General features: G+C 38.1%; 62 protein-coding genes and 1 other RNA gene (1 of these 63 running past the window's edge). 51 read left to right on the top strand and 12 right to left on the bottom strand.

Translation table 11 applies throughout. The annotated features are described in order from the left end of the window. From BIV60_RS00985 to BIV60_RS00890, 20 genes are all read left to right on the top strand, one after another. Positions 1 to 506: the 3' portion of a heptaprenyl diphosphate synthase component 1 gene (locus BIV60_RS00985; protein WP_256218261.1), read on the top strand. Its footprint begins 316 nt before the window's first position; 506 of the gene's 822 nt are visible here — the last part of the coding sequence; the start codon falls outside the window, past its left edge; the stop codon is at positions 504 to 506. Between the two features lie 2 nt (positions 507 to 508). Continuing rightward, positions 509 to 1,213 (top strand): demethylmenaquinone methyltransferase, encoded by a 705-nt coding sequence (locus tag BIV60_RS00980; protein WP_071353878.1) that lies wholly within the window; start codon positions 509 to 511, stop codon positions 1,211 to 1,213. 40 nt (positions 1,214 to 1,253) lie between these two features. Beyond that, positions 1,254 to 2,216, top strand: coding sequence for a heptaprenyl diphosphate synthase component II (gene hepT / locus BIV60_RS00975; RefSeq protein WP_071353877.1), 963 nt, complete (start codon positions 1,254 to 1,256; stop codon positions 2,214 to 2,216). A gap of 97 nt (positions 2,217 to 2,313) precedes the next feature. After that, positions 2,314 to 2,760 carry a nucleoside-diphosphate kinase gene (gene ndk, locus BIV60_RS00970; RefSeq protein WP_071353876.1) on the top strand — a complete coding sequence of 149 codons (447 nt, stop codon included), beginning with the start codon at positions 2,314 to 2,316 and terminating at the stop codon, positions 2,758 to 2,760. Between the two features lie 168 nt (positions 2,761 to 2,928). After that, positions 2,929 to 4,101, top strand: coding sequence for a chorismate synthase (gene aroC / locus BIV60_RS00965; RefSeq protein ID WP_071353906.1), 1,173 nt, complete (start codon positions 2,929 to 2,931; stop codon positions 4,099 to 4,101). Then, positions 4,101 to 5,171: a 3-dehydroquinate synthase gene (gene aroB / locus BIV60_RS00960; RefSeq protein ID WP_071353875.1), complete on the top strand. Its 1,071-nt coding sequence runs from the start codon at positions 4,101 to 4,103 to the stop codon at positions 5,169 to 5,171. The genes aroC and aroB overlap by 1 nt, the downstream gene beginning before the upstream one ends. A gap of 17 nt (positions 5,172 to 5,188) precedes the next feature. Continuing rightward, positions 5,189 to 5,563, top strand: coding sequence for a chorismate mutase (gene aroH, locus BIV60_RS00955; RefSeq protein ID WP_071353874.1), 375 nt, complete (start codon positions 5,189 to 5,191; stop codon positions 5,561 to 5,563). A 36-nt stretch (positions 5,564 to 5,599) separates the two neighbouring features. Beyond that, positions 5,600 to 6,712, top strand: a complete 1,113-nt coding sequence (gene hisC, locus BIV60_RS00950) for a histidinol-phosphate transaminase (RefSeq protein ID WP_071353873.1) — start codon at positions 5,600 to 5,602, stop codon at positions 6,710 to 6,712. Between the two features lie 12 nt (positions 6,713 to 6,724). Next, on the top strand, positions 6,725 to 7,828 hold the full coding sequence (locus BIV60_RS00945; RefSeq protein ID WP_071353872.1) for a prephenate dehydrogenase: 1,104 nt from the start codon (positions 6,725 to 6,727) through the stop codon (positions 7,826 to 7,828). Between the two features lie 13 nt (positions 7,829 to 7,841). Beyond that, positions 7,842 to 9,131 carry a 3-phosphoshikimate 1-carboxyvinyltransferase gene (aroA, locus tag BIV60_RS00940; RefSeq protein WP_071353871.1) on the top strand — a complete coding sequence of 430 codons (1,290 nt, stop codon included), beginning with the start codon at positions 7,842 to 7,844 and terminating at the stop codon, positions 9,129 to 9,131. Positions 9,132 to 9,448: 317 nt separating this feature from the next. Further along, the gene (locus BIV60_RS00935) at positions 9,449 to 10,129 is read left to right on the top strand and encodes a hypothetical protein (protein WP_256218260.1); all 681 of its coding nucleotides are present in this window, start codon (positions 9,449 to 9,451) and stop codon (positions 10,127 to 10,129) included. 31 nt (positions 10,130 to 10,160) lie between these two features. Next, a complete protein-coding gene (locus tag BIV60_RS00930; protein ID WP_071353869.1) occupies positions 10,161 to 11,429 on the top strand; it encodes a tetratricopeptide repeat protein in 1,269 nt (422 codons plus the stop codon). A 34-nt stretch (positions 11,430 to 11,463) separates the two neighbouring features. Next, on the top strand, positions 11,464 to 12,030 hold the full coding sequence (locus BIV60_RS00925; RefSeq protein ID WP_071353868.1) for a ReoY family proteolytic degradation factor: 567 nt from the start codon (positions 11,464 to 11,466) through the stop codon (positions 12,028 to 12,030). 98 nt (positions 12,031 to 12,128) lie between these two features. Beyond that, complete coding sequence (locus BIV60_RS00920) at positions 12,129 to 12,593, top strand: YpiF family protein (RefSeq protein WP_071353867.1); 465 nt, start codon at positions 12,129 to 12,131, stop codon at positions 12,591 to 12,593. A 144-nt stretch (positions 12,594 to 12,737) separates the two neighbouring features. Beyond that, a complete protein-coding gene (locus tag BIV60_RS00915) occupies positions 12,738 to 13,244 on the top strand; it encodes a QcrA and Rieske domain-containing protein (RefSeq protein ID WP_071353866.1) in 507 nt (168 codons plus the stop codon). Positions 13,245 to 13,247: 3 nt separating this feature from the next. Beyond that, positions 13,248 to 13,922 carry a menaquinol-cytochrome c reductase cytochrome b subunit gene (gene qcrB, locus BIV60_RS00910; protein WP_026573265.1) on the top strand — a complete coding sequence of 225 codons (675 nt, stop codon included), beginning with the start codon at positions 13,248 to 13,250 and terminating at the stop codon, positions 13,920 to 13,922. Positions 13,923 to 13,988: 66 nt separating this feature from the next. Continuing rightward, positions 13,989 to 14,762, top strand: a complete 774-nt coding sequence (locus BIV60_RS00905; protein WP_071353865.1) for a menaquinol-cytochrome c reductase cytochrome b/c subunit — start codon at positions 13,989 to 13,991, stop codon at positions 14,760 to 14,762. Positions 14,763 to 14,831: 69 nt separating this feature from the next. After that, positions 14,832 to 15,425, top strand: coding sequence for a lipoprotein heptaprenylglyceryl N-acetyltransferase LhaT (gene lhaT / locus BIV60_RS00900; RefSeq protein WP_071353864.1), 594 nt, complete (start codon positions 14,832 to 14,834; stop codon positions 15,423 to 15,425). A gap of 75 nt (positions 15,426 to 15,500) precedes the next feature. Further along, positions 15,501 to 16,295, top strand: coding sequence for a sporulation protein YpjB (ypjB, locus tag BIV60_RS00895; RefSeq protein ID WP_256218259.1), 795 nt, complete (start codon positions 15,501 to 15,503; stop codon positions 16,293 to 16,295). Between the two features lie 59 nt (positions 16,296 to 16,354). Beyond that, positions 16,355 to 17,038 (top strand): zinc metallopeptidase, encoded by a 684-nt coding sequence (locus tag BIV60_RS00890; protein WP_071353863.1) that lies wholly within the window; start codon positions 16,355 to 16,357, stop codon positions 17,036 to 17,038. Positions 17,039 to 17,069: 31 nt separating this feature from the next. On the opposite strand, the gene BIV60_RS00885 is transcribed toward BIV60_RS00890, so the two are convergent. After that, a complete protein-coding gene (locus BIV60_RS00885; protein WP_071353862.1) occupies positions 17,070 to 17,942 on the bottom strand; it encodes a YitT family protein in 873 nt (290 codons plus the stop codon). A gap of 178 nt (positions 17,943 to 18,120) precedes the next feature. Between BIV60_RS00885 and BIV60_RS00880 the strand changes: the two genes are divergently transcribed. From BIV60_RS00880 to BIV60_RS00795, 18 genes are all read left to right on the top strand, one after another. Further along, complete coding sequence (locus tag BIV60_RS00880; protein WP_071353861.1) at positions 18,121 to 18,483, top strand: nucleotide pyrophosphohydrolase; 363 nt, start codon at positions 18,121 to 18,123, stop codon at positions 18,481 to 18,483. After that, a complete protein-coding gene (gene dapB / locus BIV60_RS00875) occupies positions 18,470 to 19,270 on the top strand; it encodes a 4-hydroxy-tetrahydrodipicolinate reductase (RefSeq protein ID WP_071353860.1) in 801 nt (266 codons plus the stop codon). Before BIV60_RS00880 ends, dapB begins: the two co-directional genes overlap by 14 nt. 11 nt (positions 19,271 to 19,281) lie before the next feature. Beyond that, a complete protein-coding gene (gene mgsA, locus BIV60_RS00870) occupies positions 19,282 to 19,698 on the top strand; it encodes a methylglyoxal synthase (protein WP_071353859.1) in 417 nt (138 codons plus the stop codon). Next, complete coding sequence (gene bshB1 / locus BIV60_RS00865) at positions 19,688 to 20,404, top strand: bacillithiol biosynthesis deacetylase BshB1 (protein WP_071353858.1); 717 nt, start codon at positions 19,688 to 19,690, stop codon at positions 20,402 to 20,404. The genes mgsA and bshB1 overlap by 11 nt, the downstream gene beginning before the upstream one ends. Further along, the gene (gene bshA, locus BIV60_RS00860; RefSeq protein ID WP_071353857.1) at positions 20,401 to 21,546 is read left to right on the top strand and encodes an N-acetyl-alpha-D-glucosaminyl L-malate synthase BshA; all 1,146 of its coding nucleotides are present in this window, start codon (positions 20,401 to 20,403) and stop codon (positions 21,544 to 21,546) included. Before bshB1 ends, bshA begins: the two co-directional genes overlap by 4 nt. Then, the gene (locus BIV60_RS00855) at positions 21,539 to 22,738 is read left to right on the top strand and encodes a CCA tRNA nucleotidyltransferase (RefSeq protein WP_071353856.1); all 1,200 of its coding nucleotides are present in this window, start codon (positions 21,539 to 21,541) and stop codon (positions 22,736 to 22,738) included. Before bshA ends, BIV60_RS00855 begins: the two co-directional genes overlap by 8 nt. Continuing rightward, positions 22,723 to 23,700, top strand: a complete 978-nt coding sequence (locus BIV60_RS00850; RefSeq protein ID WP_071353855.1) for a biotin--[acetyl-CoA-carboxylase] ligase — start codon at positions 22,723 to 22,725, stop codon at positions 23,698 to 23,700. The genes BIV60_RS00855 and BIV60_RS00850 overlap by 16 nt, the downstream gene beginning before the upstream one ends. A 399-nt stretch (positions 23,701 to 24,099) precedes the next feature. Beyond that, positions 24,100 to 24,936, top strand: a complete 837-nt coding sequence (gene panB, locus BIV60_RS00845; RefSeq protein ID WP_071353854.1) for a 3-methyl-2-oxobutanoate hydroxymethyltransferase — start codon at positions 24,100 to 24,102, stop codon at positions 24,934 to 24,936. Then, positions 24,933 to 25,781 (top strand): pantoate--beta-alanine ligase, encoded by an 849-nt coding sequence (gene panC / locus BIV60_RS00840; RefSeq protein WP_071353853.1) that lies wholly within the window; start codon positions 24,933 to 24,935, stop codon positions 25,779 to 25,781. The genes panB and panC overlap by 4 nt, the downstream gene beginning before the upstream one ends. A 46-nt stretch (positions 25,782 to 25,827) precedes the next feature. Continuing rightward, positions 25,828 to 26,211, top strand: a complete 384-nt coding sequence (panD, locus tag BIV60_RS00835; RefSeq protein ID WP_071353852.1) for an aspartate 1-decarboxylase — start codon at positions 25,828 to 25,830, stop codon at positions 26,209 to 26,211. Between the two features lie 133 nt (positions 26,212 to 26,344). Then, positions 26,345 to 29,137: an ATP-dependent DNA helicase DinG gene (gene dinG / locus BIV60_RS00830; RefSeq protein ID WP_256218258.1), complete on the top strand. Its 2,793-nt coding sequence runs from the start codon at positions 26,345 to 26,347 to the stop codon at positions 29,135 to 29,137. A gap of 85 nt (positions 29,138 to 29,222) precedes the next feature. Continuing rightward, a complete protein-coding gene (locus tag BIV60_RS00825) occupies positions 29,223 to 30,077 on the top strand; it encodes a ComEC/Rec2 family competence protein (RefSeq protein ID WP_071353851.1) in 855 nt (284 codons plus the stop codon). Between the two features lie 100 nt (positions 30,078 to 30,177). Next, on the top strand, positions 30,178 to 30,348 hold the full coding sequence (locus tag BIV60_RS00820; RefSeq protein ID WP_071353850.1) for a YpmA family protein: 171 nt from the start codon (positions 30,178 to 30,180) through the stop codon (positions 30,346 to 30,348). 12 nt (positions 30,349 to 30,360) lie between these two features. Next, positions 30,361 to 30,834, top strand: coding sequence for a cell wall elongation regulator TseB-like domain-containing protein (locus BIV60_RS00815; protein WP_071353849.1), 474 nt, complete (start codon positions 30,361 to 30,363; stop codon positions 30,832 to 30,834). A gap of 28 nt (positions 30,835 to 30,862) precedes the next feature. Beyond that, complete coding sequence (locus tag BIV60_RS00810; protein WP_256218257.1) at positions 30,863 to 32,053, top strand: pyridoxal phosphate-dependent aminotransferase; 1,191 nt, start codon at positions 30,863 to 30,865, stop codon at positions 32,051 to 32,053. Between the two features lie 569 nt (positions 32,054 to 32,622). After that, the gene (locus BIV60_RS00805; RefSeq protein WP_071353848.1) at positions 32,623 to 33,327 is read left to right on the top strand and encodes a DnaD domain-containing protein; all 705 of its coding nucleotides are present in this window, start codon (positions 32,623 to 32,625) and stop codon (positions 33,325 to 33,327) included. Positions 33,328 to 33,576: 249 nt separating this feature from the next. Continuing rightward, positions 33,577 to 34,245 carry an endonuclease III gene (gene nth, locus BIV60_RS00800; RefSeq protein WP_071353847.1) on the top strand — a complete coding sequence of 223 codons (669 nt, stop codon included), beginning with the start codon at positions 33,577 to 33,579 and terminating at the stop codon, positions 34,243 to 34,245. Continuing rightward, entirely contained in the window at positions 34,223 to 34,618 is a 396-nt protein-coding gene (locus BIV60_RS00795) for a YpoC family protein (protein ID WP_071353846.1), read from the top strand. Before nth ends, BIV60_RS00795 begins: the two co-directional genes overlap by 23 nt. Positions 34,619 to 34,639: 21 nt before the next feature. Here the strand turns inward: BIV60_RS00795 and BIV60_RS00790 are convergent, their stop codons facing one another. Further along, positions 34,640 to 37,318: a PBP1A family penicillin-binding protein gene (locus BIV60_RS00790; RefSeq protein ID WP_071353845.1), complete on the bottom strand. Its 2,679-nt coding sequence runs from the start codon at positions 37,316 to 37,318 to the stop codon at positions 34,640 to 34,642. A 36-nt stretch (positions 37,319 to 37,354) separates the two neighbouring features. Further along, positions 37,355 to 37,969, bottom strand: a complete 615-nt coding sequence (gene recU / locus BIV60_RS00785) for a Holliday junction resolvase RecU (RefSeq protein ID WP_071353844.1) — start codon at positions 37,967 to 37,969, stop codon at positions 37,355 to 37,357. A 120-nt stretch (positions 37,970 to 38,089) separates the two neighbouring features. On the opposite strand from recU, the gene BIV60_RS00780 reads away from it, so the two are divergent. From BIV60_RS00780 to BIV60_RS00770, 3 genes are all read left to right on the top strand, one after another. Continuing rightward, positions 38,090 to 39,052, top strand: coding sequence for a DUF2515 domain-containing protein (locus tag BIV60_RS00780; RefSeq protein WP_071353843.1), 963 nt, complete (start codon positions 38,090 to 38,092; stop codon positions 39,050 to 39,052). A 417-nt stretch (positions 39,053 to 39,469) separates the two neighbouring features. Continuing rightward, entirely contained in the window at positions 39,470 to 39,742 is a 273-nt protein-coding gene (locus BIV60_RS00775; protein WP_071353842.1) for a hypothetical protein, read from the top strand. Positions 39,743 to 39,820: 78 nt separating this feature from the next. Then, a complete protein-coding gene (locus tag BIV60_RS00770) occupies positions 39,821 to 40,177 on the top strand; it encodes a DUF1798 family protein (RefSeq protein ID WP_071353841.1) in 357 nt (118 codons plus the stop codon). 35 nt (positions 40,178 to 40,212) lie between these two features. On the opposite strand, the gene yppF is transcribed toward BIV60_RS00770, so the two are convergent. Next, positions 40,213 to 40,425 carry a YppF family protein gene (gene yppF / locus BIV60_RS00765; RefSeq protein ID WP_071353840.1) on the bottom strand — a complete coding sequence of 71 codons (213 nt, stop codon included), beginning with the start codon at positions 40,423 to 40,425 and terminating at the stop codon, positions 40,213 to 40,215. 187 nt (positions 40,426 to 40,612) lie between these two features. On the opposite strand from yppF, the gene BIV60_RS28035 reads away from it, so the two are divergent. After that, positions 40,613 to 41,155, top strand: coding sequence for a YppG family protein (locus BIV60_RS28035; protein ID WP_256218256.1), 543 nt, complete (start codon positions 40,613 to 40,615; stop codon positions 41,153 to 41,155). Positions 41,156 to 41,204: 49 nt separating this feature from the next. Here the strand turns inward: BIV60_RS28035 and BIV60_RS00750 are convergent, their stop codons facing one another. Next, entirely contained in the window at positions 41,205 to 41,726 is a 522-nt protein-coding gene (locus tag BIV60_RS00750; protein ID WP_256218255.1) for an Hsp20/alpha crystallin family protein, read from the bottom strand. Positions 41,727 to 41,829: 103 nt separating this feature from the next. After that, positions 41,830 to 42,528: a Crp/Fnr family transcriptional regulator gene (locus BIV60_RS00745; protein ID WP_071353838.1), complete on the bottom strand. Its 699-nt coding sequence runs from the start codon at positions 42,526 to 42,528 to the stop codon at positions 41,830 to 41,832. A gap of 220 nt (positions 42,529 to 42,748) precedes the next feature. On the opposite strand from BIV60_RS00745, the gene BIV60_RS00740 reads away from it, so the two are divergent. The 8 genes from BIV60_RS00740 (at position 42,749) to BIV60_RS00705 (ending at position 51,941) form a co-directional block, all read left to right on the top strand. Then, complete coding sequence (locus tag BIV60_RS00740; protein ID WP_071353837.1) at positions 42,749 to 45,028, top strand: DEAD/DEAH box helicase; 2,280 nt, start codon at positions 42,749 to 42,751, stop codon at positions 45,026 to 45,028. 14 nt (positions 45,029 to 45,042) lie between these two features. Next, complete coding sequence (locus tag BIV60_RS00735) at positions 45,043 to 46,344, top strand: ribonuclease H-like domain-containing protein (RefSeq protein WP_071353836.1); 1,302 nt, start codon at positions 45,043 to 45,045, stop codon at positions 46,342 to 46,344. Positions 46,345 to 46,708: 364 nt separating this feature from the next. Continuing rightward, positions 46,709 to 47,113 carry a CotD family spore coat protein gene (locus BIV60_RS00730; RefSeq protein WP_071353835.1) on the top strand — a complete coding sequence of 135 codons (405 nt, stop codon included), beginning with the start codon at positions 46,709 to 46,711 and terminating at the stop codon, positions 47,111 to 47,113. Positions 47,114 to 47,232: 119 nt separating this feature from the next. Beyond that, a complete protein-coding gene (locus tag BIV60_RS00725; protein ID WP_083402042.1) occupies positions 47,233 to 47,793 on the top strand; it encodes an SLOG family protein in 561 nt (186 codons plus the stop codon). Between the two features lie 83 nt (positions 47,794 to 47,876). After that, positions 47,877 to 48,179 (top strand): cell division regulator GpsB, encoded by a 303-nt coding sequence (gpsB, locus tag BIV60_RS00720; RefSeq protein ID WP_071353833.1) that lies wholly within the window; start codon positions 47,877 to 47,879, stop codon positions 48,177 to 48,179. A gap of 81 nt (positions 48,180 to 48,260) precedes the next feature. Continuing rightward, an RNA gene (rnpB, locus tag BIV60_RS00715) (RNase P RNA component class B) lies at positions 48,261 to 48,663 on the top strand. 146 nt (positions 48,664 to 48,809) lie between these two features. Further along, on the top strand, positions 48,810 to 49,952 hold the full coding sequence (locus BIV60_RS00710; protein WP_071353832.1) for a THUMP domain-containing class I SAM-dependent RNA methyltransferase: 1,143 nt from the start codon (positions 48,810 to 48,812) through the stop codon (positions 49,950 to 49,952). Positions 49,953 to 50,015: 63 nt separating this feature from the next. Beyond that, a complete protein-coding gene (locus BIV60_RS00705; RefSeq protein WP_071353831.1) occupies positions 50,016 to 51,941 on the top strand; it encodes an ATP-dependent DNA helicase in 1,926 nt (641 codons plus the stop codon). Positions 51,942 to 51,977: 36 nt separating this feature from the next. On the opposite strand, the gene BIV60_RS00700 is transcribed toward BIV60_RS00705, so the two are convergent. The 5 genes from BIV60_RS00700 to BIV60_RS30795 form a co-directional block, all read right to left on the bottom strand. Beyond that, positions 51,978 to 52,277: a metal-sulfur cluster assembly factor gene (locus BIV60_RS00700; RefSeq protein ID WP_071353830.1), complete on the bottom strand. Its 300-nt coding sequence runs from the start codon at positions 52,275 to 52,277 to the stop codon at positions 51,978 to 51,980. 13 nt (positions 52,278 to 52,290) lie between these two features. Then, on the bottom strand, positions 52,291 to 53,535 hold the full coding sequence (locus tag BIV60_RS00695; protein ID WP_071353829.1) for a hypothetical protein: 1,245 nt from the start codon (positions 53,533 to 53,535) through the stop codon (positions 52,291 to 52,293). A gap of 13 nt (positions 53,536 to 53,548) precedes the next feature. After that, positions 53,549 to 53,755, bottom strand: a complete 207-nt coding sequence (locus tag BIV60_RS00690; protein ID WP_071353828.1) for a DUF2249 domain-containing protein — start codon at positions 53,753 to 53,755, stop codon at positions 53,549 to 53,551. A 208-nt stretch (positions 53,756 to 53,963) separates the two neighbouring features. Continuing rightward, the gene (locus tag BIV60_RS00685) at positions 53,964 to 54,194 is read right to left on the bottom strand and encodes a DUF2249 domain-containing protein (RefSeq protein WP_071353827.1); all 231 of its coding nucleotides are present in this window, start codon (positions 54,192 to 54,194) and stop codon (positions 53,964 to 53,966) included. 65 nt (positions 54,195 to 54,259) lie between these two features. Further along, positions 54,260 to 54,391, bottom strand: coding sequence for a hypothetical protein (locus BIV60_RS30795; RefSeq protein WP_371261497.1), 132 nt, complete (start codon positions 54,389 to 54,391; stop codon positions 54,260 to 54,262). A gap of 482 nt (positions 54,392 to 54,873) precedes the next feature. Here BIV60_RS30795 and BIV60_RS00675 point away from each other — a divergent pair, with 482 nt between their 5' ends. Beyond that, complete coding sequence (locus tag BIV60_RS00675; protein ID WP_071353825.1) at positions 54,874 to 57,231, top strand: nitric-oxide reductase large subunit; 2,358 nt, start codon at positions 54,874 to 54,876, stop codon at positions 57,229 to 57,231. A 22-nt stretch (positions 57,232 to 57,253) separates the two neighbouring features. Here the strand turns inward: BIV60_RS00675 and BIV60_RS29400 are convergent, their stop codons facing one another. After that, positions 57,254 to 57,406 (bottom strand): hypothetical protein, encoded by a 153-nt coding sequence (locus BIV60_RS29400; protein ID WP_177177197.1) that lies wholly within the window; start codon positions 57,404 to 57,406, stop codon positions 57,254 to 57,256. Positions 57,407 to 57,671: the final 265 nt, after the last annotated feature.

The raw sequence follows: 57,671 nt of genomic DNA, 5'->3' as shown, positions 1-57,671 counted from the left end.
TTGCTGAATCAGAAGATATATTGGTTATAAAAGCACTTTCAGAAGGAATAAAGGAAATTAATGAAAATAAAATATCCGTTTATCATAAAGAAGTTGATACAATCGACAAACTAATGATGAGTATAAAACGGATTGAATGCTCTTTACTAATCAAGCTCACTGAATACTTTCAAGGTGGCGCTTGGAATGAGTTTTTTGAAAATCTTTTTTTCATTAAGCGGCTGCTAAAAGAAAAAGATCAATATCTTCAATATGGCAGGTCAATATTATTTGATGGACTGATACAGATTATTTTTCCGTATCATGAACATCCTTCATCAAATTTGCCCAGTGATCAGGAGCAAGACCTGCTGATGGTTTGTGATCGATATATTGAAAAAGCTAAACAATGGATTGAAAAAGGTAAGAACCAGTTTCCTAAATTAAATGAAATGCTTGAACATAGAATTTCCAATATTTTAGCTCAAGCGCAGCCAATTGCAAAAACGTTTGTGGAGGAAGGGTAATCATGCAGCAATCGAAAGAACAGCGGGTTCATAAGGTTTTTGAAAAGATTTCCGATAACTATGATAAGATGAACTCTGTAATTAGTTTTCAACAGCATATCAAGTGGCGAATGGACACAATGAATAGAATGAAGGTAAAACCTGGTTCAAAAGCTCTTGATGTATGCTGTGGAACGGCTGACTGGACGATTGCCATAGCAGACGCAGTAGGTCCTTCCGGTAAAGTAATTGGACTGGATTTTAGCAAAAATATGCTTAAAGTAGGTCAAGAAAAGATCGACCAATTAGGTTTGAACCAAGTAGAATTAATTCATGGTAATGCAATGGAACTTCCATTTCCAGATCAAAGTTTTGATTATGTGACAATCGGTTTTGGCTTAAGAAATGTCCCTAATTACCTGCAAGTATTGAAAGAAATGAATCGTGTTTTAAAACCTGGTGGAGTGGCTGTTTGCCTTGAAACGTCACAGCCTACTTTGATAGGTTACCGACAACTTTTTTATTTTTATTTTCACTATATTATGCCTTTATTTGGAAAGCTGTTTGCAAAAAGCTACAACGAATATGCATGGCTTCATGAATCAGCAAAAGACTTTCCAGGCATGAAGGAACTTGCCCGGATGTTTGAGGCAGCGGGTTTTAAAAATGTTTTTTATAAACCATACAGCGGGGGCGCAGCTGCCGTTCATTTTGGGTATAAGAACTGATTAGCCACATGTAGACAGGATGAAAAGCTGGTGAATACAAATGAAATTAAAAATGATGTATTCATTTTTGAATTCGGATATAAACATAATTGAAAAAAAGCTTGAGGAGGCAATTCAGTCAGGCTCGCCTCTTCTTCAGCAGGCATCAATGCATACATTACAAGCTGGGGGAAAAAGAATTCGTCCTGTTTTTGTTTTGCTTGCAGGAAAATTTGGGAAATATGATATTGATGTTATGAAAGATGTAGCCGTTGCATTAGAGTTAATTCATATGGCTTCGCTTGTTCATGATGATGTGATTGATAATGCGGATCTTCGCAGAGGGGCGCCGACGGTAAAATCAAAATGGGATAATCAAATTGCTATGTATACCGGGGACTTTGTTTTTGCACTTTCACTTGAGTTGATGGCAAATATTAAAAATCCTGCTGCACATAAAATTTTGGCAAATACCATTGTTGAGGTTACAATTGGTGAAATTCAGCAAATAAAGGATAAGTATCGATATAAACAAAATTTTCGTGACTATCTCCGAAGAATTAAGCGAAAGACAGCCTTATTGATTGCAACAAGCTGTCAATTGGGAGCAATCGCCGCGGGTGCACCGGAATCTGTACATAAAAAATTATACCAATTTGGGTATTATGTTGGTATGTCGTTTCAAATCATCGATGATATACTGGATTTCACTTCAACTGAGGAAGAACTGGGTAAGCCGGCAGGAAGTGATTTACTGCAAGGAAATATTACAGCACCTGTGTTGTTTGCGATAGAAAATGATTTGAAACGTAAGGAAATTATAAAGGTAAAGGAAAGTACTAGCCCTGAGCAAATGGCCGAAATCATAACATTGGTTAAACAATCTGGAGCGATCGAAAAATCATTTGCTTTAAGTGATCTTTATCTTGAAAAAGCACTGACAGTGTTAGCTGATCTCCCAGCGAATAAAGTGAAAAAAACGCTTCGTGATATAGCAAAATTTATCGGAAGACGTAAGTTTTAGCAGGACCCCCCTTGCGAAATAGTCAAAACAATGTTACTATTTTCGTTGGTTGCTTATCGTGGCAATTATATATACATATCGATTTAGGAGTGGAATTATGGAAAGAACATATTTAATGGTAAAACCTGATGGGGTACAACGCAGCCTGATCGGTGAAATCGTAGGTCGTTTTGAAAAGAAAGGGTTCCAACTTGTTGGAGCAAAATTAATGAGCATTCCTAGAGAAGTTGCTGAAGAACATTATGGTGAGCACAAAGAGCGTCCTTTCTTTGGAGAATTAGTGGATTTCATTACTTCTGGCCCAGTATTTGCAATGGTTTGGCAAGGTGAAAATGTGATTGCCACTGCTCGTCAAATGATGGGGTCAACAAATCCTAAAGATGCAGCACCTGGAACGATTCGCGGAGACTTTGGTGTTACAGTCGGTAAAAATATCATTCACGGTTCTGATTCACCTGCAAGTGCAGAGCGCGAAATCGGCATTTTCTTTAAAGAAAATGAATTGGTTGAATACTCCAAACCTGTAAATGAATGGATTTATTAAAATAGCTTTATTAAAGGCATCTGTATACATTTTATACAGGTGTCTTTTTGTATGCGATTACAATGTTTTTCCCTATTTTCGGAATAGTTTTACTATGTTTATTGGCCAGGATATGTTATATTGATAGATAATTCTTTAATGAGTTGAAGGGAGAAAGAACAAATGGGAATGAGATATTTAACAGCAGGAGAATCCCATGGACCTCAATTAACTACCATCATCGAAGGTCTTCCTGCGGGGATGCCATTGTTAGCTGATGATATAAACCAGGAGTTAGCCAGAAGGCAAAAAGGGTATGGCCGTGGGAGAAGAATGCAAATCGAAAAAGATACAGTTGAAATAGCATCGGGTATCCGCCATGGGTATACGCTTGGTTCACCGGTTGCTTTAGTGGTAAAAAATAATGACTGGAAACATTGGACAAAAATCATGGGTGCAGAACCGCTTCTTGAAGGGGAAGAGGATGAAATAAAAAGAAAAATTACCCGGCCACGTCCTGGACATGCTGATTTAAACGGGGCGATTAAATATGGTCATCGTGACATGAGAAATGTTCTGGAACGATCGTCAGCACGTGAAACAACCGTAAGAGTGGCAGCCGGTGCTGCGGCAAAGAAACTATTATCATTGTTGGGAATTGAACTTATTTCACATGTCGTTGAAATTGCCGGAATTAAAGCAGAAATTGACCCTTCATTATCGTATGAGTCCCTTAAGGAATTGACTGAACAATCCCCTGTTCGATGTGCAGACCCTGATGCAGCACAGAAAATGATGGCTGCGATTGACGATGCTAAGAAAAATGGTGATTCCATCGGTGGAGTTGTAGAGGTTATTGCGACAGGTATGCCGGCAGGTGTTGGAAGCTATGTGCATTATGATCGGAAATTAGACTCAAAATTAGCAGCGGCTATTGTCGGTATTAATGCCTTTAAAGGGGTAGAAATCGGGATAGGTTTTGAAGCAGCAAGGAAGCCTGGAAGTGAAGTTCATGATGAGATTGCCTGGGATAAAGAAAACGGCTATTACAGAAAAACCAATCGTCTTGGTGGCTTTGAGGGTGGTATGACGACAGGAATGCCAATCGTAGTCCGCGGGGTTATGAAACCAATCCCAACACTTTATAAGCCGTTAATGAGTGTTGACATTGATTCAAAGGAGCCGTTTTCTGCAAGTGTTGAACGATCCGATAGCTGCGCTGTACCCGCTGCGGCAGTGGTAGCAGAAAATGCAGTCGCATGGGAACTTGCGGCTGCACTTGTTGACCAATTCTATAGCGACCGCTTCGATACGTTTGCTGAGGAAATTAGAAGACAGCGGGAATATGCGAGGGAATTCTAATGCAAATCATTCCGATACAGACTGCGTCAAAAAACTATGAAGTATTTGTAGGGGAAGGGATTCGCAAGGAAATTCGCTCTTTTTTAGACAAGCATTTTAACAATCTTACAAAGATTTTAATTATTACTGATGAGACAGTTGGTAATCTTCATCTTGAAAAATTACTGGACTGCCTTAAGCCTTTGGAACCTGTTATCTTTACCGCCCCAAGTGGCGAGAAGGCTAAAACATTTGAAGTTTTTTATTCGGCATTAGGGACAGCATTGGAAAATCGAATAGATCGAAAATCGGTAGTCCTCGCACTTGGCGGCGGGGCGGTAGGAGATTTATCCGGATTTGTTGCCGCTTCTTTTATGAGGGGGATCCCTTTTATTCAAATTCCGACTACCATTTTAGCTCATGATAGTGCGGTAGGCGGAAAGGTAGCGATTAACCATCCATTGGGAAAAAATATGATTGGTGCTTTTCATCAGCCTGAAGCGGTTTTTTATGATCTTGAATTACTCTCTACATTATCCGGCCAGGAAATTCGCTCCGGATTTGCAGAGGTGATAAAACACGCCCTAATTCACGATTTTGATTTCTATGGTTGGCTGAGAACCAATATAAATAATCTTGCGACTTTAACAACGGAACAATTGACCTATTCATTAACAAAAGGAATAGCCATAAAAAACGAATTTGTTTCAAGAGATGAGAAAGAAACGGGAGTACGTGCGTATTTGAATTTCGGTCACACTCTTGGACATGCAATTGAATCAGAAATGGGCTATGGTAATTTTACTCATGGTGAAGCTGTTATGATTGGGATGGTTTTTGCTCTTGAATTAGGTATGAAACTAAAAGGACTTTCATTTAATTTGAATGAATTTATTGAATGGGTGCAAAGACTCGGCTATGCCACTAAAATCCCGGATGGATTAGTAAATGAACAACTAATTCAAAAAATGAAACAAGATAAAAAAACGATTGGTGAAACAATTCGATTTGTATTACTTGAACAAATTGGCAAACCATGTCTAGAGGAAATTCCTGAAGATTTATTATTAAAAGAACTTAATAATTTTTAAACAAGGGGGAACTTTTCATGATTAGAGGGGTGAGGGGAGCGATTACAGTTAGCGGAAATACAGAAGATGAGATAATTTCTGCGACTGAAGAGCTCATAAAGGAAATCATCGATAGCAATCAGATTCACCCAACTTCTGTTGCATCTGTTTTTATTTCTACTACGGAGGATTTGGATGCGACATTTCCGGCCAAGGCACTACGGAAGTTTGCCAGTTGGACTTATGTACCCGTTATGTGTATGCGGGAAGTTCCTGTCCAAAATTCATTAAAAAATTGTGTTAGAATTATGATGCATGTGAATACGGAAAAATTGCAGGAAGAAATCAATCATATCTATTTAAGAGATGCAAAAGTTTTACGGCCAGATTTAGGTAATATTAAAGAGCTTTAATGAGTTATCAATTTTCTTACGATGGGGTGGAGAAAAATGAGATGGAAAGAACAATTATTACGCTTAACTCCGTACCAACCGGGGAAATCAATTGAATCCGTAAAAAGACAATATAATCTTGCGCAAATTGTTAAGCTGGCATCAAATGAGAACCCATTTGGATGTTCAAAAAAGGTGCTTTCAACACTGCAATCAAATGATATTGGTCTGGCCGTTTATCCCGATGGTTATGCAACCAATCTAAGGGAAAACTTGGCTTCATTTTTACAGGTTGAACAAGATGAAATAATCTTTGGAAATGGGTCTGATAACCTTATTCAAATGATTTCAAGGGCGTTGCTTCATCCTGATGCCAGCACAGTAATGGCAACACATACGTTTTCACAGTATAAACACAATGCAGAAATAGAAGGGGCAATCATAAAGGAAGTTCCTTTAATCAATGGTGAGCATGACTTAGATGGAATGCTTGCGGCGATTGATGAAAAAACAAACGTTGTTTGGGTATGCAGTCCAAACAACCCGACAGGTACATATATTCCTGAAAATAAATTAGTTTCCTTCCTGGAAAAAGTACCTCCTGAGGTTTTGGTTGTCCTTGATGAGGCTTATTTTGAATATGTTGTGGCTGATGATTATTATGATTCCATTGCGTTAACCAGAAAATATCTAAATTTAATTGTCTTAAGAACATTTTCGAAAATTTATGGCCTTGCATCGTTAAGAATTGGTTATGGAGTCGCCACCCCTAAAATTATTACTGCTCTTGAACCAGCCAGAGAGCCATTTAATGTTAATTCATTCGGTCAGTTGGCAGCCTCTGCAGCACTCGCGGATTCTGAGTTTATTCAGGAATGTCAACGAGTAAATAGGCAGGGTCTTGAACAGTATTATCAATTTTGTGAGCAAAATCAACTTACCTATTATCCATCCCAAACAAACTTTATTTTGATTGATTTTAATGAGGATGGAGACAAAATCTTTCAATTTTTGTTAGAACGCGGGTATATTGTTCGTTCAGGAAAGGCACTTGGATTCCCAACTTCTGTTAGAATTACGGTAGGTTCATTTGAACAAAATGAAGGCTTGCTAAAAGTGCTTAGTGAGTTCCTTAGCGAAAGCCGTGTGGAACAGCATCAGGTAAAGTAGGAGGTATATCTTTTGAAAGGCCGTGTTTTTGTCATTGGGTTAGGGTTAATTGGTGGTTCCCTGGCATTGTGTATAAGAAAAGAACATAAAGATGCCACAATTATCGGATTTGATATCAATATTGAACAAGTGCGTCTGGCAAAAATGCTGGGAGTAATTGATACTGCGGCCGAAAGTATCCAAGAGGGTGCTCTTTCGGCTGATTTAATTATTATTTCTGCACCTGTTAACGAAACGAAGGCAATAATTGAACTTTTGTCTGAGTTGCCATTAATTCCGGAAGTAATTGTGACAGATACAGGAAGTACAAAAAGAAAAATTGTTGAGAGTGCCTGCAAATTAAAAGAAAAAGGATTTACTTTTATTGGCGGCCATCCGATGGCCGGTTCCCATAAAAGCGGTGTTACTGCAGCAAAAGAAATTTTATTTGAAAATGCATTTTATTTATTTACCCCCGAAGGGCATTTTGAAAATGCGAGGTTGGAAGAACTAAAATTTTGGCTTAAAGGAACAAAGGCCAAATTTTTAACGATTTCTGCTGAAAATCATGATTTTCTTACTGGAGTCGTTAGTCATTTTCCACATATTATTGCTGCTTCGCTTGTTCGCCAAACGGAAAAGTTGACGACAGAAGAGAAATTGATACCCCGTCTTGCTGCCGGCGGATTTCGAGATACGACAAGGATTGCTTCAAGCAGTCCGGAAATGTGGAAAGATATTTTATTGAATAATCGAGAGATTTTAATTGGTCTGCTTGATCAATGGCAAGAGGAAATGAATGGGGTTAAAGTATTACTGGAAGAAGAAAATAGTCATGCCATCTTTCAATACTTTCAACAAGCGAAACAATTCCGCGACCGCCTGCCTGTCAGAGAAAAGGGAGCAATTCCGGCATTTTATGATTTATATGTGGACGTTCCTGACTATCCTGGGGTTATATCAGAGGTTACAGGCTATCTTGCCAAGGAAAATATCAGTATTACCAATATTCGAATTATTGAAACTAGAGAAGAAATATACGGGATTCTTGTTATTAGCTTTCAAACAGAAGAAGATCGAGAAAGAGCAGAGCAATGTATTGCTAATTATTCTAGTTATGAAACATCAATAGGGTAAAAAGGTGATTTAAATGAAAGATTTACAACTAAAAACGAACGTTAGGGACTTAACCGGACAACTTGATATACCGGGGGATAAATCCATCTCTCACCGATCCGTTATGTTTGGGTCAATCGCCTATGGAGAAACAAGGGTAAGCAATTTTTTACTTGGCGAAGACTGTTTAAGTACAATTTCCTGCTTTAGAAAGCTTGGCGTAAATATTACTGTAGAAGGTAATCAACTTCAGATTATTGGAAAAGGCTTTGAAGGTTTAACCGAGCCCAATGAAGTACTGGATGTCGGAAATTCTGGAACGACAATTCGCTTATTAATGGGGATTCTTGCCGGCAGATCTTTTTTTAATACGCTAATTGGTGATACATCAATTGGCAAAAGACCGATGACAAGAGTAACGAATCCTTTGAAACAAATGAGAGCACAAATAGACGGACGCGAGAACGGTGCATACACGCCATTATCTATTCGCGGCGGCAAACTTACTTCTTTTACCTATGAACTGCCTGTTGCAAGCGCACAAGTAAAATCAGCGCTTATTTTAGCAGGACTACAGGCTGAAGGAGAAACAACCCTCATTGAACCAGCAGAAACAAGGGATCATACCGAAAGAATGATCCGTAAATTTGGCGGTGAAATCGAGAAAGACAATCTGACTATTAAAGTAAAAGGTGGTCAACAGCTAAAAGGCGCAACCATTCATGTACCGGGTGATATATCATCTGCAGCCTTCTTCCTTGTCGCAAGCGCCATTGTCGAAGGAAGTGAAATCACCTTGAAAAATGTTGGTTTAAACCCTACCAGAACGGGAATTATTGAGGTTATGCAGGCAATGGGTGCCGATATACAAATTCAAGATCAGGATGAAAACTCTTTTGAACCAGTTGGGGATATCGTCATTAAAACCTCTAAATTGAAGGGTACCGTTGTACAAGGAGAGATTATTCCAAGATTAATTGATGAAATCCCTATTATCGCCCTATTGGCTACCCAGGCGGAAGGTACCACAATCATTAGGGATGCGGAAGAACTAAAAGTAAAGGAAACAAACCGAATTGACACCGTCGTAAATGAATTAACCAAATTAGGCGCAAACATTAAAGCCACTGATGATGGAATGATTATTCAAGGTAAATCAGACCTAATTGGGGGAACGGTGTCCAGTCATGGTGACCATCGAATTGGAATGATGCTCGCGATTGCTTCACTGCTATGTAAAAAAGAAGTGATTCTTGAAAATCCTGAATGCATCTCTGTATCATATCCTAACTTTTTTGACCATCTACATTCATTGATTAAGTAAAAGCTGCATTTACGCAGCTTTTTTTTCTGAAAATCAGGAAGGAATATTTTGCAAATTCCATCATAGCTTGTTTTATAGACAAGTTAAGGGGGGATTTTGTGGCCTATATAATCGAAAATGCCAATATTCTTAAAGATAATCAATTACTAAGACGTTCACTGCTAATTAAGGAAAATAGGATTGCCTCAATACAAACAGAGGTTAAGCAATACAAGTGGATGAAAATGAATGCAGAATCCTACATTATGACCCCTGCTTTTGTTCTTCTAAACAACAAAATCCCTTATAAGGGAACATTTCAAGAAATAAAAAAATATATGACTGAACAATTTTTATTAAAAGGGTGTACGGCCATCCTAACTTTCGTAAATGTTTCCTACGAAAAAGACATACTTGATAAAATGCGGGAGATGAAGACTTCCCTTATGGGTAGTCCCGTTGATTTTATCATAGGTGTCAAAATACCTCTAAAATTGGTGACACAATCATTCATTCGAATTTGCAAAAGAGAAAGGATACCGGCTATTTTTGTAGAAATAAATAAAGCAGATGATTTGGAGAAAGTTCCCTGGGGATGGATTAGAGATGCTATATTTCCTTTTAATAACCCTCTAATCCCAATCATATCTTCAATAGACAAAAAAGAATCCAAAGATATCTTGAGCAAATGGAAAATCATCATGGTAAAAGAAAAAATCCCATGTCTTTTAGAGGAATTGCCTGAAAATGAACCACTTTCGGCATGTGTCTTAAATAAAATAGGTCTTTATCCGCAAAAAGCCAGTTTAATGCATGGGGCTGAGGTAAGCTATAATCTTTATTTAAAGGATAGAGAAATCAAGAATGTTGATGAAGTGAATTTATTTCATTATCATGGTAATAGACTTGTTGTTACAATTCATAAAGGAAAGGTTGTTCGCTCCGGAGGGGATGTTTTTTATAGACCGGGGAATGGCGAATATGTTAAAGTAAAAACTCCATCCTATTTTACAATTTAACCGGAAACCTTTTGGACGAGAGGATAAAACAATGGACCGTATAAATAAAATTATTCAAATGTTGGAAAAAGGTCAACATAAAGAAGCATTAAATGAATATAATGTTGTATTAAACAGCGGCATGTCTGACGAAAAATTCCTTTTAGCAGAGGAATTGTACCAGTTTGGATTTTTAGAAGAAGCAAAAGCTCTAGTTGAAAATCTTTTAGAAATTTATCCTGAGGAGGGTGAACTTCTTGTCCTTCTTGGTGAGATCCAGGTTGAAGCAGGTGAAGAGGAGAGCGCGATACTTGTTCTTGAAAGAATTTCCGAACAAGATCCAAATTATGGACAATCGTTATTATTGCTTGCTGACTTATACCAAGTTCAAGGACTTTACGAAGTTTGTGAAAGAAAGCTACTAAAAGCTAAGGAAATCTTACCTGAAGAGGTAATCATTGATTTTGCTCTTGGAGAGCTTTATAGCGAACAAGGTGAAATCATCAAGGCGATTGCCGCATATGAAATCGTATTAAAGGAGCACAGTATTATTGCCGGCGTCAATATTTATCAACGGATGGCCGAATTGTTAAGCTCCTCTGGTGCATTTGAAGAAGCCCTAACCTATTTTGATAAAGCACTAGATGAAAAGCTGGAAATTAACACACTTTTTGGTTATGCATTCACAGCCCTTCAAGCAGATTATAACCGGATTGCCATTGAAAAATTTGAGGAATTAAAAGTGCTCGACCCCGAGTACCACTCTTTATATTTACCACTTGCTCAAGCATATGAACGTGAAGAAGAACTGGAAAATAGCTCAATCACGATTCAAGAGGGAATAAAACAAGATGAATTCAACAAGGAACTCTATTTTTATGGCGGAAAAGTAGCGATTAAACTGGGGAAATCGGACGAGGCTGAACAGCTATTTCGGGAAGCGCTCGCATTAGACCCTGGATATATAGAAGCTGCTCTTACGTTAAATAAACTGTTTATTCAACAAGATCGATACCATGAGGTTATTGATTTAATTTCCCAGCTGGATTATGAGGAAGACGAAGAACCCCAATTTTTATGGGATGCCGCTATTAGTTATAATAGGTTAGAGGAATTTTCATATGCATTAGACAAATATGAGGCAGCATATACTTTTTATAAAAACAATTCAGACTTCTTGCGTGATTACGGATATTTTTTAATTGAAGAAGGAAAAACGGTCCTCGCCGCCGAAATTTTTAAACAGCTGCAAAAAAATGATCCAACAAATGAAGAGTATATTGATTTACTTGAACGTCTCATAGGTACAGAAGATTACTAAATAAAGCTGAGAAGCGCAGAGGAGGGAAACTTATATGGCAACCCCTGTTTCTGTCAACGAGAAAAAGGACTTTATTCGCTGGTTTTTGAACCATTATCAACTGAAAAGAAGAGAATGTGTATGGATTCTCAACTATTTAATGAGCCACGATCAATTAATGGAAAAGGTTCATTTCGTCGAGCAAGCACAGTATTGCCCGAGAGGACTGATTATGTCTACCCATTGTGTTGATAAAGTACCATTTCGTTTTTATAAAGAAAATGTGATGACTACAGATGCAGAAAAGTCTTTTCACGATATCCGTTTAAATCGTGATGAAGAAATATTTATTCAATTGAACTTTCATGCATCGAATCAGGCACATCAATATGCAGCTGTTCTTGAAGAAAATCCTTTTGTACCGAAACACCTTCAGGTAAATGAAAAAGACGAGATGATTGCAGAACAATTTCTGCAAAAGAGTATTGAACGCTTCCAAAGGGAGAAACTGCTCCAATTAATTGATGAAGCGTTAGATAATCAGGATCAAGCAGCCTTTCTAGAATTAACCGAAAAATTAAATAAGCTGATTAAAAATGAGCAAAAGCGAGGCTTGCAATAGCAAGCCTTCTTTTTTTGTATAATAATGGATGATTCTAGTTGATGTTAATGTAGAAAATGATATGATAGTAATAGTGAAACTAAAGGCTGGTGTATTAAATGAAATGGATTCCGAAAGACATTGAAACCTTTTTAGGAGCTAAAGAATATATCGACACGGCAATTATTCCAATTTACTCTGTCTCCTTTGGAGATGAAATGAAAGACTCTGCAGCAATGGCAGAATTCATTACATTGCTTACAGGTTATTTGGAAAGACAATTTACTGGAAGAATTTTATTATTTCCCCCATATACATACTTAAAAAATGAAAGAATTGAAGATACTATGAATAAATTAAAAAAATGGGAGGAAAATATCAAAAAAAGCGAGTTAAAACATATTTTCTTCATTACTTCTGAAATCGATTGGAAATCAAAAGAAGAAAAATTTGACGGGTCGTTAATTTGGCTGCCATCGATTCCACTCGAAAATATGGACGAGCTTCAGAAGGTATCAATCATCGATTCACAGGTTAAACAGCTCATAAATCTATTTACACATAAATGGCATCAAAACGAGTAATTCTTTCCAGCAATAATATGTTTTTAAAATAGTATGATATTGACCTTGCTTAAAGATTGATATATCATGATTATGTCCTAGTTTTATATGTGTTTAATAAATGTCCGTGTGGACTAAAATTTTAGAAATAGAGGGGGGATATGAATGAGTAAGAATCGCGTTACAAGACGCCAGTTTTTAAGCTACACATTAACCGGTGTAGGTGGCTTCATGGCAGCGGGGATGCTAATGCCAATGGTCCGTTTTGCCGTGGATCCTGTATTAAAAGCAGATGCGGGCGGTAACTTCATACCAACGAAGCAAAAGGCGGCTGATTTAACAAGCGAGCCTGTTCGTGTAGACTTTACCTTCAAGGAAAAGGATGCATGGTATGAGTCCGAGGTTACCAATACTGCCTGGATTTATAAGGACGATAATGGGAAAATTGTTGCTCTTTCACCAATTTGTAAACATTTAGGCTGTACGGTTAACTGGAATACGGATAAGGCACATCCAAACCAATTCTTTTGTCCTTGCCATTTCGGCCGCTATGAAAAGAATGGTAAAAACATTCCTGGAACACCGCCGCCACAACCGCTTGATCTTTATCCTGTAAAGGAAAAAGACGGTTATATTCTCTTAGGTAAAGCTCAACCACGGACGGGGGTGTAATAATTGTTAAACAAAATTTACGATTGGGTAGATGAACGTTTAGATATTGCGCCTTTGTGGCGGGATATTGCAGACCACGAAGTACCCGAGCATGTTAACCCGGCGCATCATTTTTCTGCGTTTGTATACTGCTTTGGCGGTCTAACGTTTTTTGTTACCGTAATTCAAATTCTTTCTGGTATGTTTTTAACGATGTATTACGTACCGGATATTAAAAATGCTTGGGAATCCGTTTACTACCTTCAAAATGAAGTTGCATTCGGGCAAATCGTACGCGGAATGCATCACTGGGGAGCTAGTTTAGTCCTTGTAATGATGTTCTTACATACGTTACGTGTCTTTTTCCAAGGTGCTTATAAGAAACCTCGTGAACTTAACTGGATTGTCGGAGTACTTATTTTCTTCGTCATGCTTGGTTTAGGTTTTACAGGATACTTGTTACCATGGGATATGAAAGCGCTATTCGCTACCAAAGTTGGTCTTCAAATTGCCGAGGCCACACCGTTTATCGGCTCCTATATCAAAGTATTGCTTGCGGGGCATGAACACATTGTAGGTGCACAAACCTTAACCCGTTTCTTTGCGATTCACGTGTTCTTCCTACCTGGAGTATTATTTGGATTAATGGCAGCCCATTTTGTTATGATTCGTAGACAAGGGATTTCAGGCCCGCTTTAATACTCTATTTAATGGAGAACTAGTAACTATTTTTTCACTTTTGCGAAAAAAGGAGGGGATCGCTCGATGCATAAAGGTAAAGGTATGAAATTCGTAGGTGACTCACGTGTGGTAGCACCGGAGGCACGTAAAAAAATGCTGCCAAAGGATTACTCTGAATATCCTGGTAAAACAGAAGCATTCTGGCCTAACTTTCTATTAAAAGAATGGATGGTTGGTGCAGTATTCCTTGTCGGCTTTTTAAGTTTAACTATCGCACATCCGGCTCCGCTTGAAAGAATTGCGGATCCGACGGATACAGGCTATATTCCATTACCGGACTGGTACTTCCTTTTCTTATATCAATTACTGAAATACTCCTATGCTTCAGGCCCATATACAGTGATTGGGGCCCTGGTTATTCCAGGACTTGCTTTCGGAGGATTACTATTAGCACCATTCTTGGATAATGGTCCGGAGCGTCGTCCATTTAGACGTCCGTTTGCAACAGGTTTTATGTTGCTTGCATTAGCTGCAACAGTATTTTTAACATGGCAATCGGTTGCAACTCATGACTGGGCTGCAGCGGAACGTCAGGGTAAAATCGTGGCTAAAGCGGAAATTGATAAATCAAATCCGGGATATGAAGTATTTAAAAGCCAAGGTTGTATTAACTGCCACGGTGAAAACCTTCAAGGTGGTGCGGGTGCACCAGCGCTTACGGCCACTGGATTAAAACCTGATGAAATTGCGAAAATCGCAAAAAATGGTAAAGGCGCTATGCCAAAAGGTATCTTCAAAGGTAATGATAAACAGCTTAAACAGCTTACTGAATTTATTGCCGGTTTAGGTGCAAAATAATAGAAAAAAGAAAAAGCTGGCGGTTTCGTCAGCTTTTTTCATTCATCTTATGACAAAGGGGGAAATTAGGTGGGATGGGTTTATCCTCTGCTGGGAAATCGCTCGATTCTTAAACTGTTGCTGATTGTTAATATCGTTGGAACTATTTATGGTTATTATTGGTATGGATGGCAATTGAAAGAAACACCGACAATATTCTTAATTTTTGTTCCTGATAGTCCAACTGCAAGTTTATTTTTTGTTATTGTCTTAATCGCTTTTTTAATGAGAAAAAATTGGCCATTGATTGAAGCCTTGGCAATTGTAACCCTCTTTAAATACGGAATTTGGGCAGTAGTTATGAATATACTCGTATATTTTGTTGAAGGAGAATTAGGTTGGGCGGGTTATATGCTCATTTTCTCGCATTTTGCCATGGCTGTTCAAGGACTTTTATATGCTCCGTTTTATCGGATAAAATGGTGGCATTTGATTGTTGCGGCCATTTGGACGTTACATAATGATGTCATTGACTATGTCTTTTTCATGCTACCGCGATACGAAATGTTAGATCGTTACATACCTGAAATTGGATACTTTACATTTTGGCTTTCCATGTTGTCAATTGGGATCGCATATTATTTATGTATCCGCCCCAACCACTATAAACTTGAAATAAAATAAGCAACATTAAAAATTTGTTCTATCCCTGTCCACCCATTCATACATTTTATTAGTAATGAAAGGGAGGGACAAGGGTTGAAATTTAAATGGATTATATTATTTGCAATGGTTTTGCTGCTCGCTCCCATAAATGTATATGCTGAGCAAACATCGCCAATGGAAAAGCTTGATGATATCTCTGATGAAGCACTTCAAATGGTGAAATTTCATAGATATGATGATGCAAAACAACTACTTAATTATTTCTCTGATCAATTTTCAAGCCTTTCGGGTAGTCAGCAGCCATTAACGGTGGACAAGCTCAGAATTATTAATGCTTCCCATGATGAAGCGCTGGAAGCTGCGGCCAGCCCTGATATGAAATATGAGGAACGAATTAATAAATTGATGAAATTTCGTTTAGTCATTGATGCAATTGCTACAGGTCATAGACCACTTTGGACAGAAATGGAAGATCAAATTATGACTGTCTTCCACCAAGCCAAACAAGCAGCCTATAATGGTGATTCCGCTAATTTTTATTCCAATTTTAATCATTTTCTTTCCCTCTACAATATCATCTATCCTAGTATGAAAGTGGATGTAACTGCAGAGAATATTCAAAAGATTGATGCTCGTATTCATTTTATTGATGATTATCGTTCCCAGATTATAAGTGATTCAAAAAGCCAAAAAGAATTGGATGGATTGGATTCGGATTTAAAAAATCTTTTTGAAAATATGGATGATGATGAAGCAGATCCATCTTTGTGGTGGGTAATCATCTCAACAGGAAGCATCATCATTGCAACATTATCGTATGTTGGGTGGAGAAAATATAAAGGTGATAAGGAAATGAAAAAAGGACGCTCCAGGGATCAAAAAAATTGACGAATTGATTCGGCAACAGTAAACTGATAGTCAACAAGAGTAAAAATTGGAGGTTCACTATGTTTTACCTAGTATATTTTGCAATTATTGTCTTGATTCCTTTATGGGCTCAGCTAAGGGTTAAAAGTACTTTTGCAAGATATTCACAAGTATCATCCGCTTCCTATCGGCCTGGTGCGGAGGTTGCCAGGGAAATTTTAAACGCCAATGGTTTATATAATGTAGGAATTGAACAAGGTCAGGGTTTTTTAAGTGATCATTATGATCCAAGGACAAAAACGGTCCGGTTATCACCGGAAAACTATCATGGCAATTCACTAGCTGCAGCAGCTATAGCCGCTCATGAGTGTGGGCATGCCATTCAAGATTCAGAAGGATATGCTTTTCTAAGATTTCGCCATGCCCTCGTACCTGTGGCTAATATTGGTTCGAATTTTTCATGGATCCTGATCATGATTGGGATGTTGGCTAATTTGAGCGGGATGCTGCTATTAGGAATTATTTTTATGGCGGCAGCTGTTTTGTTTCAATTGATCACCTTGCCGGTCGAATTCGACGCCTCGAGCAGGGCTATGAAACAAGTCGTTTCCATAGGCTTAATTCGCAATGATGAAGCTAAGGAAACACGTAAAGTTCTCAATGCAGCAGCGCTAACCTATGTTGCCGCAGCAGCCGTAGCTGTTTTAGAATTACTAAGACTCGTGCTGATATATACAGGAATGACTCGGAATAATGATGATTGAAAAAACAATGTCCATATTGGACATTGTTTTTTTAATCAACTATTGGCATTTTGTTCTCATCTAATGTAAATCCTTCCCCATGAACATCATGAACAATAGAGACCGAAATGAAGGCATGCGGGTCGATGGCCGTTATTAAATTTTTTAATCGGACAATTTCATTTTTGGCAACAACACAATATAGAACTTCCCGGTCGTTTTTCGTATAGGAGCCATAACCTCTTAAAGCAGTTACTCCTCTTTCCATTTCCTCCATAATTTTCTTGGAAATTTCTTCGTTTTTTTCTGAAATAATCATCGCACCTCTGGCAGCATAAGCACCTTCCAGGATAAAATCAATGACTTTTGCAGCAACAAAAACGGCTACCAATGTATACATAGCTTGTTTATAATTTAGGTATGTAAGCAGTGATAAAATAATCACACAAGTATCAAACATAAACATCGTTTTGCCCATTTCCCAGCCAATATACTTTTGGACAAGTCTGGCAATGATATCAACTCCACCTGTTGTTCCACCTGACCGAAAAATAATACCCAGCCCAATACCTGCAAAAACACCTGCAAATAAGGCTGCCAATGTGAGGTCGTGCTCAAGAGGCATTTTAATCGGAAATCTCTGGAAAATCCATAAAAAAATCGACACGCCCACTGTTCCAATAATAGAATAGATAAATGCATTTCTCCCTAGTATTTTCCATCCAATTAGAAATAAGGGAATATTTAAAATAAGGTTTGTATAGGATGGGTCCCATTTAAATAAGAAGTATAATAGAAGTGTAATTCCGGTAAAGCCACCTTCGGCCAATTTATTTTGCATATTAAAATTGACAAGGCCAAAAGATAAAATGGCGGTTCCGACCAATATAAAAAGGATATTTTTGATTTTAAGGCCAAAAATCATTAAAACTCCCCCATTTCTACCAATATTTTTCTTTATTTCAATGTTTTTTATTATATCTGATTACTTTTGGAAGAGCAATCCTATTTGAAAGTTCCCAACTTCAGCAAAAATATTTGTAAAATAGCGTTATTTTAGCTACTATGAATAGCAGTAAGACACTTTATTAGAGGTGAAAAAGATGTCGAACGGGAAGTCGATGAAGGACCTGCAAATCGAGGTCGATCAATACATAAGCCAATTTAAAGAAGGCTATTTCAGTCCATTAGCAATGCTGGCAAGGATGACAGAAGAATTAGGTGAACTTGCCAGGGAAATCAATCATTTTTATGGTGAGAAGCCAAAAAAGGACAGTGAAACGGAAAAAGCGATTGAAGAGGAGCTAGGCGACTTATTATTTGTGTTGATTTGTTTCGCTAACTCTTTAAATATTGAACTAGAAGATGCTCATGATTATGTTATGAAAAAATTTAATACAAGAGATAAAAATCGCTGGACAAGAATTGATTCTGGAAATGGGGATGAAGGAAATGAAAACAATTAAAGTGATTATTGCCGGACCACGCGGAAGAATGGGGAGCGAAGCTGTCATACTGGCAACAAATACAGAGCATTTTGAGCTGGCAGGTGTTGTTGATTATAAATTTGATGGGAAACAGTTAAATGATATAGGATTTCATGTTCCGAACCAGGTTCCTGTCTTTGGAAGTCTTGAAACCTGCTTGCAAACCATTGAAGCAGACGTGTTAATTGACCTTACCACACCGGAAGTCGGTATGCGCCATACAAAAACAGCACTTCAATATAACGTTCGTCCAGTTGTTGGAACAACGGGATTTACTAAAAGTGATTTAGAAGAACTAGAGAAACTATCTAATGAAAAAGAACTAGGATGCATCATTGCCCCTAATTTTGCAATTGGTGCTGTTCTCATGATGAAGTTCTCGCAAATGGCGGCAAAATATTTTCCAGATATTGAAATTATTGAACTTCATCACGATCAAAAACTTGATGCGCCATCCGGTACAGCTGTCAAAACAGCAGAAATGATCTCCGAAGTAAGAGCAGCAAAAACACAAGGTCACCAAAATGAGAAGGAAACAATTACAGGGGCAAGAGGTGCTGATTTTGATGGAATGCATATTCATTCTGTTCGATTGCCAGGTCTAGTTGCTCACCAGCAGGTTTTATTTGGCTCTGATGGACAAACTTTGACAATAAGACATGATTCATACAATCGCGCTTCTTTTATGTCCGGGGTGAAAGTGGCAGTTGAAACAGTGATGAACCTAAAAACGTTTGTGTACGGTCTGGAAAATATTTTAGAATAGGAGTCCTGGATATGAATATCGCTTTAATTGCCCATGATAAAAAAAAGAATGAATTGGTTCAATTTGTTACGGCCTACCAAACCATTTTTTCCAAGCATACCTTATTTGCAACGGGAACTACCGGTTTAAGAATTAGCGAAGCAACGGGATTGGAATTGACTCGATTTAAATCCGGACCACTTGGGGGCGATCAGGAAATTGGTGCGATGATTGCAAAAAATCAAATGGATGCTGTATTCTTTTTTCGCGATCCATTGACCGCACAGCCACATGAGCCTGATGTAACGGCACTTGTCCGGCTTTGCGATGTCTATTCGATTCCGCTTGCGACTAATATGGGCTCTGCAGAATTATTAATCCGCGGATTGGACCAGGGACTGCTTGAATGGAGAAATGTGATGAAAAATGGTGAGACTGATGGAAAATAAGCCATTACATATTCTCGCTTTTGGTGCTCATGCCGATGATGTAGAGATTGGCATGGGCGGAGCGATTGCTAAATTTTCAGAGGAAGGAAAACGGATCGGGATTTGCGATTTAACCGATGCTGGACTTTCCTCAAACGGAACGGTGGAGCTACGGAAAAAAGAAGCGGCACTTGCAGCTGAAATCCTTGGTGTGACCTATCGAACGTCACTATCCATGCCTGATAGAGGGTTGTATTTAACCGATGAATACATAAGAATGATTGCCGGTGTCATTCGTCTATTGAAACCTAAAATTGTATTTGCTCCCTATTTTGAAGATCGGCACCCGGATCATGGGAATTGTGCACGCCTTGTTGAGGAGGCTGTTTTTTCTGCAGGAATCCGCAAATTTAAAACAAATCAACACGAAGCACCGCATCGGGTTGAAAGGACGTATTTCTATATGATTAATGGTTTCCACAAGCCGGATTTTACGATTGATATATCGGAACATATCGATAAAAAATTTGAAGCTCTAAGGGCTTATAAAAGTCAATTCGAACGAACGGAAGAGACTGTTGATACGCCGCTTACAAACGGATACATTGAAACAGTCCAGGCAAGGGAAAAAATGTTTGGAAAACTTGTAGGGGTTCCATTTGCAGAGGGATACAAGACAAAAATCCCTCTTCTCGTAGATTATGATTTATTGGGAGAAACACAATGAGAAAACTAAAAATTGGTATTACCTGCTATCCAACAGTTGGTGGGTCGGGTGTTGTTGCAACGGAGCTTGGGAAAATGCTCGCAGAGAAAGGGCATGAAATTCATTTTATTTCTTCAAGCGTGCCCTTTCGATTAAATCGGATGTACCATAATATTTATTACCACCAGGTTGAGGTAAATCAATATTCTGTGTTTCAATATCCACCCTATGATATTGCATTAGCAAGTAAAATAGCCGAAGTGGCTAATCGCGAAAAACTGGATATCTTGCATGTTCATTATGCAATTCCACACGCGGTTTGTGCAATCTTGGCGAAACAAATGAGCCATCAGGAATTTAAGATTGTTACGACATTACATGGAACAGATATTACTGTTCTAGGATATGATCCATCTCTGACTGAAGCGATAAAATTTGGCATTGAAAAATCGGACATTGTCACTGCTGTTTCAAATGCTTTAATTAGTCAAACTTATGAACTGATTAATCCGGATAAACAAATCGAAACGGTTTATAACTTTATCGATGAGCGTGTCTATCAAAAAAGTGATGCATTTCATTTAAAAACCGAATTTCAAATAAAAGAACCAGAAAAAGTTATTATTCATGTTTCAAATTTTCGTGCCGTTAAACGGGTGCCGGATGTCGTAAAAACATTCGCAAAAATTTCGAGTACTTTGCCAGCAAAATTATTATTGGTCGGAGATGGGCCAGAAATGACGAATGTTTGCAAGCTTGTGCGAAAATTAGGGTTGGAGGACCGGGTACTTTTCCTAGGTAAACAAGAAAGCCTTGAAGAATTATATTCCATTAGCGACTTAATGCTATTATTATCTGAAAAGGAAAGTTTCGGCCTTGTCGCACTCGAAGCAATGGCTTGTGGTGTTCCCTGTATCGGCACAAATGTTGGCGGTATTCCCGAAGTTATTGAACATGATAAAACAGGATTCATCTGCGAATTAGGGGATATTGAAGATATTTCCAATAAAGCGATAAAAATTTTAAAAGATAAACATCTTCATGAAAAGTTTTCCTTAAGGGCAGTGGAAACTGTTGAAAGTCGATTTAATGCCAATAAAGTGGTTAAACAATATGAGCAATTGTATTTTAAGCTTTTGAATAAAGGTGAACTGTATGATTGAACCTTTTTTGTCTGCATTGCCTGTCCTTAAAAAATTAGAAGATTCCGGTTACGAAGCTTATTTTGTCGGGGGATCAGTCCGCGATTTTCTTTTACAGAAGCCAATTAGTGATGTGGATATTGCCACCTCTGCAACTCCGGAGGAAGTGAAACAGGTTTTTTCGAAAACAGTTGATGTTGGAATCGAACATGGAACCATTCTTGTTTTATTTCGGAATAACTCCTATGAAATTACAACATTTAGGACAGAATCGGAATATGAGGATTATCGAAGGCCAAAAGACGTTTCGTTTATTCGGAATCTTATAGATGATTTAAAGCGCAGGGATTTTACGATGAATGCGATCGCAATGGATCGAAGCGGAAATTTAATTGACCCATTTGACGGCCAAAAATCAATTCAGGAAAAAATTATTAAAACGGTAGGAATAGCAGAGGAACGATTCCAAGAGGATGCACTACGTATGATGCGGGCAGTCCGCTTCATGAGCCAGCTATCCTTTTCAATTGAATTGCAAACTATGGCAGTATTGAATAAACTTGCTCCCTTGCTTGGTAAAATTGCTGTAGAAAGGAAACGGACAGAGTTTGAAAAACTTCTAATTGGCCCAAATTGCAAGGAAGCAATCGAGCTAATGGTTGAGACTGGTCTATACCTTTACCTGCCAGGCTTAACAAACGGGAGAGAGCCTCTGAATAACCTTCTTCATTTTAATTGGCACAATCTTTCTAAATTTGAAATGTGGGCGATACTGCTTTATTGCTTGAATATCGAAGGTAAAGAGATTGAACAATTTTTAAGAAATTGGCGAATGGCCATTAAAGATATCAGGGGAATCCAACAAATCATCATTTTTCTTAAGTTACGGCTCAACAAAGACTGGGAGCCTTATGAATTATATTTAGCAAAACGGGAAACCATTGTTTCAGTTGAAAAACTTTATCAGGTGTTAAACGGAATAAATGAGGTTCATATAATCAACCAGTTACTGAAACTTTACGACAATCTCCCTATAAAGGATAAGGGAGACTTGGTGGTCACGGGGAATGATTTGCTAGGATGGTACAACCAAAAAGCCGGACCATGGTTAAAAGATTCGCTTTTAGCCATCGAACGTGCGGTTGTAGAAGGAAAAATTTTGAATGAAAAAAACAAAATCAAGGAGTGGCTAATGGAGTGCAATCAGAAATAAGAAAAGAATTGCTGGATGCCTTCACAAATGCTGGCGAATCCTATTTATCAGGACAACAATTGGCAGTATTAATCGGGTGTTCCAGAACAGCTGTTTGGAAACATGTGGAAGAATTGCGTAAGGAAGGCTTTGAATTAGAGGCGGTTCGACGAAAAGGGTATCGAATTTTGAAAACACCTGAGAAGATAACTCCAGATGAAATCAGGCTTGGGTTAAAAACAGAGTACATCGGTAAAAATATACATTATGAGGAAAGTGTGGAGTCCACTCAAAAAATTGCCCATCGGCTTGCACACGAAGATGTTCTTGAGGGAACAGCGGTCATAACAGAGGAACAGCGATCCGGAAGGGGAAGAATGGATCGAAAATGGCATTCTCCGAAATTTACAGGAATTTGGATGAGCCTAATTCTCAGGCCGAATATCCCTTTAATAAAGGCCCCGCAGTTGACACTATTAACGGCAGTTGCGGTTGTACAGGCTATAGAAGAGGTTACCGGATTAAATCCGGAAATAAAATGGCCAAATGATATTTTATTGAATGGAAAAAAAGTGACCGGCATTTTAACGGAGCTTCAAGCAGAAGCAGACCGGATAAACTCTGTAATAATCGGTATTGGCATCAATGTGAATCAAAAAAAGGATGATTTCCCGCCAGAACTTCAGGAGACAGCAAGTTCTCTTTTGATTGAAAAAGGAGAACCCATATTACGTGCTGAATTAATAAGAAGTATTTTTATGTACATGGAAAAATGGTATGACCTTTATTTAGAAAAAGGATTTTCACCGATAAAACTATTATGGGAAAGCTATGCTATAAGTATAGGCAAAAATTTAAAAGCCAGGACTTTAACAGATGTAATCGAAGGAAAAGCTCTTGGAATAACCGATGACGGTGTATTACTTTTAGAGGATGAAAAAGGAGTCACACGGCATATTTATTCTGCTGATATTGAGCTTTAATAATCTTTAGTTGCATATTTCGGATATTTTGTTATAATTCGATTGGGCGGTATCTACTTGAACTGCACCAACATTAGAAAAAACACATAAAAATGGATTCTGCCTAGATCCGATGTATCGGACCGGGACAGAGGGATGAACAAGAAAAGAGTAACATGATCCTCTCTGCCTTCAGAAGGATCTTTTTATTTTAGGAGAAAGTAAAAAATTCTCGACTTTGAGAATTGTCCAGCTTCAGCGCCTAGCCCCTCGAGGTCATAAGCCAATCCGTCAAGAAGGTTAAAGAACGACCTTCTCGCCTGCTTGTCTTATGCTATGCCTGAGGCTGACCAAGGCGCTTACGCTTTTCTTCTTACTCTTACGTTTAATCACCTCTTCCTAATAAAAGGAGGTATGATGATGAAGCAAACCACTGATTTTCTGAAAATGAAACAAAATCAAGAAAAAATTGTCATGTTAACAGCCTATGATTACCCTTCCGCAAAACATGCAGAACAGGGGGGGGTAGATATCATTTTGGTAGGTGACTCATTAGGAATGGTTGTTCTTGGTTATGACTCTACTATTCCTGTGACACTTAACGACATGATTCATCACACAAAAGCAGTTAAACGTGGAGCAAAAGATACATTTATCGTCGTTGATATGCCATTTTTAACGTATCATTTGTCGGTAAATGAGACATTAAAAAATGCTGGCAGATTGATTCAAGAAACTGGTGCACATGCAGTTAAGCTTGAAGGGGCAGATGATGTGGTTGGAAAAATAGCAGTCCTAACCAAAGCAGGAATTCCTGTTTGTGCCCATTTAGGGTTAACACCACAATCAGTTGGTGTTTTGGGCGGCTATAAGGTGCAAGGAAAAGATTCCAATACTGCCATTAAGCTGCTGGAAGATGCAAAAGAATGTGAACGTGCAGGAGCATTTGCTGTTGTATTAGAATGTGTTCCTAAGCAGCTTGCACAGGAAATTGCAAAAGAATTGAATATTCCCGTTATTGGTATTGGTGCAGGGGCTGAAGTAGATGGACAAGTTCTTGTTTACCATGACATTTTGGGCTATGGTGTTGACAGGGTGCCTAAGTTTGTTAAAAAATATTCAAATTTAGATCCATTTATTACCGAATCAATCGAAGCCTATTCCTATGAGGTTAAGTCAAGCAAATTTCCTGAAGAGCAGCACTCTTTTACGATGAAAGAAGAAGAACTGCAAGGTCTTTATGGAGGAAAACAATGAAGGTCATTACAACTGTAATAGAAATGCAATCAGAGATTTTAAAACAAAAGGGACAAGGAAAATCAATCGGCTATGTCCCGACCATGGGTTTTTTGCATGAGGGTCATCTTAGTCTTATTAAAGAAGCAAGAAAAGAAAATGATCTGGTAGTGTTGAGCATATTCGTAAATCCACTACAGTTTGGTCCAAATGAAGACTTTGCGACCTATCCCCGTGATTTTGAACGGGACCGGGCATTAGCTGAATGTGAAGGTGTTGATTTTCTTTTTCATCCGTCTGTTGAGGAAATGTATCCGCATTCCACATCCGTAACCTTAGTAGTTCAAGAGCGTACGGATGTTTTATGCGGCAAATCCCGTCCCGGTCATTTTGACGGTGTGGCAACAGTGCTGTCTAAGCTTTTTAATATCGTGCAGCCGACAAGGGCCTATTTCGGGAAAAAGGATGCCCAGCAAGTTGCAGTTGTAGAAGGATTGATTTCAGACCTAAATTTTCCAACAGATTTAGTCCCGGTTGACATTGTACGTGAAACAGACGGACTCGCGAAAAGCTCAAGAAACGTAAACCTTCTTCCTGAAGATAGACAACAGGCAATTGTTCTTTATAAAAGTTTGCAAGAGGCGAAAAAGGCGATAGATGAGGGAGAAAGAAACCCTGAGTCGCTAATCAGCTTAATTAAGGAAATGATTACTTCTGAAAGCAATGGACGCATTGATTATGTAGAAATCCTGTCTTATCCAGAGTTACATCCTTTAGAAAGATTAGAGGGGAAATTCATCATCGCGTTGGCTGTATATTTTACAAATGTTCGTTTGATTGATAATTTCATCTTGGAAGTTAAATAATCTGTAGTATTAGAAAATCACCAAGATAACCAGGAGGAGAACAATCATGTTTCGTACAATGATGAATGGAAAAATCCATCGTGCAACCGTTACAGAAGCGAATTTAAACTATGTAGGCAGCATTACTATTGATGAAGATGTTCTGGATGCAGTTGGGATGATTGCAAATGAAAAAGTGCAAATTGTTAACAATAATAATGGTGCACGTCTGGAAACCTACATTATTCCCGGTGAGCGTGGCAGTGGTGTAATTTGTTTAAATGGTGCGGCGGCACGTCTTGTCCAAAAAGGAGATATTGTCATTATAATTTCCTATGCAATCGTTTCAGAGGAGAAATTGTCTGAACATAGACCAAAGGTTGCCATCATGGATGAAAAAAACAAAATAATAGAATTAATACATGCCGAACCTGCGTTAACAGTGATGTAAATCCCCATCTCCGGGGATTTTTCTTTTTTTATCTGTTTTTATATAATAGTTTTAAATCACGGGAAATGAATTCTTTTTCTTTTATCCTTTTTGTGATACCGTTTTTAATGAGGAAAAGTTTGAGGTGTGAATAATGTTGGAAAATAAATATGTTGTAATAGATTTGGAAACCACTGGGAATCTCCCAAAAAAAGGAGACCGGATTATTCAATTTGCTGCGGTGGTCATTGAAAACGGTATAATCACGGAAAAGTTTTCATCAATGGTTAATCCTAAAAAGCCCATACCGGTTTTTATTGAAGAATTAACTGGTATTAATGATGAGATGGTAAAGGATGCCCCAGAATTTTCGGAGATCGCCCCGATGATTTCCCAGATTCTTGAGGAGGCTTACTTTGTTGCCCATAATGTATTATTTGATTTGTCATTTCTTCAGGAAGAATTACAGGTCGCCGGATTTGAGGGATTTTACGGGTCTGTATTAGATACGGTAGAGATGGCAAGAATCTTATATCCAACTGCGGACGGCTATAAGTTGTCAGATTTGGCCGAAAAAGAAAATTTACAACATGACCGGCCACACCAAGCTGATAGTGACGCAGAGGTAACGGCGGAACTTTTTCTTATTTTGCTTGAAAAATTGGCATCTATGCCTATTTCAACTTTAAGACAGCTTTCACAGCTATCTGGCGGCCTTAAAAGTGATTTGCAGCAATTGTTGGACGAATTATTTGTTGAAAAAGATATCACTTTAGATGTTTTACCCGCAGGGCTAGAAATGTTTAACGGACTTGCATTAAAAAAAATGCAGCCGATACGATCCATAGAGACTGAAGCGGAATATCTCCAATATCCCGAACATGAAGCTAAAAAAATCGAAATGGTTAAACATGGTTTTGAAAACTTTGAAAATCGGACAGGCCAATTTGCAATGATGGATGGTATTTATCATGCATTTCAAAAACAAGAGCATTTGTTGATTGAGGCAGGCACAGGGGTAGGTAAATCACTCGGTTATTTGCTGCCAAGTATATTTTTTTCAAAGCAAATCGGGCAGCCCGTCGTGGTGAGTACCCACACCATTCAGCTCCAAGAGCAGATTATTAAAAAAGAAATTCCCTTGCTTGAGAAGATGCTTCCGTTTACATTCAATTCAGTACTTTTAAAAGGAAGACACCACTACATAAGCCTGGAGAAATTCAATGACACCTTATTGGATGAAAACGATAATTACGATACAACCTTAACGAAAATGCAAATTCTTGTCTGGCTAATGGAAACAGACACAGGGGATAAAGATGAACTAAATCTCGCCAGTGGTGGATCATTTTATTGGAATCGAATAAAAAACGAACACAGTGCTTATTCACCATCTAATGAATGGCTCGAAAAGGATTACTATCAGCGGGCACAAAAGGCCGCGAAATATGCAAATTTAATTATTACCAATCATTCCTTATTATTAAGTGATCTTTCCACAAACGGTATTATCCTGCCTGATTTTGGTTACTGTATCATTGATGAAGGACATCATTTTGAGAAAGTGGCCAGTCAGTATTTTGGCTTTACCCTGGATTATTTGGCCACAAGGATGCTGTTAAGCCAATTTGGCCATTATGATCAAAAGCAGCTTTTTTATCATTTTGAGGAGCTGCTGCAGGAATCACATAAGGGAAACTTGATGCAAACTTTTGAATTAAATCAGCTCGTAACGGATTTATTTTACGAAATGGATGAATTTTTTCAACTGATTGCCCTATATGCCAAGAAGTTGGGCGGTAATAAAAAGGGATTCTCCCGGACAAAGGTGCGTTTTTCTGACGATATTCAAGGAAAAGAGAAGTCAGCACTTGTTCATAGTGCAGAAAGGTTTGCATTCTTACTTAAGGATTTGCATTCAGCTTTGTCAGACAGATTAGCAAGGGTTATTAAAAAGAAAGAAAAACTAACACATGAGCAAATAAGTCTAATCGAAGATATGATCCGGTTCCTTCATGAATTGGAGGAATTAAAAAATACTGTTCAAGCTTGTTTTATTCTAAAGTCAGAGTTTGTAAAATGGATGGAAGTAGATTACAGGTCTCCACAGAATGTGACATCCTTTATAGCCAAACCAGCGTCTGTTGCAGTTTCACTCAAGGAAAAATTTTTTAACAAGAAGAAAAGTGTTATTGTGACTTCGGCAACATTAACGGTCAATCATTCATTTGATTATATAAAAAAAGAAATTGGCCTTCAATCTGCCTCAACGATGATCATTCCTTCTCCATTTGAATACGGAAATCATGTCCAGTTATTGATTCCTGAGGATTTACCTGAAATCAATTCGGTATCGCTGGATGATTATGTTGTAGCGATTACGGAGCATATTATTTCATTGTCAGAGGCAACCAAGGGAAGAATGCTAATTCTATTTACAGCCTATGACATGTTGAAGAAGACATATGAATTGATTAAAGAAAGTGGTTTTTTAAGCGATTATGCGATTTTTGCACAAGGTATTACAAGCGGAAGCAGAACAAGGCTAACGCGAAATTTTCAGCGCTATGATAAAGCGATTTTATTAGGTACGAGCAGTTTTTGGGAGGGTGTAGATATTCCCGGAGAGGATTTATCCTGCTTAATTATTGTTAGGCTCCCATTTAGTCCGCCGGATGAACCCTTTACGGAGGCGAAGTGCCAATATATTACCCAGCGGGGGGGAAATGCCTTTTCGGAATATTCTCTGCCTGAGGCAATACTTCGTTTCAAACAAGGATTTGGCCGCTTGATCCGTACTGCTTCAGACAGGGGAATCGTCATCGTTTTTGATAAAAGGATTCTTACCACGAAGTATGGAAATGCCTTTCTAAAATCTATTCCTGCTGTTCCGATCAAAAAAGGAAATATTGATGAGCTTATTGAGGCCATTAATAATTGGTTATAAAATATGAAACCTGACAAATTGGTTATGCGGGATAAATATTGGTAAAATTACACATCCTATAAATGATTTAGGGGAGGGAATGTGTTTGCGAGTTTTACTAATCCTGCTAACTCTATTTATACAAAACACGACATTGGGGTTTGCCTACCAGCTAATTCCGGATGATTTCGAAAGTATTGATTTAAAATTAAAAGAACACGAAATGGCCGTGTCTTTTTTAGGGTTAACAAACGGGGAGGCAACCCTTATCCATGGTCCCAATGATGAAAATATATTAGTGAATACAGGTGGGGAGGGCACGGAAGCTGAACTTGATGAATGGCTTCGGTTCTTTGGAGTTAAAGAAATAACCACTTTAATGTTAACGAATAAACAAAGTTTAAATGATTCTCAAATTAATCATGTAATTTCAAAATACTTTATCAAAGAAATTGTGACAACGCGTGAAATTGCAAATCAATTATCTGCCCATTTCCAGGGAACCACTTTAATTCCCATTAAAGTTTGGGGTATAGGGACATCGAAGCAGATTTTGCCGGATGTAATGGCCAACGTTCAATTTGCAGGAGCAGAAAAGGATGAGGGCTTAGATTTTACACTAAGATTTCATAAGTACCGCCTCTTTTTTATGACATCATATAGTCAAAAGGCACAGCAAACATTAATGGGAAAAAGTCTTGGTGAAATCAATATCTTTAAGGTTCCAACGATGGAAGAAGACAATTCTTTATCTGAAAAATTAATTCATGCTGTTAATCCGCAAATTTCAATTCTTTTTTCAACAGAAAAAAAATCACCGGATATAAATATTATAAAGGATCTGCAGGATTCTTGGTCCGAAGTATACTTTACGAAGAAACAAGGAACTATGACCATTAAATTTACAGAGTCCAACTATGAGGTTTTTAACATCCCGGTTGAAGGGGATGAAAAAAAATAATCTAATACTGGCTAAATTAAGGCATGAATACGTGCTTACCTGTTATAATAGGTGAAGAGTTCTGAAGGGTTCTCTGATTTGGCAATGAGGGAGGCAGGATATGGAGAGCAAAATTGAAGTCTTATCAACGGTTAAAATCCAGCATGGTCCGGATTTATATAAAATAGTCGATGCCCTTAATCGAACATTAAAGGAAAAAGATCTCATGTTTGGACTAGCCCTTGATCAAGAAGATAAAAATAAAGCGATTTTTACCATTTATCGTACATAGCGAAGTGATAAAGTGAAAAAATGGATTTTAAGCATTGTAGTCGTTGTTTTACTTTTTACAGGGTTATTGATTAAAGTTTATGTAAAAGCGCAAGAACCGATCAATTCTGCGGAAAAAAAAGCCCTTACACTTGCAAAGAAAACGGTTGCCATTAAAGAAGTAGACGATTTTCATGTCTATCATGGAAATGATACAGTTAGTGTTATAGAGGGAAAAGCAAAAAACGGTCAAAAAATCATCGTATGGGTTCCCGAAAAATCGAAGCAAGTAATTGTTAGAAAAGCAAATGCAGGTTTAACAAAGGATCAGGCAATTAAAAAGCTTTTACAAGAAAAAAGCCCTGAAAAAATTATTTCCGTCCGCTTAGGTATGGAAAAGAATATCCCTTTATGGGAAATCTATTATCGTTCAAAAAATAATTTAATAAATTATTACTACGTTCACTTTGATACAGGTGAATGGCTAAAAAAAATTGAAAACTTTTAGTATAGTTTTGAGAATGGAGGAAAAGAAGTTGGTAAAACTTGCGAATAGGGTGTTGGCTCTTACGCCTTCATCAACATTAGCGATAACAGCAAAAGCAAAAGAATTAAAAGAACAAGGTGAAGATGTTATTGGATTAGGTGCTGGTGAACCTGATTTTAATACACCGCAGCACATTTTAGACGCGGCCACGGAGTCCATGCAGGCCGGCCATACAAAATATACTCCATCAGCAGGCTTACCTGCACTTAAGAAAGCGATTATTGAAAAATTTGAGAAAGACCAAGGGATTTCTTATAAAGCTAATGAAATTATTGTTGGAAATGGGGCTAAACATGTTTTATACACCCTTTTCCAAGTACTATTAAATGATGGTGACGAGGTAATTATTCCAACTCCCTACTGGGTTAGCTATCCTGAACAGGTTAAGCTTGCAGGGGGGGTACCGGTATATATTGATGGTAAAGAAGAAAATCAATTTAAAATTACTCCTGACCAGTTAGCCGGTGCCATAACAGATCGTACAAAAGCTGTTATCATTAATTCACCAAGTAATCCGACCGGTGTTCTTTATACTGCTGAAGAACTTCAGGAATTAGGGAAAGTTTGCTTGGAAAAAAATATCTTGATTGTTTCGGATGAAATTTACGAAAAGCTTGTCTATGGAAACAATAAACATATTTCAATTGCCCAGTTATCGCCTGAACTAAAGGAACAAACCATTATTATTAATGGTGTGTCAAAATCGCACTCCATGACTGGTTGGAGAATTGGTTATGCCGCGGGTAACAGTCAGATCATCCAAGCGATGACAAACCTAGCAAGTCATAGTACATCTAATCCAACAACAACAGCGCAATATGCGGCTATTGCTGCCTATAACGGTACTCAGGCACCAGTGGAAGAGATGCGTCAAGCCTTTGAACAAAGACTGGAAATTATTTATGATCAGTTAGTTTCCATTCCAGGTTTCTCCTGTGTAAAACCACAAGGGGCATTTTACCTATATCCGAATGTGAAGGAGGCAGCTGAGATTACAGGATTTAATAATGTGGATGACTTTGCTGCTGCATTGCTTGAAGAGGCAAAAGTTGCCGTAATTCCGGGCTCAGGATTCGGAACTCCTGATAATATTCGTCTATCCTACGCAACATCATTGGATTTATTAGAAAAAGCAGTTGCGAGAATGCGCCAATTTGTTGAATCAAAGCGTGATCGATAGTCTTAATGATGAAAAAAGTCTGCAAATGCAGACTTTTTTTATGAGATGGCTGTGTTATTATTCATTGTTGATTTTCGTATAGGTATGAGAATTCATAGGCGGAGAATTTCCTGCTATGTATATAGAGGAAGCTTAAGAAGCTGATAATAAGCGGAGATATTCCGATTAACTGCTCTAAATAAGTCAAAATCCAAAGATTTGGATAATATAAACGGAAAAACTTCCTTTATTTTTAAGGAAATATGGGTATTTCCCAATTTAAACGGAATTTTACCGTTTATTTTTCAAACACAGTGAAATCAACATTCAGTTATAACAGAGCCTATGAGATAAGAAAGTATAAAATTCGGCTTCGAGAATTGTCCAGCGCAAGCGCCCTGCCCCTCGAGGTCACAAGCCGGCCAAAAGGTTAAATAACAACCTTTTGGCCGGCTTGTCTTGCGCTATGCCTGAGGCTGATCACGGCGCTTGCGCTTTTCTAACTTCTAGTTTTCTTTACCAATGTTGGTTTTCTAATACTCTTACTCACTTGGCCTGTTCATGGTATACTTAGTCTTGAGGTGTCTAATATGAAATCAACGATTATTTCTTGGCTTCAGGAAGGTACGATTACTGTCCCGGCCATTTTATTTTCAGAGTATCGAAATTTAAACTTAAACGAATACGAATTGGTTCTGTTATTAAATATTATGACTTTTATTGAAAAAGGAAATCAATTTCCAACCCCTGATGAACTCTCCTCCCGTATGACTGTTTCCATAGCAGAGTGCAATGAATTGCTTCGCAGACTAATCCAAAGAGGATTTATTGAAATTATGGACGAATATTCACATGACGGGATTCGATTTGAAAAATATTCAGTAACACCGCTGCTTGAGAAATTGGTTGAGCAATTTTTAATAAAAAGTAAACATGTGGATGAAGAAAGTAAAAAAACTGAAGAAACAGACCTTTATACATGTTTTGAAAAGGAATTTGGCCGTCCGCTATCGCCATTCGAATGTGAATCATTGGCAATGTGGATGGATGATGACCATCATGACCCGATAATCATTAAAGCTGCTTTACGGGAAGCAGTTATGTCAGGCAAATTGAATTTTCGTTATATTGATCGGATATTATTTGAATGGAAGAAGAATGGAATTAAAACAATTGATCAGGCAAAAAATCATGGTCGAAAATTTCGCAATAAACAACTGCAAAATAAAAAAGATAGTCATGATGATTCTGAACAGCCTCCAACAGTTCCATTTTACAATTGGCTCGAGAATTAAATCACATTGGCGAGAGAAATTTCTCTCGTTTGTTTTTATAAGAAAGAAAGTATAAAATTTTCTTCCTTGAGAATTGTCCAGCTCCAGCGCCTAGCCCCTCGAGGGAAAAAATGAACTGCTTTTTTCCTAGGTTGCTTCGGTCCTGGCGATGAAGTCAAAGAACGACTTCACCGCCAGGCCCTTCAGCACTTGTCGGGGCTGATCAAGGCGCTTGCGCTTTTCTTATTTATGTTTAAGTAGGTGAATGTTTTGCTGAATAATACACAAATACGCTACTGTCTTGACAAAATGGGCGAGATGTTTCCTGACGCACATTGTGAATTAAACCATTCAAATCCATTTGAATTAATCATTGCTGTATCATTATCTGCCCAGTGTACAGATGCGCTTGTCAATAAAGTAACAAGAAACCTTTTTCAAAAGTACAAGACCCCCAAAGACTATTTAAGTGTTCCACTGGAGGAACTGCAAAATGATATCCGTTCGATTGGCCTTTATCGCAACAAAGCGAAAAATATTCAAAGTCTGTGCCGCATGATTTTAGAAGAATATAATGGGGAAATTCCGATGGACCGGGATGAGCTGACAAAACTCTCCGGGGTTGGAAGAAAAACCGCAAATGTGGTTGTTTCTGTTGCTTATAAAATACCAGCAATTGCTGTTGATACACATGTGGAAAGAGTTAGCAAGCGGCTTGGTATTTGCCGCTGGAAAGATTCTGTCCTTGAGGTGGAAAAAACACTTATGAGGAAAATACCGCCAGAGGAATGGTCTGTTACCCATCATCGTCTGATTTTTTTTGGCAGATACCATTGTAAAGCACAAAACCCGCAATGTCCGGAATGTCCTTTATTAGAGTTATGCAGGGAAGGAAAAAAGAGGAGGAAGGCAAAAGATGTTTCCAATGGAAAATCGTAATGATTTTGAAAATCCCGGGGAGTATCCAAGCCAAGAACTTACAAGCCTTATTTTGGAATGGGGAAAGGTAAAAGCAGACCTTGAGAAATTTTATCGTGTGCGTGATAAGCAAAATATTAATGTAAGAATGAAAAAGGGAATCGACCTATTCCTTCAGTATTTATTTTGTTCGAATGAAATGGCGGTTGTTCGTAAAGGACCTTTCCCGCTTGATTCTTTACGATATAAGCCCGTTAATGTTAGTGAGAGGCTTGGTTTTATCCTCAAAAGACCCAGCCTTTATCATTCCTATCGGCAGCTTTCCGAACTATTCCTTGAACAAGAAAAGCTATTTGCCAAAAAACTAATAATGAAAAAAGCGTCTAAGCCATGAGGCAAGACGCTTTTTTCGTATTTATGTTCCAGACTGATCAGTGGTATGATCAGAAGTTCCGCTGTCAGTTGTACCGGTATTATGATCAGTGGAACCTGGATTTACCTGACCGTTCCCCTGACTCTGTCCAGTACCCTGACCCTGTCCAGTACCCTGACCCTGTCCAGTACCCTGACCAGTACCCTGACCCTGCCCAGTACCCTGACCCTGCCCAGTACCCTGACCCTGCCCAGTACCCTGACCTTGTCCGGTGCCATCACCTTGTCCTTGACCGTTCCCCTGACCTGGATTGGTATCAGACGGTGTGCCTGTGCCGTTATCATTTCCAGGAGTGGTTTCTCCAGGTGCTTTTGGTACGGTAAAGCTTGCAACAGCGGCATTACTCGTTCGACTTCCGTCGTTAGCAACAACGGTAAATTTATAGGTTACCCCCGGTGTGACATTCGGAATCGTAATCGATTTTTGGTCAGTTGTTATGCTTGATTGTTTGGAACCATCATCGACGGTAACTGCAAACTGTATTTTAGATGAAGATTTATCATTATAGCTCCACTTAAGAACTAATTGTTTATTCGTTTCATCATATTTTACTGAGGCATTGCTAGGTGAATCCAATTTATCATAACGAGACGAAACTATGCTTGGTGCATACCCTTTAACAGCATATTCCGTGATCGCCATATTTGACGGTGTATATTGGCTTGCCAATACAGGAGGCATTGAGCCTTTTTCAATTCTTACCTGCTGAACACTATTTGGAACGGGAAAATCTGATGTTTGTTCCCCTTCAGAGACATAGGAAATTAAATTCCTGAACATATCCTGAGCAATTTTTTGTCCTTCTCCTGGTGCAATCGGTGTGGAACGATCCTTATAACCGGTCCAAATCGATGCTGTGTAATTTGGCGTATAGCCAGAGAACCAAGCGTCAGGAATATAAGAACTGCTGGGGATATTCCATTGTCTTCTTTCTTCATCCGTATAATTCGTTGTTCCGGTCTTCCCAGCGATATGAAGACCAGGGACGTTTGCTCTCGTACCTGTACCTGGATATTGAAGGACACTTTTTAGCATATCCGTAATCATGAAGGCTGTATAATCCTTCATCACCACTTTTGTTTCAGGAGTGGTATTGATGACAGTACCATCGCGAAGCTTTATTTTATTGACTGCGTATGGTTTAGTATAAAAACCATTATTACCAAAAGCACTATAAGCACCGGCCATTTGTAGAGGTGATACACCATCTTTTAATCCGCCAATTGCATAGGATTCATAAATTTCTTTTAAGGGAATCCCTAAATTATTCGCAAATTTTTTAGCCCGATCTAATCCAACATCCTGTAAGGTTTGAACAGCAGGAGTATTTCTAGATAATTGTAATGCAGTGCGAATGGTCATTCTGCCCATATAGCGGTCATCCCAGTTTCCAAAGGTTTGACCTGTTGAATATTTTACCGGTTTATCATCAATCGTTTGATACGTTCCCCATTTTAAATATTCAATGGCCGGACCGTAATCGAGTATTGGTTTGATTGTAGAGCCAGGCTGGCGTCTCGTATCAATGGCATAGTTGAAACCACGTTTTACTTGTTGGTTTCGGCCGCCGCCAATTGCCCGAATGGCTCCCGTTTTTGTATCTAGTAAGGAAATCCCAGCTTGAAATTTGTCATCCGGATAATTAATAACATCATTGCTGTTCAGCATATTGTAAACATATTTTTGTGCCTTTGGGTCTACTGTTGTATATATAGTTAACCCATCGGAAAAGATATCAAAATCTCCTTGTTGTTTCACCTCATCAATTACTGCATCAACAAAGGAATCGTAAGGTTTTTCGTCAATTTTGCGTTTTTCTTCTTTTACCAGGCCTTTTGTTATCGGAACCTTCATGGCTGCTTCCATTTTTTGTTTTGTAATAAAACCGTGCTGATGCATTAAGGATAATACGATATTACGTCTTTTTTCTGCTAAGTCAGGATGTGTAAACGGATTGTAATTATTGGGACTTTGCGGCATTCCTGCGAGCAATGCAACTTCCGGTAAGCTCAAATCCTTTAATTTTTTCCCGAAATAGGTTTCTGCAGCTGTTGCCATCCCATAGCTGCCCTCCGACATATTTACCTTATTGACATACATCTCAAAAATTTGATGTTTTGTATATTTTTGTTCAAGCTGATAGGAAAGCCAAACTTCTTCCACTTTTCTTTTTAATGTTTTTTCGGGTGTTAAAAATGAGTTTTTTATCACCTGCTGGGTAATGGTACTACCACCTTCGGCACCAAAGCCATGCTGAATATTCGCCAGCACAGCGCCGCCAAGACGGATTGGATCGATTCCATGGTGTTTATAAAAGCGATAGTCTTCTGTAGCCAGGACGGCATTCTCCAGAAGCTTTGGTATATCATCATAATTGACATATTCCCTATTAACGGCGCCTATCTCAGTAAGCAGGTGGCCATTCATATCTAAAATCTTCGATGATATAGGATCTTTTAAAACCTTTGGATCAAGTTTGGGAGCGTCTTTCACTAAATAAGCAAAAGTTCCAACCCCGGCCAAAATCATTACAATTCCAAGGGCAATTAATGTTAAAAATATTTTTTTAAAAATCCCTTTCGGTTTTTTCTTTGTTTTTTGTATGCCCTGTGTTTGCTTTTGTTTTCGGCGCTCCTCTCTGGATTGATATTGGTCAGCCATTTTTAAGTCCTTCCTTTCCAACTTAACTGGGTCTTTTTAAGACAATTGATAAAGCGTATTTAATACTTTAATATAGTCAATTCTTGCTTGGAATCCAAGCGGAATATAGCACCCATGTTGCTCAATTTCAGCTTTGGTAATTGATTTCCTTCCTCCTGTTTTCATTCTTTCCCAAAAACGCAATAAGTTTTTCGCTTCTAGGAAATAAACCTGTTCCTGTTTAGAAAATCTTAAAATTACGAAACAGATACCTCCCTGGTGCAGTACCTCTTCCATATGACGGATTTGGTGCTCGTGGAAATTCTTTAAGGGAAAAGAACTTGAATTCTGTGTTTCTTTTGCTTCAAAATCAATATATTTACCTTTATATACTCCGTTATAATCTGTCGTGGATGCCTGTTTGAAATAAGCTTCCTTTATGACAGCCGCACTGCGCATCGGGTAATCCACTTGAACAATTTGAACAGGCGTAGGTTTCTTATGAACAACGGCAATTTTTTTCTCTCTGTAATATTCATTTGTAATATTCAAGTCTTCTTCAAGGGTCATTCCCCGGTTACTGTAAGATTCATTTTTGCTTCTATTTGTGGTTTTGGTAATTGCTGCATCTGTTGGAATATACCGTTTTCCATTTGGATAATTCACATTCATCTCTTGCACCTCTCAAACTATTACCTATCATAACAAAACAGAGAGAAATTGGGTGCATAAAAATTTACAAGTTCCATATTCTAATCATTACTATTTGTATTCTTACAAGGGAAGAGCCGTATGAATCATTTTACAATACAGGAAGATGAGATTATCCGTCAAATAAAAACTAAAACGGAAAAGAAAAATATCGATAACATTTCCAGAACCAATGCCTATTTCCGTTATTTTAAAAAAAATCCTGATATTATTTGGTCATTTCTTGCCCATATGGTGTCTCGAAATGGGGGATGGAATATGTGTGACCTGGAAGGTTCCGTTTTCCCGCAACTTCTGGAACCCAAAATTAGAAAACAGCTTTTTCTAACGTACGAGCGGGCGAATTGGTTAATATTCCATGATGTTTTCCCTCAATTACTGATCTATCAATATTCGACGAAATTAGACCGTCCCATGTTTCATTTACTTCCCTTTTTCAACGTATCTTCCTTTATTCAAAAAGAATGGTTTCATTATTGGAATGAAAGAGATAAGTTCCGTATGACAAAGGCTTTAATTATAAATGAACAAAATGTCATTCAAGCTCCAATTATTGAGCACCCGGTATATAAAAAGAAAGTGTTCCGTTCGATGATTTTTACATTTCAAGATTGGCTTCATTTTAGCTGTGTTTTGTTTCCAACCTGCGGGGGAGAGGTATATGGGTCCTGCGTGACCGGCTTTAGGTCTGTTTCAAAAAGGATTCAATTAGGGAAACGGCTGGCAGACATACTTTTTCACCCGCGTTTATTTCCTTATTTTTTTGAATTTGCGAATCGCACTCCTCATACAGGTTCGAGGTATGATTATGAACAATATTTCAAAACAAAATTTGAACCAAAAACACCAATTTTAAGGGCTGCTTTTCCTGTGATTGAACATCATCAGCATATGCATGAGGATTGGAGTAGACTGAAGCATGTATCACCAACATGGCTGCACGCACCTGTCATCCATCAACATTCGATTCACTTGACAGATTGGTATTTCAAAAAAATGAGTCAACTTGAACTAATACTTGCTCTAAAAAAATCACTGGATTAAGAAAAGCGCAGGCGCCTTGAACAGCCCCGAAGCTGGACCATTCTCAAAGCAATTTATAAATTCTTATACTATTAAAAAAAGCAAGGGTTAATCCCTTGCTTTTGATTCGCTCTTTTATTCCGCTGGACGATTGGGACCACCAAGTTTTTTATCACCGTAGCCAACTTTTTTATCGGCCTCTGATTGTCTCGGATATTTGTTTTGTTGCTTCTTATTTGTCATTAATAAAACACCTCCATTCCTAGCTTGTACGTTTTTATCTATTTCATTCCATTTAAGTTTTGTCGAAAAGACAAGTTGGTAATGCCAAATTTACACTTTGTTTGACGAATAACTTCTAGTTTTGTCAGGGGAGAAGGAAGCAGGAAAAAAAGGGAGAATTATACCCAATAGAAAAACGTAAGGAGGCTGTTAATAATGAATAAGCCAATGTCTGAAAAAGAAAAGTTGCTTACGATGCTGACGGATATTTACGATCAATTGGAAGAATTAGAATCGGTTCTTGAGGCATCATTCTCAGACCTTCGAATTAGTTTGGAAGAAGAAGAACATAATAAAATGACAGTGCCAAAACAAAGATTATCAGCCATTGAGGAAGAGATGGGACATCTCATCCCTGATATCTGCAATAATACAGAATTGAAGCAAAATCATGGTTCGGGAAGGCTAAAACTTGAACTTGGCTTTTAATAAACATAAAATGAAAATATCCTTTAAGGTAGCTTTACATTAGGCTACTTTTTATTTTTTCCAGAAAGAAGGGAGTAAGTGAAGGAACAACTTTCGAAATTAACCCTAAAGCTGTTGCACTATAATCAAATATGTTTAAACCATTATCAAAACGTGCGTGAAACGGGGATAAAACAGGATTTTTATCAGGTGATTAAACCTTTTGCGGACGAGGTTAAAGCAGCCTCGGGTGAGTGGAAGAAATTAACGAAAAATTGGCTGAGAGAAAACGAACGTAAACATATTCATGAAAAACAAATTGATTTAACAGCTGAACATCTTTCTGACCTATCCATTCAAGCATTTTTCCCGGAAACAAGTCGTACGAGGTTAACGAATACAAATCGAACAGTTGAATATTTTTTGACAGCAATTGTAAAGGAATTGGGAAAATAGAAAGAGATGCCAAATGGGGCATCTCTTAAATTTGATTAATTAGAATTTTCGATGAGGGAGTTTTCCTTTTCAATTTCAGGAATAACCGCACCATGGGATTCAAGCTCCCGAACTAGAAGGCGATATTCCTTAATGTTAATTTCATTGTGAATATAGGCTTTCTTGGCAAAATCCATAAGTGCATTAACATCGTCAGTGCTATAATCTCGACTTCGAATAAATTTGCTTTTTAATTCATGAATGTCCATAGATTTCTCCTCCTTCACCTTTTTATTATCGTATCACGAAAAAAAAGGATTTTTTGTTTTTGAAATATTTAAACTTTAGACAAATTTCGCTCCTTTTTGACAAATTGCTGTTATTTCAAAAATAATCACCTTTCTTGGGATTTTATCATAAAGTGAAGTAATGAAAGTGCGGAGGAGATGTTTGCCCATGTATGGTAACTATAGGCCAAATCCCTACTTCAATTATGGATTACCGGGGCAAAGGAAGCCTGGGTGGTCAGTTGATTTTGGAAGAAATAATCAAGTAATGTCATTCAATCAGCCATTTCCATATCCGCCCCCAATTCAAAATTATGACTGGAATCAGTATCAGCAGCAAAATCCATACCTGCCAAAAATGGTAGCGCAAAACTATAATCAAGGAATGTTTCAACAGCAAATGCCCATATCGAATCAGCAGTTTTCACAGAAAGATTCGCAATTTCTTTTCCAAAACCCGCTTCAGCCTCAGGAGAAAAAGGTTCCAAACCAGTATATGCCAATGAATGGGTATCCGATGATGAATCCTTATCCAAAACAAAATATGCTCCCAAAACAACCTGGGGGAATGAAATCGATTATGAATTCGTTTAAGTCTCAAGACGGGACGGTTGATCTTAACAAAATGATGAATACCGCTGGTCAAATGGTTAATGCTGTGAATCAAGTGTCAACACTTGTAAAGGGGCTTGGCGGAATGTTTAAACCCTAATAGAAAGACGGCTTTTTATAAGCCGCCTTTTCTTTTTACACTATTATCTTTATTCATCGATTCTGATTACTTTACCTTTTTCTTGAGGAATACGTATTTGTAATAAGCCATCCCGATAGGAGGCTTTTACTTTTTTCTCGTTGACGGGGTATGGTAGTGAAATCGTTCTGGAAGAGTGTTGGCGTAACTGTCTTTTAGAGTAAAGCTGATTTTTCTCATCTTCCTTCGTGATCATTTCATTATTTTCGATTGAAATCGTTACGTAGTGTCCGGAAATATTTAACTGAATCTGTTCTTTTTTGACTCCTGGAAGTTCTGCGGTAATAATATATTCACCGTTCGTCTCAACCGTTTCAACAGGAAAGGCTGAACTATAAGGGAAGGGGGTTTTAAACAATTCATCAATTGATTGTAAAAAGCCTCTTATTGGCTGTTCATGAAACAAATCATTCACGGATTTAAATAAATCACTGAAAGGCTCAGTCTTTGATTTTTTTTTGTTATTTGAATCGCTCGGCAGCATGGATGACATGGCAATTCCCTCACTTTCAAGAATTTCACACAACATCATATGCTGATATTCCTAGGTATGTGCCTGAATAACCGGCAAGCTTGGAAGTGAATAAAAATGACCAAATAAAAAACCGCTGCCAATTGAGGGAGCGGTGCTTCCATTATAGTAAATGAATTTCTTCCATAAGAATATCGATATCCAGCATCATATTTCCTTCATCGTCAACTTCGATTAATTCCTCTTTTTTCATTTTTGTCAATGTCCGGCTAATGGTTTCACGGGTTGTTCCAATCATATTGGCAAGATCCTTATTGGTGAACTCCGCTTTTAATAGGATGGTGCCATCTTCACGTTTATTGCCATACTTTTGAGCAAGTCGTATGAGCAATTTTACAATTTGTTCATAGGTATTATTAAGAATTTGTTCTTCCAACCGGTTTTGCAAATCAACAATTTTTTCTCCGAGAACGCGAAATACCTTTATACATAACTCAGGGTTCTCGATTAACACTGTTTCAAATTTTTGAATCGGGATGGCTATTAAGGTTGATGGCTCAAGGATTTCAGCATATGCTGGATAATCTCCTTTTCGAAAAAAGCCAACATGCGGAAACATTTCACCTTTTTTCATAATATTAACTAGTTGTTCTTTCCCGCTAATATCACTTTTATAGATTTTTACTTTCCCATTTTTAATAAAGTAGACATTTTCAAGCGGGTCTCCCTGTAAAAAAACATGGCTATGCTTTTTCCATTCTCTCACAATCGCAATATCGGTTATTTTGGTTAATTCATAGTTATTTAAGTCCCTAAAAAGAGTGAATTCTGAAAGAACTTTTTTAATTTCTTCTATTTTCATGCTTTCACCACATTAAATTAGTTTTAGTCTATTGTATCAAATATATTACCAATAATTTAACTTATACCCCAGGCAATTTTAAAAAAGGGCTTTAAATGTTACAAAATTGTGGCAAAGAATAGATGGGATAATCCTCCAGCCAATTAATGAGGAAAAATCTCCGTTAACTCTTTAACCGCGAACGTTCATTCGCTAAAATAGTAGTAATGAGGTGAGGTTTATGAAGTTGAAAAAAAAACTGCAGGAAATTATATCTGAATTAAAGACAAATGAGCGATTTAAAGAAAATATTGTAACATGGCGGACGATTGAAGAAAAACCGGCACAAACGGCTGCATTGCCGGATACATTACATCCTGTTTTAAGACAGGCTTTGAAGAGTAAGGGAATTCAAGAACTATATACACATCAAAGTACGGCATATGAAACGATTATGGATGGAAGAAGCATTGTTGCAGTGACTCCAACTGCCTCGGGTAAGACCCTTTGTTATAACTTGCCTGTTCTCGAAACTATTCTTCAAAACCCAAACTCACGTGCATTGTACATGTTCCCAACAAAAGCACTTGCACAGGATCAGAAAAGTGAAATAAATGAAATTATTCAGGCTGCAGGCGTAGATATAAATAGTTATACCTATGACGGAGATACTCCCGCAACGATTCGGCAAAGGGTCAGAAAAGCGGGACATGTTGTAATTACGAATCCGGACATGCTTCATTCTGCGATTCTCCCACATCATACAAAATGGGTATCACTATTTGAGAATCTTAAATTTGTTGTAATCGATGAACTGCATACGTATCGAGGGGTGTTTGGCAGCCATGTTGCCAACGTGATACGCAGGTTAAAACGGATGTGCCGATATTACGGCAGTAATCCCGTTTTTATTTGTACATCAGCAACAATTGCAAATCCCTTGGAGCTTGCAGAAGCGTTAACAGAAGAAAAAATGGAGTTAATCGATAATAACGGCGCACCGAGCGGCAGGAAACATTTTCTTTTTTATAATCCTCCTATTGTAAACAAGCCACTGAATATCCGGCGGAGTGCAACCCTTGAAGTTAGGAAAATTGCCGGAGAATTATTAAAAAATAAAATTCAAACGATTGTTTTTGCCAGAAGCAGGGTAAGGGTTGAGATTATTTTAACTTACCTTCAAGAGCTGGTGAAAAACCAATTAGGCTCAAAATCAATTATGGGTTATCGAGGCGGGTACCTGCCGACAGAAAGAAGGAAAATTGAAAAAGGCCTGCGTTCAGGCGAGATTTATGGGGTTGTCAGCACAAACGCCCTGGAGCTCGGAGTAGACATTGGACAGCTCCAAGTTTGTATTATGACTGGGTATCCCGGGACAATTTCGAGCGCATGGCAGCAGGCGGGCAGGGCCGGAAGACGACATGGGGAAGCCCTTGTCATCATGGTAGCCAGTTCAAGTCCACTCGACCAATACATTATTCAGAATCCGGAATACTTTTTTAATAAAAGTCCGGAAACAGCAAGGATCAATCCCGATAATCTCATTATTTTAATTGACCACATGAAATGTGCGGCATATGAGCTCCCGTTTAAACAAGGAGAAAAATTTGGGGCTTTGGACACTGAGGAATTGTTAGAATATTTAACAGAGGAGCGCATTCTTTATCGAAATGGTGATAAATGGTATTGGATGAATGATTCCTTTCCGGCCCATAATATCAGCCTCAGGTCTGCGTCTCAGGAAAATATTGTAATTGTTGATCAGTCTGATGTGGCGAATGTACGGGTAATTGGTGAAATAAACCGTTTTTCCGCTATGACATTGCTTCATGAAGAAGCCATTTATTTGCATCAAGGCAGGCAATTTCAAGTTGAAAAGCTTGATTGGGAAGAAAAAAAGGCATTTGTTAGAGAAGTGGACGTCGACTATTATACCGATGCAAATTTAGCGGTCCAACTAAAAGTGCTTGAGGTCGATCGACTTTCCTCTCAAAAATATGCTGAAATCGGTTATGGTGATGTAAGTGTTCGCGCAATGGCAACCATCTTTAAGAAAATCAAATTTGAAACCCATGAAAATATCGGTTCGGGGCCTATCCATCTGCCTGAAGAGGAGCTTCATACAAGTGCAGCTTGGATATCATTGGATCAATCATTTACTGAAATGGGTCAGGAAAGATTAGAACAGGGATTGATTGGAGCGGCTCATGCCTTAAATCATATTGCCCCATTATTTGTGATGGCGGATCCTCAGGATATTCATGTAATCCCGCAGGTGAAAGCAGACCATAACGAAAAACCAACGGTATTCTTTTATGACCGCTATCCTGGTGGAATTGGTTTAAGTGAAAAAATTTATCAGGGTATGCAAGCAGTATTTGAAGAAACTAGAAAAATGCTTGAGGTTTGTCAATGTGAATCAGGATGTCCTTCATGCATTGGCGCTGATACAATAAGCGAACTTGCCAAAAAAGATGCAATCAATATTATAAATGCTTTTGTACAGCCTTCCCGGCTATAAAGGAAGTGTAAACAATGTCATTGAAAAATAAACTAAATCGGTTAAAACCACATATTTCAACGGGGGTACAAACTGAAAAAAATAAGGATGTCCAAGGAAATTCATTTTTGGAGATTCCATTTCGGGAGCAATGGGAAAAAGAAAAAGTCTTTCCATATGTACTGGATCAAAACTATTGTCTGATTCGTGAGGTAAAATATCCATTATCACAGCAGCATGGACATTATCGTTTTCACGATTTTCTAACAGCTATTGAAATATGGAACAAGCAATCGATAAATCATCCATTATCTGCAGCAGGCCATCGTGCGGAAGAATTGTTCTTTTTTGACACAGAAACAACCGGACTTGGCGGAGGAGTTGGCAATACTATTTTTTTACTTGGTTATGCCAGTTTTACAGGAAAGGAAATCATATTGCGACAGCATATTTTGCCTAATCCGGGTGCAGAGGTCCCTTTATATCATAGTTTTTTGGAAAAAGTAAACTATAAAACCCTCGTTACCTATAATGGAAAATCATTTGACTGGCCGCAAGTAAAGACAAGGCATACCCTCGTCAGGGAGCATGTACCGAAACTTCCTCCGTTTGGGCATTTTGATTTATTTCATTCCGCAAGGAGGCTTTGGAAACATAAGCTAGACAGGTTAAAATTAGCTGTTGTCGAAAAAGAGATATTAGGGGTTGAAAGGATTGATGATATTCCGGGATTTTTGGCGCCAATGATTTATTTTGATTTTATAGAAAGTAAGCAGCCCGACGGAATGATTGGCATCTTAAAGCACAATGAAATGGATATTCTCTCTCTTATCACTTTATATACTCATTTAACCTTCCAAATTTGTGGTGTCGATCCGAATCGGACAAGAATGGAAACATTTGAGGTTGGAAGGTGGTTTGCTGCATTAGGCGAAAAAAACGAAGCAAAAAAGGAGTTAACGAAACTTTTAGGCGGTACCGACCTTCCGTCTGAAAAGGCCAAATTGGCTCTTGCCCTACAATTGAAGAAGGAACAGGAATGGAAAAGGGGTGTGGAACTTTTAATTGAAACAGCAAAATCAGAAGATGTCGGGATAGCTTTGCAATCGTATCTTGAATTGGCAAAAATATATGAACATAGAATAAAAGATATGGAGATTGCGAGAATATACTGTATAAAAGCAATTGACACAGTTAGTCAACTTCAAAATCACAAAAAGGATACCCATCCGCTTTCATATTATCAACTCGAGTTAAGATTAAAACGATTGGAGAAAAAACTCGGCAAATTTCCTGGGGAACCGCAAAATTCCCATAAAACTTCTTTTCAAGAATAATATTCTTTAAGTTTCGATTTATCGTAACAAAAATTTCATAATTTATTTGCAAAAAACCGGCATTTCCATATTGTTTATCGTCATTAAACAGGGTAAAATGTAAAACTGTGTGAGTAAAAACGACAAAAAAATAATGATGGAGATGGTAATATGTATAAAGCAATCTTGTTTTTATTTTTTGCTGTCGTTTGTTTGACTGCTGTCCTTTTTACAAGCTTAAAAGATAGCTTTTATTCGCTCTTTTAGGTTTCTTAAAAATAAAAGATGTTCGGCTAAAAATTAGGTATTTTCCTTAGTACAAGAATCCTCTTTTCTTCATAGCGTATTAGTGTAAATAGATTATGATTTGAAAGGAGAGCTTGATATGTTTTTAGGTACGAATGTTACGCCGCCAGTCATTCATCCGACAACAAACCTTGTGAACCATACCTTCTCATCAACGGTGGTGCCTCATATCCATCCTGTCCACACTACAACAGTGAACCATCATATGTTTCAACACAAACACTTCTGTCCACAATCAGCTTCATGCTGTGAAGATGTTTGTAATCAACACATTAACTGTTGTTCACCTTGTGCTGCCCCTATGGGTCCAGGGTTTGGACCTGTTGGCCCAGGGTTTGGACCAGTAGGCCCAGGATTCGGAGCACCTGGTCCAGGGTTTGGAGCACCTGGTCCAGGATTCGGAGCACCTGGTCCAGGGTTTGGAGCACCTGGTCCAGGGTTTGGAATGCCTGGTCCAACACCGTTCATGGGTCCAAGACCTTAAAATGATTTAATTCTTTGCAAGGGCTTTTTAGCCCTTGTTTTCTTTTTGTTTACTTTATTGTATGTTATTAATGGAAAAGTGTTTGTCCCATTTAAAAAAATTTTATGGAGGGAGTTCACTTGCCAAAAGTGCTCACAATTTCCGGCTATAAGCCTTATGAATTAGGAATCTTTCAAAATGACCATCCATCTGTATTTTTTATAAAGGCTGCCATCAAAAAAGAATTGCTTCGAATGCTCGATGAAGGGCTGGAATGGGTACTCATCAGCGGGCAATTGGGAGTTGAATTGTGGGCAGGAGAAGTTTTATTCGAACTACAGGAAGATTTCCCGAATTTAAAGCTTGCTGTTATTACACCATTTTTGGAACAAGAAGCAAATTGGAGTGAAAAAAATAAGGAATGGTACGAATCTGTTTTGATGCAGGCAGATTTTGTTGACTCCGTAACAAAAAAAGGCTACGAAAAGCCATGGCAGTTTCGTTTGAAAAACCAATTTTTCCTTGAAAAAAGCGATGCACTCCTGCTCCTATATGATCAGGAAAAAGAGGGAAGTCCCAAATACTTATACGAAATGGCTCTCCAATATCAATGCCGGAAACCTTATCCTATCCAATTAATCACTTTTTATGATTTGCAGCTAATTGTTGAGGAAGAACAATTAAAGCAGTCTGATTTTTAATCATTTAGGAAAGATAAATTGACAAAAGTGCATATTTTTGAAAAAATAATAGGTAATGATTGGCGAATTTTGAGGTGATTTGAATGGTGTCTGATAAAATGAAATTAACAGCTAAGGATATATTGGAAAAAGAGTTTAAAACAGCTGTTAGAGGGTATAAACAAGAAGACGTTGATAAATTTTTGGATTTGATTATTAAGGATTATGAAATCTTCCACCAAGAAATTGATGATATGCAACAGGAAAATCTCCGCTTACGCAAACAGCTTGAAGAAACTTCAAGAAGGCAGCCGATTTCTCAGCCTGCCGGAACAACAAATTTTGATATTTTAAAGAGATTATCCAACCTTGAAAAACATGTTTTTGGCAATAAATTATATGATTAGAAGAAAGTTCCCGATTTTCCTAATAAAAACCATTGAATTATGTACGTGAAATACATATAATAAAAAATGTCTTCATTAAATACGTTCGGGTAATCGCTGCAAGGAGCCTCTTGGCGAATTGTAGAGGAAAGTCCATGCTCGCACGGGCTGCGATGCTCGTAGTGTTCGTGCCTAGTGAATTCATAAGCTAGGGCAGTTGGGGCAAGAACCCAGCTGACGGCCGGGAAAGTACCTAAGTCCTTTGGATATGGTATGAATACCTATAAAAGTGCCACAGTGACGGAGCCTTTCCAGAAATGGAAAGGGTGGAACGCGGTAAACCCCACGAGCGAGAAACCCAAATTATGGTAGGGGCACTTTCTCTGAGGAATTGAACAAGGAGAAGGACAGTTTCATTCATGAATCTGTAGATAGATGATTACCACCGAAGTACGAGACTGAATAGTCGTTTGTAGTACTATGGTACAGAACATGGCTTACAGAACGTTTTAATGGGAAAGTATAATGGATAATGAATAGCTCTCCTGCACTGGGGAGCTTTTTATTGTTTATTACACTTGTCTGCATTCACATAAATTTTTTCGTCAATAATGGATTTATACATAAAGCTTATAGATTAAGGGTGAAGAAATGGGAAATTATCAAATTATCGCAACCTCCGCAATGGGTCTTGAAGCCTTAGTGGCTAAAGAAGTCCGGGACCTTGGATACGAATGTGAAGTTGAGAATGGCAAGATTACTTTTTCTGGTGATGAATCAGCCATTGCAAGAAGCAACTTATGGCTTCGAACAGCGGACCGCATTAAAATAAAGGTTGGCGAGTTTAAAGCTTATACCTTTGATGAATTATTTGAAAAGACAAAGGCATTACCTTGGGAAAAATATTTACCAGAGAACGCTGAATTTCCTGTTATCGGGAAATCGGTGAAATCAAAGTTATTTAGTGTTTCAGATTGTCAGGCAATTGTAAAAAAAGCCGTAGTAGAAAGAATGAAAATTCATTATAAAAGAAACTCTTGGTTTGAAGAAAATGGTGCATTTTTCCGAATTGAAGTGGCTTTATTAAAGGATGTTGCAACAATTACGATTGATACTAGCGGTCAAGGGCTTCATAAACGCGGATATAGGGCCGAGCAAGGGGAGGCACCATTAAAAGAAACACTTGCAGCAGCACTTATCATGCTGACAAATTGGAAACCAGATCGACCATTTATAGATCCTTTTTGCGGTTCTGGTACGATACCAATTGAGGCTGCATTGATTGGTCAAAATATTGCCCCCGGTTTTAACCGTGAATTTGTTTCGGAAAGCTGGGATTGGATATCAAAAAAGGTATGGGAAGAAGCCCGGGAGGAAGCAGAATCTTTGGCCAATTATGATCAGCCTCTGCAAATTATGGGGTCAGATATCGATCATCGAATGGTGAAAATGGCTCAGGAAAATTCCTTTGAAGCTGGTTTCGCTGACATGATTCAGTTTAAGCAAATGCAAGTAAAAGACTTTACAACAAATTTGGAGTATGGAGTCATTGTCGGAAATCCGCCATATGGGGAAAGAATTGGTGAGAAAACAGCCGTTGAACGAATGTACAAGGATATGGGGGAAGTATTAAATAAATTTGATACCTGGTCCATTTACATCTTGACCTCAAACGAAGACTTTGAGAAATTTTACGGCAAACCTGCAACCAAAAAGCGGAAACTATTTAACGGCTCGATTCGAACTGACCTTTATCAATATTGGGGGAAACGGCCGCCAAGGCAGCAGGATTAGACATTTCAATGAAAGTTAAGATGTCCTGCTTTTTGGGATGCTGTATTTTATGAGGAGGAACTTATGCAAAGCAGATTTCCATTTACTGTTTCAAAGACCGAGTCCTTTTATGACAAATTAAGCGAGTGGATTGGGGACTTATTTTATGAAATTCTTCCTGATTCAGGATTTGAATTAAGGGATGAGCAAATTTATATGGCCTTTCAACTTGAAAAGGCTTTTAAGGATAAAAAAATTATTTTTGCTGAAGCGGGTGTTGGGACTGGGAAAACAATTGTTTATTTGCTCTACGCGATAATGTATGCCCGTTATACAAACCGCCCAGCAATCATCGCATGTGCTGATGAAACCTTGATCGAACAGTTAGTGAAAAAAGAAGGAGATATTTCAAAACTTGAATCCGTTTTAGGATTAAATATCGATGTCCGATTGGCTAAATCACGGGACCAATACCTATGTATCAAAAAGCTGGATCAGGTAAAAGATATAGACCTTTCCGATGAACTGGGTGATATTTATGAAAATTTACCTGAATTCATTCATGCAGATAGTTCTATGCAGGCTTTTGAAAGGTATGGTGATCGCAAGGATTATCCGGCCATTCCTGATGAAACATGGGAAAAGATCAATTGGGACGCTGTTCAGGATTGTTTTTCCTGTGAGAAACGTCACCGCTGCGGCTTGACGCTGCATAGAGATTACTACCGTCATGCAATGGATCTTATCATTTGTTCCCATGATTTTTATATGGAACATGTTTGGACAAAAGAATCCAGGAAACGTGAGGGTCAACTGCCGTTATTACCAGAATATTCATCCGTTATATTTGATGAAGGCCACCTGCTGGAATATGCTGCACAGAAAGCCCTAAGCTATCGCTTTACTGACACCATGCTTGAGTCACTTCTCACAAGGTTAATGGAAAATGAAGTTCGGGAAAATACTCTTTACACGATAGAAGAGGCATTATTGGAAAATGATATATTTTTCAATGGAATCGAAAAGTTTTCTAATTCATCACTCGGTTCTGAAAAACAAATCATTACAAAACATCCAACCTTAATTAAGCAGGGAAGGAAACTGCTAGATACACTGCAAAAGCTTGAAGAAGAGCTTGTTTTTGAAAGTGAATTATTTGTTATCAACGAATATGATTTAAAAATAGTGGAGGAATATCTCGAGCAAATTACTTATTCGCTTTCACTTTTTCTTAAGGAAATGAACGGGATTACCTGGTTTGAAGAAAATAGGGGAGAACGGACATTGGTGATTATGCCGAAATTGGTGGAAGAGGTATTGCGTGATGAGGTATTCTCGCAAAAACTTCCATTTGTGTTCTCTTCCGCTACCTTATCCAATCAGAAATCATTTAATTATATTGCCAAAAGTCTTGGGATTGATGAATTCTTATCTTTTTCAGTGTCTTCTCCTTTTAATTATGAGGAGCTGATGAAGATTCATCTTCCCCGCTTTGAAAAAGATGGAATGGCGGATAAAGTGGAATATTTAACGAAGAAAATGATCGAATCAGAGGGCCGCACACTCATTCTCTTGAATAATAAAAATGAGCTGGCCTTCCTCAAGGAACAATTGCCAGAAGCTCTTCCATATCCAATTTACTTTGAAGGGGATGAAGAAATCAGCACACTTGTATCAAAATTCCAAAATGAAGAGAACTCGATACTTTGCTCTATCCACCTTTGGGAAGGGCTTGATATTCCCGGACGTTCTTTAGAGAATGTTATGATTTTTTCGCTACCGTTTCCGCCAAATGATCCTGTCTTTATTGCTAAGCGGGATGGTGTGCAAAATTCATTTGAAGAAATTGATTTACCCTATATGCTGCTTCGTCTGCGTCAGGGAATTGGAAGGTTAATTCGAAGTGAGAAAGACCAGGGAATGGTTCATATTCTACTAAAGAACGATATATGTTCGAATATTTTAGATAAAGTTAAAGAGATTTTGCCTGTTAAAGCACAAGAAGTGTAAATGAAAAGGGTCACGATAGCCGTGACCCTTTTCGTATTATCTTCCCAACAATCTAAGGCCTTCGGGTGTCATTTTTTCCGGACTCCAAGCCGGTGTCCAAACAAGGTCTACATCAATCTTTCTCGTTTCCTCGATCCCTTCCACACAATAGCGAACACCGCTGGTAATACTGTCATGAAGCGGGCATCCCGGCGTTGTTAAGGTCATGATAATCTTGACATCCCCTTCGTCTGAAACGTCTAAATCATAAATTAAACCAAGATCTACGACATTAATGTTAAGCTCAGGATCATAAACAAATTTTAACTCGTTAAGAATTTTTTCTTTTATATTCATGATAAACACCTCACTATTTTTTTAATCCGCCTATAATATTGATTGCAATGATGATTAGAGCAATGGATAAAATCAATTGCCCAATCGTAAAAAGAATGGCAATTTTGAAGGTTAATGCAGAAAACACAATCAAAACACCGAGAATGAAAAAAGAAAATAGCGGAGGAACAAGCTTTTCATTCATCATCTCCTTTAAAGTTGGAACTGCCTTTTTGCCCATTTCCTTACTATATTTAAAAGTCCACCAGAGGAACGGGACAATTTTAAATAAATAGCCAACGATACTTAGGATAATCCAGAGCATAATATAGGAATAAATAAGCGGGCCAATAAACTTGTTTAAAACTTGGCTCCAAACAAGTATGAAGGCAGCTAAATGAATGATATAGCCAAAACCGATTGCAGCTAATGCAAATGAGAATGGCTTATCTAATTTTTTCTTCAATCTTTTTTTAACAATGATTCTGATATGCCAGCTAAAGATGGCAAAGCCCACGAGTAATAGGAAAAAACCAAGTTTCACAAGAAGACTGTTACCAGTAAAAAAAGCGATGAACGTAACAACGAGACCGGCCGTATAAAATCCATATACATATCTTGCCTGAACCATTGGAAATCCATGAGATAAAGAAAACATTGGGACCATTTTATAGGAAAAACCAAAAACCAAAAGGGTAAACCAGCCTGTGACCCCCATTAACAAATGGCTTTTAAAAATGGCCTGGTAGAATTGTGCGCCATTTCCGGTTTTTAAACAATAAATTAATGTAATACCCATGAGAATAGTGATAAATAAACAAAACAGTGCTGTGCCGATAAATACGGTTAAGATGTTTGGTTTAGATTGTTTTTTTAAAGTCATTATCATTTGGAATAAAAACATTAAGATACCAATTAAGGTAAGGGCTCCAGGAATGATTGCATTCTGAGGCGATGAATAGAGTGAGCTGGTAAAGCCCATAATGCCTGCAGCTGTAACAAAAAACTGTAAGAATCCAAATTTCTCATTCCAGATTTTTGTTAAGAATGCAACAGGTACTAGCTGATACATTGCCCCCATCACCACCATTAACGCCCAACCTAAAACGAGCATATGAGCAGCCGACCAAATGGCAGGAATTCTAAAGCTGCCCCCAGTTAGCAAATCTCCATTAAATAAAAGAACAATTTGTGATAGGATCAAGGCAATTAAACTAAAGAATATAAATGAAAAGGGAAGTTTAATATTGGTCTCACTCCCCATATTTTGTGGAAGCATAAGTTACACCTTCTTATCGGAAGATTTCAATTTTAAAACTTCCGTCGTCTTGTTGTTCTGTTCGCTGCTTATATCCTAATTCTTGCAGTTGCTCATAGAGGAACATCGGTCGCCTATCGTTGATGATGGTTAAAACATCATTTTCACCAAGTGTTTCTAAAGCAGCGAGTGTTCTCATCATTGGTTGTGGCGGTTCTAAACCGCGATTATCTAGAATCATGTCATTCACCTTTCTTTATTTTTGTCTGTGTTAAAGGACATTGTTGATTTTTTAACCCTGTTGATTAGGGCGGAAGGCACGAAGACTCCTGCGGGAGTACGGGGCAGGGGAGACCCCACAGGAGCGTAGGCGACGAGGAGGCTCCCCGGACCGCCCTAAGGTGCGCGAAGTGCCTGGAGCGAAAATCAACAGACAAGTTTAACACAGCCTATTTTTTAATAAAGGTAACCTTCCAGTGATCTTTTGCAATTTCCTCTGCTTCATGGGTAAAGCCTCTTGTTTTTAAAACGGCAATTAATGGAACGGGTTTAAAGGGTGCACGGAGAATGAAAATGTCACTTTCTTTTAAATCTTTAATTGCCCCCATTATTTTTTGAAATGGCTCCAGTTTGTTTTTTAAATCCTCACGTACATCCAGTTCAACCACTCTTGGTTCCATAACATAACAACTCCTTTTTCAATTCATTTTTAATATATATAGTGGAAACTCACGGAAGTTCGTAACTAATAGAATAGTTCTTGCTTTAACGATTCCCGGCCGATGAAATAGTAGCCATCATCATCAAGAAAGATGAATTCTTTTTTTAAAAATTGATTAATGGTCCGGCTAACCGTTTCTCTGGAGGTGCCAATCATATTGGTATTTCTCCGTGTTCCAGGACAGAGACAATTTGTTCTTTTCCTGAAAAAGCGTTTTATAAATTTTTACTTTGCCACCATGGATAAAGAAAACCCGGTCCATCGGATCGTCCTGCATAAAAACATACATTTTATGCTAAAAAAACGAGTCTGGGCAATCTCAATAAAAGGTGTAAGCTCCATAGCTGTCAATTCGTTAAAGATAGGGACAACCGAAAGTCGCTTTTATAATGTCCTCTTGCTTCATTAACATCACCTTCGTATTAGTAATTCGTTATGGCACCATTTTAACAATGCTTACGCAACAAATATGTGACCTCCATCATACATCAATGAAAATAATTCTCAATGTGTCAACTTTGTGAAAACAACACGGAATGATGAGTAATAACATCAAGTGTGTGATTTGTTTCACTTTTTGCTTTTTAATAAACCGTTACAATTCGATTTGTAAATGAATTAAGGAAGGATGAGAAAGAATGGAAATACAGCGGGAAACACCTACAAAAGTAAAAGCAAATAAAAATGGGCTGTTAAAATCCATTTTAATTGCAACCATTTTAATAAGCTTCACCGTTTTACTTTGCGGCGGCTATTGGATCTTTAAAGAACAAGCGCCAAGGCCGTTAGAAGTAACAAATCAAAATGGTGAAGTTCTTTTTACAAAAGCTTCTATAATGGGCGGGCAGGCAGTTTGGCAAAAATACGGTTTAATGGATTATGGTACAGTATTGGGACACGGTTCCTATATGGGACCGGATTATACGGCTGAAGCATTAAAGATTTATACTGAGGGAATGCAAGATTATAAAGCAAATGAACAATATGGTAAAAAGTTTGCTGATTTAAATGCGGATGAAAGGTCAGCTATTAAAAATAATGTCATTAAAGAAATGCGTAAAAACCGTTATGACAGCAGCAAAGAAACATTAAAACTAACAGATGCACAAGTTTTTGGACTTGAAAAAGTAAGAACATATTATAATGATGTATTTACAAAAGGTGACGGCTGGGGATTAAAAGCAAACCTTATTAAAGACTCAGATTTGCCGAAAAATGACCGTGCCTATGTAGCGAATGGCGATCAAATCAAACAGATTTCCGATTTCTTCTTTTGGACAGCATGGCTTTCTAGTACAGTACGTCCTGGAGACAAAATTACCTATACAAACAACTGGCCTTACTATCAAGATGCAGGAAACCATTTATCCTTCTCGGCTATTTGGTGGAGCGGTGCAAGTGTAACGATTTTTGTTCTGATGGTAGGAGTTATTCTTTTTGTGTTCTATCGATATCAATTTGGAATGCAAGAGGCATATAAAGAAGGAAACTTCCCAAGAATCGATTTACGAAAAATACCGGTAACAAGTTCGCAGGTTAAATCAGGTAAATATTTCGTTATCGTATCCATACTATTCTTTGTACAATGTATGTTTGGGGCATTGCTTGCCCACTATTATATCGAGCCGAGCAGCTTCTTTGGAATCAAATGGATTCACGATATTCTTCCATTCAATATTACAAAAGGTTATCACTTGCAGCTTGCGATTTTCTGGATTGCAACCGCATGGTTAGGAATGGGGATTTATGTAGCACCGCTTGTGGGCGGCTACGAACCGAAGAAACAAGGTTTATTGGTTGATATTTTATTCTGGGCCTTAGTAGTTCTAGTTGGCGGCAGTATGGTAGGCGAGTGGCTTGGTGCCAACGGCTATCTTGGAAATGAATGGTTCTTATTAGGTCATCAGGGATGGGAATATCTAGAGTTAGGACGTTTATGGCAAGTTATTCTAATCGTCGGCATGCTAATCTGGCTGTTTATTGTTTTCCGGGGGATAAAAACAGGGTTGAAAAAAGAGTCTGATAAAGGCGGTTTGATTCACTTATTATTCTATTCTGCCATTGCTGTACCAGCTTTCTATATCTTTGCTTTGTTTATTAATCCGGATACTAGCTTTACCTTTGCCGATTACTGGCGCTGGTGGATCATCCATTTATGGGTAGAAGGTATTTTTGAAGTATTTGCAGTTGTTGTTATTGGTTTCTTAATGGTTCAATTAGGTTTAGTAACGAAAAAATCTACTGTTAGACAATTGTATTTCCAATTAATCTTGCTTTTAGGCAGCGGTGTAATTGGAATTGGTCACCATTATTACTATAATGGATCTGCAGAAGTATGGATTGGACTAGGTGCTGTATTCTCAGCAATGGAAGTTATTCCATTAACATTATTGATTCTTGAAGCATATGAACAATATAAAATGATGCGTTCAGGCGGGGTAGAATTCCCTTATAAAGGTACTTTCTGGTTCTTGATTTCAGTTGCAGTCTGGAACTTGGTTGGTGCAGGTGTGCTAGGATTCCTAATCAATCTGCCAGCAGTAAGCTATTTTGAACACGGACAATTCTTAACACCGACACATGGTCATGCTTCAATGATGGGGGTATACGGTATGTTTGCAGTTGCCGTTCTTCTTTATTCATTACGAAACATTGTAAAGCCTGAAAGCTGGAATGATAAATGGATTAAATTCAGCTGTATTGCTTTAAACGTGGGATTAGCGGGAATGGTTTTCTTCTCCTTACTTCCTGTAGGGTTCATGCAAATTAAAGATGCTTTTGATCATGGCTATGCTGCAAGCCGTTCACATGCGTTCCTTCAAAAGGATATTGTTCAAACCATCTTAACTTGGCGTGCAGTTCCTGATACCATTTTCTTAATTGGGGTTCTTGTATTAGTGTTATTCTGTATCAAGTGTCTATTCAATTTACGTAAACCTACACATGGAGAATTAGAGAAACTTCCAGTTAAAGATTTAACCTTTGATGAAGAATAGTGATCGTAAAAACCCGTAAAGCTTAGCTTTTCGGGTTTTCTTCTTTTTTCTTTGCTGTTTCATAGCACTCAAAACAATAAATCTTTTTATCATCCGTATGGATTCCATTAAAAAAGCCATCTAAACAATAGATTTCTTTATTGCAGCACTTACAAGTTCCAACTAATTCCCTCATAACGGTACCCCCATAAAATGTATTATTAAAATCATGTTTAAAGTGTGATACCACGCACTCTTTAGAATAAAAACTTTTTTTATAATGGCTATGTTAAAGGTTAATGTTGATTTTTGACACTGTTGATTGGAGCGGAAGGCGCGAAGACTGCTGTGGGAGTAAGGGGCAGGGGAGACCCCACAGGAGCGAAGCGACGAGGAGGCTCCCCGGACCGCCCACGGAAAGCGTAGCGCCTGAAGCGGAAATCAACAACCAAATTTAACAG

It is taken from the genome of Bacillus sp. MUM 116, assembly GCF_001866655.1.
In the GTDB taxonomy this organism is placed as follows: Bacteria; Bacillota; Bacilli; order Bacillales; family Cytobacillaceae; genus Neobacillus.
The sequence above is the reverse complement of the archived record's forward strand: the minus strand, read 5'-3'. Positions and strand labels throughout refer to the sequence as shown.

Bases quoted from the DNA above. Each gene is read 5' to 3' on its own strand.
- BIV60_RS00980 (WP_071353878.1), top strand. From the start codon at position 509: ATGCAGCAATCGAAAGAACAGCGGGTTCATAAGGTTTTTGAAAAGATT.
- hepT (WP_071353877.1), top strand. From the start codon at position 1,254: ATGAAATTAAAAATGATGTATTCATTTTTGAATTCGGATATAAACATA.
- ndk (WP_071353876.1), top strand. From the start codon at position 2,314: ATGGAAAGAACATATTTAATGGTAAAACCTGATGGGGTACAACGCAGC.
- aroC (WP_071353906.1), top strand. From the start codon at position 2,929: ATGAGATATTTAACAGCAGGAGAATCCCATGGACCTCAATTAACTACC.
- aroB (WP_071353875.1), top strand. From the start codon at position 4,101: ATGCAAATCATTCCGATACAGACTGCGTCAAAAAACTATGAAGTATTT.
- aroH (WP_071353874.1), top strand. From the start codon at position 5,189: ATGATTAGAGGGGTGAGGGGAGCGATTACAGTTAGCGGAAATACAGAA.
- hisC (WP_071353873.1), top strand. From the start codon at position 5,600: ATGAGATGGAAAGAACAATTATTACGCTTAACTCCGTACCAACCGGGG.
- aroA (WP_071353871.1), top strand. From the start codon at position 7,842: ATGAAAGATTTACAACTAAAAACGAACGTTAGGGACTTAACCGGACAA.
- BIV60_RS00935 (WP_256218260.1), top strand. From the start codon at position 9,449: ATGACTGAACAATTTTTATTAAAAGGGTGTACGGCCATCCTAACTTTC.
- BIV60_RS00930 (WP_071353869.1), top strand. From the start codon at position 10,161: ATGGACCGTATAAATAAAATTATTCAAATGTTGGAAAAAGGTCAACAT.
- BIV60_RS00925 (WP_071353868.1), top strand. From the start codon at position 11,464: ATGGCAACCCCTGTTTCTGTCAACGAGAAAAAGGACTTTATTCGCTGG.
- BIV60_RS00920 (WP_071353867.1), top strand. From the start codon at position 12,129: ATGAAATGGATTCCGAAAGACATTGAAACCTTTTTAGGAGCTAAAGAA.
- BIV60_RS00915 (WP_071353866.1), top strand. From the start codon at position 12,738: ATGAGTAAGAATCGCGTTACAAGACGCCAGTTTTTAAGCTACACATTA.
- BIV60_RS00905 (WP_071353865.1), top strand. From the start codon at position 13,989: ATGCATAAAGGTAAAGGTATGAAATTCGTAGGTGACTCACGTGTGGTA.
- BIV60_RS00890 (WP_071353863.1), top strand. From the start codon at position 16,355: ATGTTTTACCTAGTATATTTTGCAATTATTGTCTTGATTCCTTTATGG.
- BIV60_RS00885 (WP_071353862.1), bottom strand. From the start codon at position 17,942: ATGATTTTTGGCCTTAAAATCAAAAATATCCTTTTTATATTGGTCGGA.
- BIV60_RS00880 (WP_071353861.1), top strand. From the start codon at position 18,121: ATGTCGAACGGGAAGTCGATGAAGGACCTGCAAATCGAGGTCGATCAA.
- dapB (WP_071353860.1), top strand. From the start codon at position 18,470: ATGAAAACAATTAAAGTGATTATTGCCGGACCACGCGGAAGAATGGGG.
- mgsA (WP_071353859.1), top strand. From the start codon at position 19,282: ATGAATATCGCTTTAATTGCCCATGATAAAAAAAAGAATGAATTGGTT.
- bshB1 (WP_071353858.1), top strand. From the start codon at position 19,688: ATGGAAAATAAGCCATTACATATTCTCGCTTTTGGTGCTCATGCCGAT.
- bshA (WP_071353857.1), top strand. From the start codon at position 20,401: ATGAGAAAACTAAAAATTGGTATTACCTGCTATCCAACAGTTGGTGGG.
- BIV60_RS00855 (WP_071353856.1), top strand. From the start codon at position 21,539: ATGATTGAACCTTTTTTGTCTGCATTGCCTGTCCTTAAAAAATTAGAA.
- panB (WP_071353854.1), top strand. From the start codon at position 24,100: ATGAAGCAAACCACTGATTTTCTGAAAATGAAACAAAATCAAGAAAAA.
- panC (WP_071353853.1), top strand. From the start codon at position 24,933: ATGAAGGTCATTACAACTGTAATAGAAATGCAATCAGAGATTTTAAAA.
- panD (WP_071353852.1), top strand. From the start codon at position 25,828: ATGTTTCGTACAATGATGAATGGAAAAATCCATCGTGCAACCGTTACA.
- dinG (WP_256218258.1), top strand. From the start codon at position 26,345: ATGTTGGAAAATAAATATGTTGTAATAGATTTGGAAACCACTGGGAAT.
- BIV60_RS00820 (WP_071353850.1), top strand. From the start codon at position 30,178: ATGGAGAGCAAAATTGAAGTCTTATCAACGGTTAAAATCCAGCATGGT.
- BIV60_RS00805 (WP_071353848.1), top strand. From the start codon at position 32,623: ATGAAATCAACGATTATTTCTTGGCTTCAGGAAGGTACGATTACTGTC.
- BIV60_RS00795 (WP_071353846.1), top strand. From the start codon at position 34,223: ATGTTTCCAATGGAAAATCGTAATGATTTTGAAAATCCCGGGGAGTAT.
- BIV60_RS00790 (WP_071353845.1), bottom strand. From the start codon at position 37,318: ATGGCTGACCAATATCAATCCAGAGAGGAGCGCCGAAAACAAAAGCAA.
- recU (WP_071353844.1), bottom strand. From the start codon at position 37,969: ATGAATGTGAATTATCCAAATGGAAAACGGTATATTCCAACAGATGCA.
- BIV60_RS00780 (WP_071353843.1), top strand. From the start codon at position 38,090: ATGAATCATTTTACAATACAGGAAGATGAGATTATCCGTCAAATAAAA.
- BIV60_RS00775 (WP_071353842.1), top strand. From the start codon at position 39,470: ATGAATAAGCCAATGTCTGAAAAAGAAAAGTTGCTTACGATGCTGACG.
- yppF (WP_071353840.1), bottom strand. From the start codon at position 40,425: ATGGACATTCATGAATTAAAAAGCAAATTTATTCGAAGTCGAGATTAT.
- BIV60_RS28035 (WP_256218256.1), top strand. From the start codon at position 40,613: ATGTATGGTAACTATAGGCCAAATCCCTACTTCAATTATGGATTACCG.
- BIV60_RS00750 (WP_256218255.1), bottom strand. From the start codon at position 41,726: ATGATGTTGTGTGAAATTCTTGAAAGTGAGGGAATTGCCATGTCATCC.
- BIV60_RS00745 (WP_071353838.1), bottom strand. From the start codon at position 42,528: ATGAAAATAGAAGAAATTAAAAAAGTTCTTTCAGAATTCACTCTTTTT.
- BIV60_RS00740 (WP_071353837.1), top strand. From the start codon at position 42,749: ATGAAGTTGAAAAAAAAACTGCAGGAAATTATATCTGAATTAAAGACA.
- BIV60_RS00735 (WP_071353836.1), top strand. From the start codon at position 45,043: ATGTCATTGAAAAATAAACTAAATCGGTTAAAACCACATATTTCAACG.
- BIV60_RS00730 (WP_071353835.1), top strand. From the start codon at position 46,709: ATGTTTTTAGGTACGAATGTTACGCCGCCAGTCATTCATCCGACAACA.
- gpsB (WP_071353833.1), top strand. From the start codon at position 47,877: ATGGTGTCTGATAAAATGAAATTAACAGCTAAGGATATATTGGAAAAA.
- BIV60_RS00710 (WP_071353832.1), top strand. From the start codon at position 48,810: ATGGGAAATTATCAAATTATCGCAACCTCCGCAATGGGTCTTGAAGCC.
- BIV60_RS00705 (WP_071353831.1), top strand. From the start codon at position 50,016: ATGCAAAGCAGATTTCCATTTACTGTTTCAAAGACCGAGTCCTTTTAT.
- BIV60_RS00700 (WP_071353830.1), bottom strand. From the start codon at position 52,277: ATGAATATAAAAGAAAAAATTCTTAACGAGTTAAAATTTGTTTATGAT.
- BIV60_RS00695 (WP_071353829.1), bottom strand. From the start codon at position 53,535: ATGCTTCCACAAAATATGGGGAGTGAGACCAATATTAAACTTCCCTTT.
- BIV60_RS00690 (WP_071353828.1), bottom strand. From the start codon at position 53,755: ATGATTCTAGATAATCGCGGTTTAGAACCGCCACAACCAATGATGAGA.
- BIV60_RS00685 (WP_071353827.1), bottom strand. From the start codon at position 54,194: ATGGAACCAAGAGTGGTTGAACTGGATGTACGTGAGGATTTAAAAAAC.
- BIV60_RS30795 (WP_371261497.1), bottom strand. From the start codon at position 54,391: ATGATTGGCACCTCCAGAGAAACGGTTAGCCGGACCATTAATCAATTT.
- BIV60_RS00675 (WP_071353825.1), top strand. From the start codon at position 54,874: ATGGAAATACAGCGGGAAACACCTACAAAAGTAAAAGCAAATAAAAAT.
- BIV60_RS29400 (WP_177177197.1), bottom strand. From the start codon at position 57,406: ATGAGGGAATTAGTTGGAACTTGTAAGTGCTGCAATAAAGAAATCTAT.